The organism is Bdellovibrio bacteriovorus (assembly GCF_001592755.1).
Classification (GTDB): domain Bacteria; phylum Bdellovibrionota; class Bdellovibrionia; order Bdellovibrionales; family Bdellovibrionaceae; genus Bdellovibrio; species Bdellovibrio bacteriovorus_E.
In genome coordinates, this window is record NZ_LUKF01000016.1 from 230,687 (window position 1) to 287,585 (window position 56,899).

At 45.0% G+C, this 56,899-nt stretch carries 63 protein-coding genes (2 of these 63 cut by a window edge); 14 read left to right on the forward strand and 49 right to left on the reverse strand.

The features are described from left to right. Together AZI85_RS10770 and AZI85_RS10775 are read left to right on the forward strand one after the other, a co-directional pair. A protein-coding gene (locus AZI85_RS10770; RefSeq protein ID WP_063244075.1) for a BamA/TamA family outer membrane protein crosses the window boundary here: on the forward strand, positions 1 to 849 show its 3' portion. The gene continues 930 nt to the left of window position 1, outside the view; the window shows 849 of its 1,779 coding nt (coding positions 931-1,779); the start codon falls outside the window, past its left edge; the stop codon is at positions 847 to 849. After that, complete coding sequence (locus AZI85_RS10775) at positions 849 to 3,137, forward strand: translocation/assembly module TamB domain-containing protein (RefSeq protein WP_063244076.1); 2,289 nt, start codon at positions 849 to 851, stop codon at positions 3,135 to 3,137. The genes AZI85_RS10770 and AZI85_RS10775 overlap by 1 nt, the downstream gene beginning before the upstream one ends. 11 nt (positions 3,138 to 3,148) lie before the next feature. Here the strand turns inward: AZI85_RS10775 and AZI85_RS10780 are convergent, their stop codons facing one another. Then, positions 3,149 to 4,147 (reverse strand): LLM class flavin-dependent oxidoreductase, encoded by a 999-nt coding sequence (locus AZI85_RS10780; protein ID WP_063244077.1) that lies wholly within the window; start codon positions 4,145 to 4,147, stop codon positions 3,149 to 3,151. 92 nt (positions 4,148 to 4,239) lie between these two features. On the opposite strand from AZI85_RS10780, the gene AZI85_RS10785 reads away from it, so the two are divergent. Both AZI85_RS10785 and AZI85_RS10790 read left to right on the forward strand, forming a co-directional pair. Then, entirely contained in the window at positions 4,240 to 4,893 is a 654-nt protein-coding gene (locus AZI85_RS10785) for a hypothetical protein (RefSeq protein ID WP_063244350.1), read from the forward strand. 207 nt (positions 4,894 to 5,100) lie between these two features. Next, entirely contained in the window at positions 5,101 to 5,538 is a 438-nt protein-coding gene (locus AZI85_RS10790; RefSeq protein ID WP_063244078.1) for a hypothetical protein, read from the forward strand. A gap of 48 nt (positions 5,539 to 5,586) precedes the next feature. On the opposite strand, the gene AZI85_RS10795 is transcribed toward AZI85_RS10790, so the two are convergent. Next, entirely contained in the window at positions 5,587 to 6,108 is a 522-nt protein-coding gene (locus AZI85_RS10795; protein WP_063244079.1) for a hypothetical protein, read from the reverse strand. Positions 6,109 to 6,357: 249 nt separating this feature from the next. On the opposite strand from AZI85_RS10795, the gene AZI85_RS10800 reads away from it, so the two are divergent. Beyond that, entirely contained in the window at positions 6,358 to 6,912 is a 555-nt protein-coding gene (locus tag AZI85_RS10800) for a DUF4383 domain-containing protein (protein ID WP_063244080.1), read from the forward strand. Here the strand turns inward: AZI85_RS10800 and AZI85_RS10805 are convergent. Beyond that, complete coding sequence (locus tag AZI85_RS10805) at positions 6,909 to 7,307, reverse strand: response regulator (protein ID WP_063244081.1); 399 nt, start codon at positions 7,305 to 7,307, stop codon at positions 6,909 to 6,911. The genes AZI85_RS10800 and AZI85_RS10805 overlap by 4 nt on opposite strands. A gap of 125 nt (positions 7,308 to 7,432) precedes the next feature. Then, complete coding sequence (locus AZI85_RS10810; protein ID WP_081110990.1) at positions 7,433 to 8,329, reverse strand: S1 family peptidase; 897 nt, start codon at positions 8,327 to 8,329, stop codon at positions 7,433 to 7,435. 129 nt (positions 8,330 to 8,458) lie between these two features. Between AZI85_RS10810 and AZI85_RS10815 the strand changes: the two genes are divergently transcribed. Beyond that, positions 8,459 to 10,009 carry an acyl-CoA dehydrogenase family protein gene (locus AZI85_RS10815; protein ID WP_063244082.1) on the forward strand — a complete coding sequence of 517 codons (1,551 nt, stop codon included), beginning with the start codon at positions 8,459 to 8,461 and terminating at the stop codon, positions 10,007 to 10,009. Here AZI85_RS10815 and AZI85_RS10820 read toward each other — a convergent pair. Together AZI85_RS10820 and AZI85_RS10825 are read right to left on the reverse strand one after the other, a co-directional pair. After that, complete coding sequence (locus tag AZI85_RS10820) at positions 9,987 to 10,955, reverse strand: HTTM domain-containing protein (protein ID WP_253720950.1); 969 nt, start codon at positions 10,953 to 10,955, stop codon at positions 9,987 to 9,989. The two genes, AZI85_RS10815 and AZI85_RS10820, sit on opposite strands and share 23 nt — an antisense overlap. Continuing rightward, the gene (locus AZI85_RS10825) at positions 10,933 to 11,508 is read right to left on the reverse strand and encodes a hypothetical protein (protein WP_063244084.1); all 576 of its coding nucleotides are present in this window, start codon (positions 11,506 to 11,508) and stop codon (positions 10,933 to 10,935) included. Before AZI85_RS10825 ends, AZI85_RS10820 begins: the two co-directional genes overlap by 23 nt. A gap of 318 nt (positions 11,509 to 11,826) precedes the next feature. Between AZI85_RS10825 and AZI85_RS10830 the strand changes: the two genes are divergently transcribed. Next, positions 11,827 to 12,738 (forward strand): murein L,D-transpeptidase catalytic domain family protein, encoded by a 912-nt coding sequence (locus AZI85_RS10830; protein WP_063244085.1) that lies wholly within the window; start codon positions 11,827 to 11,829, stop codon positions 12,736 to 12,738. Between the two features lie 58 nt (positions 12,739 to 12,796). On the opposite strand, the gene AZI85_RS10835 is transcribed toward AZI85_RS10830, so the two are convergent. Continuing rightward, a complete protein-coding gene (locus AZI85_RS10835) occupies positions 12,797 to 14,164 on the reverse strand; it encodes a mannose-1-phosphate guanylyltransferase/mannose-6-phosphate isomerase (RefSeq protein WP_253720977.1) in 1,368 nt (455 codons plus the stop codon). Between the two features lie 254 nt (positions 14,165 to 14,418). Between AZI85_RS10835 and AZI85_RS10840 the strand changes: the two genes are divergently transcribed. From AZI85_RS10840 to AZI85_RS10850, 3 genes are read left to right on the forward strand one after another with little or no spacing between them, the layout of a single operon-like run. Continuing rightward, positions 14,419 to 15,528 (forward strand): DegT/DnrJ/EryC1/StrS family aminotransferase, encoded by a 1,110-nt coding sequence (locus tag AZI85_RS10840; protein ID WP_063244087.1) that lies wholly within the window; start codon positions 14,419 to 14,421, stop codon positions 15,526 to 15,528. Further along, a complete protein-coding gene (gene kdsA / locus AZI85_RS10845) occupies positions 15,528 to 16,379 on the forward strand; it encodes a 3-deoxy-8-phosphooctulonate synthase (protein ID WP_063244088.1) in 852 nt (283 codons plus the stop codon). The genes AZI85_RS10840 and kdsA overlap by 1 nt, the downstream gene beginning before the upstream one ends. Positions 16,380 to 16,415: 36 nt before the next feature. Further along, positions 16,416 to 17,411: a lysylphosphatidylglycerol synthase transmembrane domain-containing protein gene (locus AZI85_RS10850; protein ID WP_063244089.1), complete on the forward strand. Its 996-nt coding sequence runs from the start codon at positions 16,416 to 16,418 to the stop codon at positions 17,409 to 17,411. A gap of 48 nt (positions 17,412 to 17,459) precedes the next feature. On the opposite strand, the gene AZI85_RS10855 is transcribed toward AZI85_RS10850, so the two are convergent. Beyond that, a complete protein-coding gene (locus AZI85_RS10855; protein WP_063244090.1) occupies positions 17,460 to 18,461 on the reverse strand; it encodes an HAD-IIIA family hydrolase in 1,002 nt (333 codons plus the stop codon). A gap of 104 nt (positions 18,462 to 18,565) precedes the next feature. Here AZI85_RS10855 and AZI85_RS10860 point away from each other — a divergent pair, with 104 nt between their 5' ends. The 3 genes from AZI85_RS10860 to AZI85_RS10870 all read left to right on the forward strand — a co-directional run bounded on the left by AZI85_RS10860 (position 18,566) and on the right by AZI85_RS10870 (position 22,318). Then, positions 18,566 to 19,090 carry a TIGR03546 family protein gene (locus tag AZI85_RS10860; protein ID WP_063204833.1) on the forward strand — a complete coding sequence of 175 codons (525 nt, stop codon included), beginning with the start codon at positions 18,566 to 18,568 and terminating at the stop codon, positions 19,088 to 19,090. Between the two features lie 12 nt (positions 19,091 to 19,102). Then, positions 19,103 to 21,055 carry a TIGR03545 family protein gene (locus tag AZI85_RS10865; RefSeq protein WP_063244091.1) on the forward strand — a complete coding sequence of 651 codons (1,953 nt, stop codon included), beginning with the start codon at positions 19,103 to 19,105 and terminating at the stop codon, positions 21,053 to 21,055. A gap of 180 nt (positions 21,056 to 21,235) precedes the next feature. Further along, a complete protein-coding gene (locus tag AZI85_RS10870) occupies positions 21,236 to 22,318 on the forward strand; it encodes a hypothetical protein (RefSeq protein ID WP_063244092.1) in 1,083 nt (360 codons plus the stop codon). A 44-nt stretch (positions 22,319 to 22,362) separates the two neighbouring features. On the opposite strand, the gene AZI85_RS10875 is transcribed toward AZI85_RS10870, so the two are convergent. The 35 genes from AZI85_RS10875 to rpoB form a co-directional block, all read right to left on the reverse strand. Continuing rightward, a complete protein-coding gene (locus AZI85_RS10875; RefSeq protein ID WP_063244093.1) occupies positions 22,363 to 22,935 on the reverse strand; it encodes a TlpA disulfide reductase family protein in 573 nt (190 codons plus the stop codon). 108 nt (positions 22,936 to 23,043) lie between these two features. Continuing rightward, positions 23,044 to 23,400: a hypothetical protein gene (locus tag AZI85_RS10880; protein WP_063244094.1), complete on the reverse strand. Its 357-nt coding sequence runs from the start codon at positions 23,398 to 23,400 to the stop codon at positions 23,044 to 23,046. Positions 23,401 to 23,675: 275 nt separating this feature from the next. Then, the gene (gene rplQ, locus AZI85_RS10885) at positions 23,676 to 24,206 is read right to left on the reverse strand and encodes a 50S ribosomal protein L17 (RefSeq protein ID WP_063244095.1); all 531 of its coding nucleotides are present in this window, start codon (positions 24,204 to 24,206) and stop codon (positions 23,676 to 23,678) included. A gap of 180 nt (positions 24,207 to 24,386) precedes the next feature. Then, entirely contained in the window at positions 24,387 to 25,418 is a 1,032-nt protein-coding gene (locus AZI85_RS10890) for a DNA-directed RNA polymerase subunit alpha (RefSeq protein WP_063204839.1), read from the reverse strand. A gap of 20 nt (positions 25,419 to 25,438) precedes the next feature. After that, positions 25,439 to 26,065, reverse strand: coding sequence for a 30S ribosomal protein S4 (gene rpsD / locus AZI85_RS10895; protein ID WP_041874790.1), 627 nt, complete (start codon positions 26,063 to 26,065; stop codon positions 25,439 to 25,441). Between the two features lie 12 nt (positions 26,066 to 26,077). Further along, complete coding sequence (gene rpsK / locus AZI85_RS10900; protein WP_063204840.1) at positions 26,078 to 26,473, reverse strand: 30S ribosomal protein S11; 396 nt, start codon at positions 26,471 to 26,473, stop codon at positions 26,078 to 26,080. Positions 26,474 to 26,487: 14 nt separating this feature from the next. Beyond that, on the reverse strand, positions 26,488 to 26,862 hold the full coding sequence (gene rpsM / locus AZI85_RS10905) for a 30S ribosomal protein S13 (protein ID WP_063204841.1): 375 nt from the start codon (positions 26,860 to 26,862) through the stop codon (positions 26,488 to 26,490). Positions 26,863 to 26,864: 2 nt separating this feature from the next. Further along, positions 26,865 to 26,978, reverse strand: a complete 114-nt coding sequence (rpmJ, locus tag AZI85_RS17540) for a 50S ribosomal protein L36 (protein WP_080683743.1) — start codon at positions 26,976 to 26,978, stop codon at positions 26,865 to 26,867. A gap of 126 nt (positions 26,979 to 27,104) precedes the next feature. Beyond that, a complete protein-coding gene (locus tag AZI85_RS10910) occupies positions 27,105 to 27,740 on the reverse strand; it encodes an adenylate kinase (RefSeq protein WP_063204842.1) in 636 nt (211 codons plus the stop codon). Next, positions 27,740 to 29,068 (reverse strand): preprotein translocase subunit SecY, encoded by a 1,329-nt coding sequence (gene secY, locus AZI85_RS10915; RefSeq protein WP_063244096.1) that lies wholly within the window; start codon positions 29,066 to 29,068, stop codon positions 27,740 to 27,742. Before secY ends, AZI85_RS10910 begins: the two co-directional genes overlap by 1 nt. Further along, positions 29,068 to 29,505 (reverse strand): 50S ribosomal protein L15, encoded by a 438-nt coding sequence (rplO, locus tag AZI85_RS10920; protein WP_063204844.1) that lies wholly within the window; start codon positions 29,503 to 29,505, stop codon positions 29,068 to 29,070. The genes secY and rplO overlap by 1 nt, the downstream gene beginning before the upstream one ends. A gap of 3 nt (positions 29,506 to 29,508) precedes the next feature. Beyond that, a complete protein-coding gene (rpmD, locus tag AZI85_RS10925) occupies positions 29,509 to 29,694 on the reverse strand; it encodes a 50S ribosomal protein L30 (RefSeq protein WP_063204845.1) in 186 nt (61 codons plus the stop codon). Positions 29,695 to 29,712: 18 nt separating this feature from the next. Continuing rightward, complete coding sequence (rpsE, locus tag AZI85_RS10930; protein WP_063204846.1) at positions 29,713 to 30,168, reverse strand: 30S ribosomal protein S5; 456 nt, start codon at positions 30,166 to 30,168, stop codon at positions 29,713 to 29,715. A 10-nt stretch (positions 30,169 to 30,178) separates the two neighbouring features. Next, positions 30,179 to 30,544: a 50S ribosomal protein L18 gene (gene rplR, locus AZI85_RS10935; RefSeq protein WP_063244097.1), complete on the reverse strand. Its 366-nt coding sequence runs from the start codon at positions 30,542 to 30,544 to the stop codon at positions 30,179 to 30,181. Positions 30,545 to 30,556: 12 nt separating this feature from the next. Beyond that, entirely contained in the window at positions 30,557 to 31,099 is a 543-nt protein-coding gene (gene rplF / locus AZI85_RS10940; protein WP_063244098.1) for a 50S ribosomal protein L6, read from the reverse strand. A 7-nt stretch (positions 31,100 to 31,106) separates the two neighbouring features. After that, positions 31,107 to 31,496 carry a 30S ribosomal protein S8 gene (rpsH, locus tag AZI85_RS10945; protein WP_081110992.1) on the reverse strand — a complete coding sequence of 130 codons (390 nt, stop codon included), beginning with the start codon at positions 31,494 to 31,496 and terminating at the stop codon, positions 31,107 to 31,109. Between the two features lie 10 nt (positions 31,497 to 31,506). Then, the gene (gene rpsN / locus AZI85_RS10950) at positions 31,507 to 31,812 is read right to left on the reverse strand and encodes a 30S ribosomal protein S14 (RefSeq protein WP_063204850.1); all 306 of its coding nucleotides are present in this window, start codon (positions 31,810 to 31,812) and stop codon (positions 31,507 to 31,509) included. Between the two features lie 12 nt (positions 31,813 to 31,824). After that, positions 31,825 to 32,364 carry a 50S ribosomal protein L5 gene (gene rplE / locus AZI85_RS10955; RefSeq protein WP_063204851.1) on the reverse strand — a complete coding sequence of 180 codons (540 nt, stop codon included), beginning with the start codon at positions 32,362 to 32,364 and terminating at the stop codon, positions 31,825 to 31,827. Positions 32,365 to 32,375: 11 nt separating this feature from the next. Further along, positions 32,376 to 32,744 carry a 50S ribosomal protein L14 gene (gene rplN, locus AZI85_RS10960; protein WP_063204852.1) on the reverse strand — a complete coding sequence of 123 codons (369 nt, stop codon included), beginning with the start codon at positions 32,742 to 32,744 and terminating at the stop codon, positions 32,376 to 32,378. An 11-nt stretch (positions 32,745 to 32,755) separates the two neighbouring features. Next, positions 32,756 to 33,025 (reverse strand): 30S ribosomal protein S17, encoded by a 270-nt coding sequence (rpsQ, locus tag AZI85_RS10965; protein WP_063204853.1) that lies wholly within the window; start codon positions 33,023 to 33,025, stop codon positions 32,756 to 32,758. 9 nt (positions 33,026 to 33,034) lie between these two features. Then, positions 33,035 to 33,226: a 50S ribosomal protein L29 gene (rpmC, locus tag AZI85_RS10970; protein WP_063204854.1), complete on the reverse strand. Its 192-nt coding sequence runs from the start codon at positions 33,224 to 33,226 to the stop codon at positions 33,035 to 33,037. Positions 33,227 to 33,230: 4 nt separating this feature from the next. After that, positions 33,231 to 33,638 carry a 50S ribosomal protein L16 gene (gene rplP, locus AZI85_RS10975; protein WP_063204855.1) on the reverse strand — a complete coding sequence of 136 codons (408 nt, stop codon included), beginning with the start codon at positions 33,636 to 33,638 and terminating at the stop codon, positions 33,231 to 33,233. Continuing rightward, on the reverse strand, positions 33,625 to 34,290 hold the full coding sequence (gene rpsC / locus AZI85_RS10980) for a 30S ribosomal protein S3 (protein WP_063204856.1): 666 nt from the start codon (positions 34,288 to 34,290) through the stop codon (positions 33,625 to 33,627). Before rpsC ends, rplP begins: the two co-directional genes overlap by 14 nt. Positions 34,291 to 34,292: 2 nt before the next feature. Beyond that, entirely contained in the window at positions 34,293 to 34,625 is a 333-nt protein-coding gene (rplV, locus tag AZI85_RS10985) for a 50S ribosomal protein L22 (protein ID WP_063204857.1), read from the reverse strand. Between the two features lie 12 nt (positions 34,626 to 34,637). Next, positions 34,638 to 34,928: a 30S ribosomal protein S19 gene (rpsS, locus tag AZI85_RS10990; protein WP_063204858.1), complete on the reverse strand. Its 291-nt coding sequence runs from the start codon at positions 34,926 to 34,928 to the stop codon at positions 34,638 to 34,640. Between the two features lie 9 nt (positions 34,929 to 34,937). After that, the gene (rplB, locus tag AZI85_RS10995; RefSeq protein ID WP_063204859.1) at positions 34,938 to 35,756 is read right to left on the reverse strand and encodes a 50S ribosomal protein L2; all 819 of its coding nucleotides are present in this window, start codon (positions 35,754 to 35,756) and stop codon (positions 34,938 to 34,940) included. 2 nt (positions 35,757 to 35,758) lie between these two features. Continuing rightward, complete coding sequence (gene rplW, locus AZI85_RS11000; protein WP_063204860.1) at positions 35,759 to 36,037, reverse strand: 50S ribosomal protein L23; 279 nt, start codon at positions 36,035 to 36,037, stop codon at positions 35,759 to 35,761. Continuing rightward, positions 36,037 to 36,666, reverse strand: coding sequence for a 50S ribosomal protein L4 (rplD, locus tag AZI85_RS11005; protein WP_063204861.1), 630 nt, complete (start codon positions 36,664 to 36,666; stop codon positions 36,037 to 36,039). The genes rplW and rplD overlap by 1 nt, the downstream gene beginning before the upstream one ends. Position 36,667: 1 nt before the next feature. Further along, positions 36,668 to 37,336, reverse strand: coding sequence for a 50S ribosomal protein L3 (gene rplC / locus AZI85_RS11010; protein ID WP_063244099.1), 669 nt, complete (start codon positions 37,334 to 37,336; stop codon positions 36,668 to 36,670). Between the two features lie 9 nt (positions 37,337 to 37,345). Then, a complete protein-coding gene (gene rpsJ / locus AZI85_RS11015; RefSeq protein WP_025308875.1) occupies positions 37,346 to 37,663 on the reverse strand; it encodes a 30S ribosomal protein S10 in 318 nt (105 codons plus the stop codon). Between the two features lie 205 nt (positions 37,664 to 37,868). Further along, positions 37,869 to 39,974 (reverse strand): elongation factor G, encoded by a 2,106-nt coding sequence (fusA, locus tag AZI85_RS11020; RefSeq protein WP_063244100.1) that lies wholly within the window; start codon positions 39,972 to 39,974, stop codon positions 37,869 to 37,871. Positions 39,975 to 39,983: 9 nt separating this feature from the next. Further along, positions 39,984 to 40,457: a 30S ribosomal protein S7 gene (gene rpsG, locus AZI85_RS11025; protein ID WP_063244101.1), complete on the reverse strand. Its 474-nt coding sequence runs from the start codon at positions 40,455 to 40,457 to the stop codon at positions 39,984 to 39,986. A gap of 10 nt (positions 40,458 to 40,467) precedes the next feature. Continuing rightward, positions 40,468 to 40,842, reverse strand: a complete 375-nt coding sequence (rpsL, locus tag AZI85_RS11030) for a 30S ribosomal protein S12 (RefSeq protein WP_041876514.1) — start codon at positions 40,840 to 40,842, stop codon at positions 40,468 to 40,470. Positions 40,843 to 41,052: 210 nt separating this feature from the next. After that, positions 41,053 to 45,183, reverse strand: a complete 4,131-nt coding sequence (rpoC, locus tag AZI85_RS11035; protein ID WP_063244102.1) for a DNA-directed RNA polymerase subunit beta' — start codon at positions 45,181 to 45,183, stop codon at positions 41,053 to 41,055. Between the two features lie 27 nt (positions 45,184 to 45,210). Next, positions 45,211 to 49,413, reverse strand: a complete 4,203-nt coding sequence (gene rpoB / locus AZI85_RS11040) for a DNA-directed RNA polymerase subunit beta (RefSeq protein WP_063206538.1) — start codon at positions 49,411 to 49,413, stop codon at positions 45,211 to 45,213. A 697-nt stretch (positions 49,414 to 50,110) separates the two neighbouring features. On the opposite strand from rpoB, the gene AZI85_RS11045 reads away from it, so the two are divergent. Next, positions 50,111 to 51,487 (forward strand): YncE family protein, encoded by a 1,377-nt coding sequence (locus AZI85_RS11045; protein ID WP_063244103.1) that lies wholly within the window; start codon positions 50,111 to 50,113, stop codon positions 51,485 to 51,487. Positions 51,488 to 51,608: 121 nt separating this feature from the next. Here the strand turns inward: AZI85_RS11045 and AZI85_RS11050 are convergent, their stop codons facing one another. The 6 genes from AZI85_RS11050 to AZI85_RS11075 all read right to left on the reverse strand — a co-directional run. Continuing rightward, positions 51,609 to 52,364, reverse strand: a complete 756-nt coding sequence (locus AZI85_RS11050; RefSeq protein WP_063244351.1) for an alpha/beta hydrolase — start codon at positions 52,362 to 52,364, stop codon at positions 51,609 to 51,611. A gap of 111 nt (positions 52,365 to 52,475) precedes the next feature. Then, complete coding sequence (locus tag AZI85_RS11055; RefSeq protein ID WP_063244104.1) at positions 52,476 to 53,012, reverse strand: hypothetical protein; 537 nt, start codon at positions 53,010 to 53,012, stop codon at positions 52,476 to 52,478. Continuing rightward, positions 52,991 to 53,701 (reverse strand): metallophosphoesterase family protein, encoded by a 711-nt coding sequence (locus AZI85_RS11060; protein ID WP_253720951.1) that lies wholly within the window; start codon positions 53,699 to 53,701, stop codon positions 52,991 to 52,993. The genes AZI85_RS11055 and AZI85_RS11060 overlap by 22 nt, the downstream gene beginning before the upstream one ends. Before the next feature lie 101 nt (positions 53,702 to 53,802). After that, positions 53,803 to 54,780, reverse strand: a complete 978-nt coding sequence (locus AZI85_RS11065; protein WP_253720952.1) for a hypothetical protein — start codon at positions 54,778 to 54,780, stop codon at positions 53,803 to 53,805. A gap of 102 nt (positions 54,781 to 54,882) precedes the next feature. After that, the gene (locus AZI85_RS11070) at positions 54,883 to 55,470 is read right to left on the reverse strand and encodes a hypothetical protein (RefSeq protein ID WP_063244105.1); all 588 of its coding nucleotides are present in this window, start codon (positions 55,468 to 55,470) and stop codon (positions 54,883 to 54,885) included. Continuing rightward, on the reverse strand, positions 55,467 to 56,899 hold the 3' portion of the coding sequence (locus AZI85_RS11075) for a pre-toxin TG domain-containing protein (protein ID WP_063244106.1). It continues 88 nt past the right edge of the window; the window shows 1,433 of its 1,521 coding nt (coding positions 89-1,521); its start codon lies off the right edge, out of view — the gene reads right to left on this strand; it ends in the stop codon at positions 55,467 to 55,469. Before AZI85_RS11075 ends, AZI85_RS11070 begins: the two co-directional genes overlap by 4 nt.

Consider the following 56,899-nt stretch of genomic DNA (forward strand, 5'->3'; position numbering starts at 1 on the left):
TTCCAGCTTTATGAAGGTCCTCCGTATAAAGACCGAACATTCTGGTCGCCGCAGCTCAATTTAAAAAACGAAAACGAAGATCAATACCAGTCCTTCACCGCAGAGCTTGGGGTTGAATGGGGTCTCACTAAAGAATTTGAAAGTTTCACCTCCCGTTTTCAGTTAGGACCTTTCTACACTTACAACAACGTGGATAGTGATGACTCAAATTACGTCTTACTAAGTGCGACTTCGAATGTAGAGCTTTATCTGCAAAGCCATGACTACGAATACTATATGGGAGAACCCCGCTCCGGCTGGCAGCTTTCATCCAATCTTCGTTCTGCCTATGAGAATTTGGGCGCCGATCAAACATTTCATCAATGGCTTTATCAACAACAGAACTTGTGGAACTTCAACCTGTGGGATCCGCCTTTAATGGTGATTGGCTGGCGCTTTAAAGCCGGTACTTTCTTTATGTCGGACGACTCTCAATTCTATTCCGTTGTTCCTGAAAACTTACGCTTCTATATGGGGGGCGATGGGACCCTTCGTGGATTTTCCAGAAAACAAATTCCTCTTTCGAATTTAGGATCGGCGACATTTCTTTACCAAGGGATCGAGTTGCGCGCAGGTGACGTCTTCCCGTTCAAACTTCAGCCTTTTATCTTTTTAGATATGGGATGGGAAAGCGATCAGATCTGGACGCTGTATCGCACGCTCTATTATTCGCCGGGTGTGGGGATTCGTTGGCCTTCTTTCCTAGGCCCCGTGCGCGCGAGTCTTTCACAGGGACAAGTGCTGTTCGCTGACGAAGTTGATGTCGAGCCGCACTGGCAGTTTTACCTCAGTCTTGGAAGGGAGTTCTAATGAAGAAATTTTTCCTATTCCTCTTAGGCTTGCTTCTTTTTCTTTTCGTAGCTCTTGGTGTCTTGTGGATGAATCTTGATTGGGTCTTAAATGAATCCAACTTACGAAAAGTTGTCGAAAAAACCCAGATTGAACTGACTTGGCAGAAATTTGATTTTCAAATAGAGAATAAAGGCTTCACGGCAAAATATTTAAAATTGAATACGGAAAATCTTTGTTTCAAATATCCAAAACCTTCCGTCGATATTTGTGCCAAGAAAATCCATCTTGATGTTTACATCGGGTTTATGGCCAAGATGCCTTTGGTACAGATTAAGAATCTAAAACTAGATGTTGTGTCAGATCATGTCTTTGTGACGATACCTGAATCAACAGAGCCTAAGCCCGCCGAACCTTTCCAGTGGCCTGCTTTTGAATTCGGGCCCTTGGATTCATTCCTTTCGCAGTATTTAGCAATGCTTCCAAAAGATGCCGTTGAATCCATCCACGTGGATATTCAAGGCGCGAAGATCACTTTAATGCCAGACACAGAATTGAACGCATCGGCGAAAGCAGATTCTGAGGGAAAAGATCTTCGCCTTAATACAGACTTTGAAATGAAGATCAAAAAAGAGTCTTTCGTGAAAGCGCGGCTCGACTCTGCGATGACACTTGTTTCTCCGGCGGAACTTCAAGCGCAAGGTGTCGTTGAGCTTCCTTCATTCGGAGTAAAGACCCATTTGAAAGTCCACTGGTTAAAGAGCCTGCAAGTAGGGCTCGATGGTTTGATGAAACATCAAAAGATGCAACTGCAATCCGGTCTGAAAGCGGAACTGCGAAAAGAAATTTGGAATCTCAGTCTGCTAGCCGAACTGAAGGACCCGCGCCTGCCCTTTCAGCGCCTCTCTGTTCATGACTGTGATATCTCTATTGAGGTGAAAAAAGGAGTTCCGGATCAGCTAAAATGGCCTTGCGTGATCGAAGCCCACAAGATTCGCAAGGTTCCTTTAAAAGGCCTTCCTGATTCACTAGCCCTGAATTCATTGATTCACTCCCCGATTGATATCGATAAAGATATTCTGCGTCTGCAGCCACAAGCAGAACTGCGCATGCAGGAACCGGCTTTGGTTGAATTGTCTGTGGATGCCGGCGCTAAAATAACACTGAATCTGACACAGAAAAAATTCACCCAACTCGAAGTCGATAAGCTGCGGGCTCTTTTAAAAATCCCGGCCCTTGAAAACTGGCAAAGCCTTCTAGTGAAAAGCGCTTACTCTCTGCCTGCGCCCTTGCATGTTCTTAAGGGCGGTATTGAACTGCAAGCCGAAGGACCTGCGACGGACTTACTGACGAAAATATTTAACGTGAAAGCGTCGTTGACGACAGATCTGACAAGTCCGCGCCAAGCTTTAAAGACAACCTCGAACATGGAACTCACTGCGGACATCCAAAAACCGTTGTTCACACTTCAAGGAGATATCCGGCTGACCGAAGTCACTTTGGAACTTCCCTATTTAGGATTTGAAGCGCCTCCACAATTTAAACCCGATTCTCGTTTTTTGAAAAAAGCAGAAGAGCCTCCACCTGCGGCCAAAGGTCCTTCAACGTTTATTATTAAAGAATTGAATATTCATACGGATGCCACACCCCTTCGTCTAAAAACACGTTTGCTTGATGAAGCCATCCCGATTCACATTAAGTACAAACTCAAAGATACCAAATCTTTATCTGGAACCGTTTCCATCGGAAAGATGAATGTTGAAGTTTTTAAAAAGAAGGCCGCGGTCGAAAGATTTATTCTGAAAAAGTATCCCGATTCAACCGTGCAGGATCTAGACGGTCTTTTAATTCATCGTACGTCGGAAGTAAAAATTGAAATTTTGATTGTAGGAACCACCGAAAAGCCACGGATTGAGCTTTTAAGTGATCCGCCATTAAGTCGCCAACAAATCATTTCGATTTTACTCTTCAACAAATCGTTGCAGCAGCTAGCTGACGAGGACAAGAATACAGCTGGCCAGCTGGATCAGGCTTTACTGTCTGAAGCGTTTGGTTTGGCATCTCTATTCTTGTTATCGTCAACACCCATTGAAAGTGTTTACTTCGATCCTCGCACCCAAAGCTATACGGCACGCGTGCGTTTAGATGATCAAACGTCGGTATCACTGGGATCGAACTTTGAAACCTCCCAACAATTTACCGTACGTCGCAGATTGGGCGGCCCCTGGAGTGTTTCGACTGAATTAAAACAATCCGACAACGCCGAAGATGTTATTACGACTTTAATTGAATGGTTTAAGCGCTTTTAAATAAAAGCGCCTTAAACAGAGACCTCTTTGATAATTTCAAACGAACGCCGACGATCGGCATGATCAAAGGCATCTGACATAATCATCAACTCATCTGCGCCTGTTTGATCAATGAGCTTCTGCAAACCTTCTTGAACTTTTTGTGGCCCGCCAATCACGGCTGTTCCTAACTTTTGCAGCACATGCTCTTTTTCCATCGGCGTCCACAAAGCATCCATGTCTTGCACCGGCGGCTTTAAAGAAACTCGTTGATTACGAATAATGCCTAAGAAGCGCTGATAGTTTGTCGTTGCTAAATATTTCGCCTTTTCATCAGAATCGGCAGCAACGACTTGCACGCCCATCATCACTCGCGGCGCTTTTAAGTGCTTTGAAGGTTGGAATCCCACCCGGTAAAGATCAATGGCTTGCATCATCATTTCCGGAGCAAAGTGCCCGGCAAAAGCGTAAGGCAATCCCAGAACAGCGGCCAACTGTGCACTGTAAAGACTAGAACCTAAAAGCCATATCGGAACATCAATTCCCGCACCCGGAACCGCTTTCACTTTTTGTCCCGGCGCTGCGGGAGCGAAGAAGTATTGCAGCTCTTGCACTTGATCTGAGAACTCCACGTCTTTATTTGTGAAGTCTTTGCGTAAAGCACGCATAGTGAAACCGTCCGTTCCCGGAGCACGCCCCAACCCAAGGTCAATGCGACCGGGATAAAGAGTTTCTAAAGTACCAAACTGTTCAGCGATAACCAGAGGTGCATGGTTCGGAAGCATAATACCGCCAGAACCAACACGAATCTTAGAGGTGCCACCAGCAACATAGCCAATCAATACGGACGTCGCCGCACTAGCAATACCTTCAAGGTTGTGATGCTCTGCCAGCCAAAAGCGATGGTACCCTAAACTTTCCACGTGCTTTGCTAAATCCAAAGTGTTGCGAAAGGAATCGGCGATTGTTTTTCCTTCGGCGATGGGAGCCAAATCAAGAACAGACAAAGGAGTGGAAGAAAGTTTTTTCATAATCTTATTATGAGCGCGAATTAGACATTAGCAAGGTGGGCCTTGGCAAAATACTTTGGTGTTACGCAAACTTCAATGCTATGGTGGCCGAAATGTCGTCTGTGAATCCTCATTTCACATTTAAATACACGCAGCCCGAAGAGTACCGCTTTTCGCACGACTCCGTCTTCTTAGCGCGTCAAGTTTATGAACTCTACTCAAACAGGGATGTGAAAGATCTCACAGCTTTAGATCTGTGTTCGGGTTGTGGAATCATAGGATTGGATTTCCTGTTTCACTGTCAAAAAAATCTAAACGCCGTGCCGAAGCATTTTGATTTTCTGGAAGTTCAATCCGTCTATGAAAAGTATTTTTTAGAAAATGTTTCCGCCTCAGGAATCAAAAACTGTGACATGGATTTTTTGAATATGAATTATTCGGAGCTTCTTTGTGAAAAATATTTTGAGCACTACGATTTGATCCTGTGCAACCCACCCTACTTTTTTACGGGAAATGGAAAACTGTCTCCGTCGGAATTTAAAAACCGTTGTCGCTTCTATCTGGACTCAGATTTTAAAACACTTCTTAATGCCATCGAGCACTCGCTACGTCCCGCCGGCAACGCCTTTGTGTTATTGCGCGACCTTCAGGAACATGGTTGGAATTCTATAGCGGAAGCTCGAAAAATTCTTTCTTCCTCTCTGCAGATCACGGAGCTTCCGGACATTCGCGGGACTGGCGTTATACAAATTCATAAGCCGATGTAATTCACCCTGGACATTCCGGCCACGGGTGCCAGGCGTTTAAAATCTTCCGCAAGGGCGCGAAGCGAGTTCAAGGCAACTTGGCCTGACGTACTCTATGGACTAAAAAAACTAAAAGTTTCGGCAATTGTAAAACCTCATAGAACCTGGTTTTATTTTGTCCGGAACTTTTTCCCTTCGTATAAAAATGCATCACCAACGGAGGGATGAATGAAATACTTATTAACATCAGCACTATTTCTTTTTATTGGCTCACAGGCACTTGCCGCCGAAATCACGCCAGGGAATCTTATTGGCAAATACAAAGTCGAAGCTCGCGCGGGCTTTCAGAAGGTTTATCTCAACTTTCGAGTCGTCAATACCAAAGAGTTCGAACTTCAGCGCTATTATTCCAACGGCAACGTCGATGAAACTTGCAATGGAACATTCAGTTTGAATCCGACTCTATTCTGGGACTTCCAAACATTTGCGACGGGCAAAATGTTTAAAGGTGTATTCACTTGCCCAAGCAACCGCTCACGCACCATTGATTTCAATATCGACTTTGATAATAAAAGAACAGAAGACTTGGTGAAAGGCACTACGGTGACCGTCACGAGCTCGATGGCCCGCGGAATGCGCATCAACGCCTACGTAAAGAAACAGTAAATAAAAAAGCCCCTGCCGTTTTCGACAGGGGCTTTGAGTTTTCAAACCTTAATCGATCGCACTGATCGTCAGTTTATCAATACCGACTTGCACGCCGATACCTTTAAGAAGTTGTACAGAAACGTTGAACGCCAATTGTGGCAAGCCCACTTTCACAGCCGTGAAAGCACCTACACCACCAATAATAGCTGCTTCACCCTGAGCGACAGCGTATTTACCCAACAACACTTCTGGAGAACTGTTGAAAAGACTGATTTCAGAAGAAATGCCGGCAAGTTTGAAGTAACCAATACCTGCAGTGGCACCAATCCAATGATGACCAATTTCGATCTTCACATTTTGGCTGTAAGTTTGGCCCACACCTTTACATGACAATGTGCCATAAGCCACAGTTTTAAAATGACCGACGATCACTTTAATACCTTTGGAAGTGCCTTTGAAAGCCAGACCACAGACCCAGGCGCCACCGGCAGCGTGCATATCACCACCTGTTGGTTGAAGCGTTGTTGTGTCTGCATTTGCAAACATTCCTGCGAAGCTAAGTGCTAAAATCACGGCGAGCTTTTTCATCGTGTTCTCCTTTTTGTTTAAGTTGTAGTTATGCTCTTCACACTATTTAGGAAAAAGACCGGAACGGAATCAAGCGACCGGATGAAACACATATAACAAACGTTCCACCACCTCTTTTTTTCCGTCGTCACCTGGTAAACGCAAATTTCCCTCTGTCGAGAGACACCGGATCCGCCTTGTGTTTTCCATCAAGAGACCTCGCCGGAACAGGCTTTCCTCTTATAATTAATTTGATCACAGGAGGTTTGAATGGAATTAGAGAGAGAACCCCGAAGAAAACCAACACCGCCGAAAAGCACTCCCGCGCGAGGCCCAGCACCCGCTTCGCAAACAACGGTCACGCGCACATACACTGCTCCTACCGAGGAAATCGTCATGCCTAATGAACAAACTTACGCGCGTGAGGTGTGTGTGGTTCAAGGAATATTATTTTTGACGATTGGTTTGATTGGATTTGTCGTCACCGATTTATTCTCGGCCCACCTAAGTGCTTCACACAACGCCATTCACCTTGCCAGCGGTGCTTTGGCTTTATGGTTTGGATTTGATAGTGAAAGAAGTGCGCGCATTTATTCCTTCGCGTTTGGCTCCGTGTATGGAGCCTTGGCGATTTTGGGATTTGCACTTGGTAAACCCGCGATGGCCACCGTCGGGCACGTCGCCGAAGATCGATTCTTATGGAAATTGATTCCAGGAGTCCTTGAGTTCGGAACGGCTGACCATATTCTGCATACATTGATTGCCAGTGCGTTCATCTTAGGGGCGGCCTTGAAAATCAAACGGGTCAAAAGGATGAAGGCTTAAGCATGTTGCTCGCTCTGCTTTCGACGATGAAGAAGTTCTAAGTCGTCGATCAGAGCTTTGCGATCTAAAGGCTTGGCGAAGTGTTTGTCAAAACCTTGCGCCAAACACTTTTCTCTTTCTTCGCGCAAAGCATGCGCGGTCAATGCCCAAATCGGACGTGTGTAGCCAATTCTTCGCAGCGTTCTGGTGGCTTCCATGCCGTCCATAATCGGCATCTGCAAATCCATCAAAATGCAGTCGTAAGTTTCTTGTTTGGCTTTTTCAACAGCCTCGGCCCCATTCTCCGCAAAGTCCATATCCTGTACGCCGACTTTTTGAAGATAGCGCTCAACCAAAAGTTGGTTGTCCTTGATGTCATCAACAATGAGGACCTTAAGTCCTGAAAGAGTCGTCATGAGTCCTCCTCCAATGTAAATGATAACACGTTTTGCGCGTCCAACACCGCCTGTGCAAAAAAACAAATGGGATGGCTTAGGTTAGGCCATCCCATTTCGCTTTATTCTTTTTTTTCCGTGACGGATTATTTGCTTAACTTAAGCGCCGTTTCGCGAATCCAGTTATTATAGTAAACCGTGTTGGTGTAAACACCCACGCTATCGCAAAGCTGACTTCCACGACTCGTAATTCCGAAAAGGAAATACTGGCCATTTTTTTGTACATACGCAGGACCGCCAGAGTCACCACTGCAAGTGCCGCGGCCTTTGGATTCATCCAAAAAGACTTCTGTTTCAGTTAAAAACGATACGGGTGCTGTCGTTTGACGAAGTTCTCCGTCGCCCGACATATCGACCTTCAAGCAATTTTTTAGGTTGTCGTCGCAGATCACTTCACCGTACTCAATGGCTTCTTCGATATCGCGAACTTTACGGGCATCGATCGGTTCAAGATCGATATGAGAGACGCCATAGCCGGCTAAAGTCACTACAAAACCTTTTTTTAAAATGCTGTCGTCTTGAAGAAGAGCTACCGGTTTATATCCGGCAGGAAGTTTCCCCGGGAATTTCAGGATCGCGATATCGCCCCAGTCCGTTTCTTTTTCTTCTTGTTCTTCTGGCTTATAAGAAGAATGAACTTGGATGGCGCTGACAGTGCGAGTCAGTTCTTGTTGCACATCAGGTTCGCGGATCGACATTGTGGCATCAATATCGACACCGAAAACGATTTTAAGCTTCGAAGGCTTTGATGTCGCACAGTGAGCGGCTGTCAAAACCAGGTTTTCTGAAATCAACGAGCCCGTGCAGATAGAATTGTCTTGGGTATCATAGATGCCGACGATTCCTGAAGCGATGGCGGCGTTTTCTGCGACCATACTACCGCCCATAATTGCAGCATCCTTTTTAAGTTCCACACCCGGTTGAGATTTAGGTGTGCAGGACACCAAAGCAATAAGACCTAAAACCAAGACACTACGAGACATTTCCACCCCTTAAAACAAAAGAGGGCTCTTATAAAAACAAGCTTACAAATCAGCAACATCTTTTTAAAAAAAGGCTTGGTCGAATGACATATTGTTGCCCTTTTCCTCTGAAAGCCTAAACTATCAGGTATGAAAAATTTTTATCAAGAAGGCCCTCGCCTTACGAACACTTATCGTGCTGATGAAACTCTTCAAAAATTTCTTAAAAAAATTCTGCCACCCGATGTGCAGAAAACCGCGCTTCCCCATTTAGATCATCTCGGCGAAAGAGCCGTCACGGATATGCTGGCGTGGGCTGCGGAAGCCGAAGCTCAACCTCCTCAACACATCCCCTTTGACCCTTGGGGTCGACGCATTGACGAAATTAAAACTTCCAATGGCTGGAAGGAATTAGAAAAAGTGGCGGCCACCGAAGGCATCGTGGCGACAGCTTATGATCGAAAGTTCGGATCTTTTTCCCGCGTCTATCAGATGGCTCTGCTTTATTTGTATTCGCCAAGCTCGGCGATTTTTTCTTGTCCACTGGCCATGACCGACGGCGCGGCTCGCGCCTTAGAGCTTTACGCTGGTAATGACCTGAAAGAGCGCGCCCTGCCTCACCTCTTATCACGGGACCCCAAAACATTTTGGACCGCAGGTCAGTGGATGACAGAAAGAACTGGTGGTTCTGATGTCAGCGGTACTTCGACCGATGCTCACCCTTTCTCTGGAGAAAGTGCGTTTTCCGCAACCCATGCTTTGCACGGTACGAAATGGTTCACGTCTGCTACAACGTCGCAAATGGCTTTAACCCTGTCTCGACCCGACGGGGCTCCCGCTGGTTCAAAAGGTTTAAGCTTGTTTTACCTTGAGCTTCGCAACAACCAAGGTCAGTTGAATAACATTCAGATTCATCGTCTTAAGGATAAATTAGGAACAAAAGCTCTGCCGACTGCCGAGCTGAGCTTGCAAGGTACGCCCGCACGCATCGTGGGTGGCGAAGGCGACGGAATTAAAAAAATCGCCAGCGTTTTAAATATCACGCGCATTTATAACTCCATCTGCGCTTTAGGTCACATGCGCCGCGCTTTAGATCTGATTCAAGACTATTCACGCAAACGCAAAGCTTTCGGAAAACTTTTAATGGACCACCCTCTGCATCGCGAAACTTTGCATGCCTTGGAAGCAGACTTCCGTGGCTGTTTTGCGTTTAGTTTTTTTGTCGCGCATCTTTTAGGCCAAGAAGAGGTCGGCGAGATTTCCGCGTCGCAAAGAGTCCTCTTACGCTCGTTAACACCGATTTTAAAACTCTACACGGCAAAAAAATCGATTCAAATTTCCAGCGAAGTCGTCGAAATGTTCGGCGGAGCTGGTTACGTCGAGGACACAGGTTTACCGCGGCTTTTACGTGACGCCCAGGTGTTTTCAATCTGGGAAGGGACCACCAACGTCCTTTCATTAGATATGCTGCGTGCATTTGAAAAAGAACAGGCGCTGCCGATTTTGATGGAGTATTTTAAAAACTGCCAAGCGATGAAAGACTCCGCGCCTGCCTTTATTGATAAATGGACGATTTTACAGAAGCAGATCGGCGCTTTAGCGAAGGGCTCCCCTGAAGAATGGGAAGCCCATGCCCGCCGTCTGGCCTTCATGGTCGGCGATTTAATGTGCGAAAGTCTTATCCACGAATATTCGCTTTAGCAGTCTTCAAGAGCCCGCGAGGAAGAGTGAACTTTGCAAACAGAGTTCCCTTCTTTGCGGCATCAAGCGCCCACTGGATGTCTCGAGATTCCACCATACACAGCATTCCAACGATCATAACCCACTCAAAGAGGGGGATGCTCATCGAAATTTCAATGCCTAAATGCAGGCCGATTCCCGCAAGCAAAACCCAGTAACGGAATTCACGAATCCATACGAGTGTCCCTAAAGAAAACTCAATGATTAAAGTAGACCAAGTTAAAAACTTAATCGCCATCATATCATTTAAGATGGGCAGTGGCACCCGCATGAACTCATCCAAACGAGTGGCAATGTAAACAGCCGTACCGTCAGCCCACAAAGGCCCTTTCATTTTAAACATCACTGTTGCGATGTAAATCACGCTAAACTGAATCTGAATCAGACGCAAAGCCCACGGCGCTTTTTCAGGAACAGTATCGGCCGCAAGCTTTTTTCTTTTAATCAATAGCCAACGGTCGAAAGAATACAAAGCGCCCGCCGGAGTGAAAAATAAAAGAAACAGGAAATTGCGAATCACGACATCAGAACTATTCAAAACAAAAACGTTTCGATTATGGAACGAAAGCAACGTGAAGAATGCAATTGCGATTGATGTGCGAGTAAAACATCCCAAAAGCACCCCGATAGCACCCAACAGATTTAACAGAGCTAGCAACTCCGCCACCCCGGCTTGATTCGGAAAGAGCTCAAACAGATTGAATCGAAAGCCATGACTAAATTTAAGCGCGGTTGGCAGACTCAAAAGTCCATCAACGCCCCAGAATATATCCAGATGGCTCCACATCATAAACCAATTAATCAGTAGAATTACCCCAAACGCGATTCGCAAGATGGCCACGCTATGAACGGGTTGCGGCTTAAAAAAGAAATCGTTCAATGAACTAGTTATTGTTGTTAGCTTCATGGCGAACCTGCTGATGGGGTTTAAATTGGAAAACATTTTCAGAAGTGAACTTGCTGCTTAATGTTCCATGGGGAATAAAAACTTTCGTGGGAGCCGCGACAATATTGTGATGGCGATAAAATTCCAGAGATTCAAACTCGCGTCCGCGCCCCTGTTTTTCTAGTTTCATCACCTCACGTGATACATACTTCGCCAGATCAGACCACAAGTCGGTTTTCTCCATGGGGATGAGGTTATCCTGTTGGAATTTTCTAAATCTTTCTCCGGATGTGAAGCGATCAAAACTATCCATTTGCGAAGGACGCGGGAACGTCCATTGTTCTGTGGATCCATCTTTAAAGTTAATCGTCGCCGTCAGGTACGAATTCACTGCCGACGGATTCGGCGCGAACATACTCCAAGGCTGATCAAGCGCAAAAAATATTTGATAGCGCGCCAGCGATTTTAAAATTCTATCGCCAACCACACTGCGATCCGGAAGCCCTGCCGTTACTAACATTATTATATGGACAGCAATAAACGCAGAAATCAGCGCCTTTTTTAGCTTAGCCATCAGTCACCCACCCTTTTTCTTGTAATCCAGCAGGGCAATCTACTTCCACGCCTCCTGTCCGGTCCATTTTCATTCGGGCAAAGTAGATTAAATAACCTCGCACTTAGATTTCTAGGGCTTAAGAAAGATAACGGACACTTACGTGGAACCTCTTGGACCTGTGTAAAACTTATGGCCATTGGGGACGTAGAAGGTCACTCAGCAACAAGGATTGCTCGCGAGGGTAAAACCAGTTTCTTATGGTCACCCAAAGACTGTGGCACACACCTTGTATTACGAACCCCAGATTGTGGAATCATTTTTAAATAGGAACCTCTCATGTTCAAAGCACTAAGCCTCATTTCCGTCACGCTCCTAAGCTTACAAAGCTGGGCTGGCAGCATCTATGACGTCAAGATTAAGAACGTACCTCTTTATGATGTTTTTAAGAAACAAGGGATTCCCGAAGCCGCCCTTCAACGAACTTTTGAATTCTTGGATGTCAATGGCGGTAAAACTGTTCGCGTTCGCACTAAGGTGCGTGGTCGCACGGCCACTTTCATGACCGAAAAAGAAGTCACGATTAAAGACGACAACATGGCGGCGATCATCGATTTCTCGTTGCCATCCAGCGAACGTCGCCTGTTCGTTATGAACTTAAAAACCGGCGCCGTTTCAAAACACTTTGTCGCTCACGGCAAAGGTTCTGGCGTGAAAGTGGCTTCGAAGTTTTCAAATATCGACGGATCAAAAATGTCTTCACTAGGGTTCTACCTGGGAGGCAGCACTTACTATGGTTCACATGGTGAATCCTTGAACCTGTATGGTTTGGAAACGACGAATAGCAAGGCGGCAGAGCGTGATATCGTCATGCACGCAGCAAACTATGTTTCTGAAGATTTCGTGAAATCGCAAGGCCGTTTGGGACGCAGCTGGGGTTGCCCAGCGGTGGCGCCTGGAATCTTACCTAAGATGATCAATAACTTTAAAGAAGGCGGCGTTATCTATGCCTATCATAAAGACTTGATCAAGGCGTCTACGAAGAACCCGACTCTTCAAGAAGTTGAACACGATGGTGATGACGAGGACATCGATTTACCAGGAGAGGAAGAATCTATTCGTAACGGTGGAGCTCCGATCAAAACCGCCGAGGTGAAGCAAGAGTCTGTCGGTGAATTGGCCAATGCTCCTGTCCCAACGCCAGCGCCTCGCGAACAAATCGCGACTCCGGCGCCGACAGAACAAAAATAATTTTCGTCGGACAATAAAAATAAAAAAGGGATGCTTTTCACAGCATCCCTTTTTGTTTTTAGGACCTCTTGTAATCGTCCTGATATCTGACGATATCGTCTTCGCCAAAGTAGCTTCCCAGCTGCACTTCCACAAATTCCAGCATCTCATTCGTGTTATTGCGAATACGGTGTTTTGCGCCCAATGGAATATGGATATGCGTCCCCGCCTTGACCGGAATGACCTCATCATTGAGTACCACTTCGCCAGAGCCCACAGTGATCGTCCAATGCTCTTCACGCTTTGCATGCGATTGATACGAAATCTGAGAGTGCGGATTCACGCGAATGACTTTGGATTTAAAATGAGGCGTGTCCTTCAAAATCTCAAAGTAACCCCAAGGGCGATACTCAAACACATGATCTTTCACGAGGGAAGATTTATGCTGAGTCAAAGTTTCCACCACGTGACGAACATCTTGAGACAAACCTTTTTTAACCAACATCAAAGCGTCTTGAGTGTCGACGACAATCACGTCATCCAAGCCCACCAACGAATAATTTTTTTCTTTAGGGCCGAAGACGAAGTTGTTATGCCCTTTGACGTTGATGAGGTCGTGGCTTTTCTTCAAAGAAGAAACCGCATCCCAAGAACCCACATCGCTCCAACCGAATTCCGCGGGAATACAAGTCAGCTCTTCGCCGCCTAGTTTTTCCATGATCGCGTAATCGATCGAAATGCTTTGCACTTTTCCGTAGATCTCGGCCAGATTCGAAGAGTCTTCTTTTAGATTTGAAATCTGCTTCCACATTTCCGGCTGATGTTTTTCAAACAAGCTGATCATGTGCGACACTTTGAAAACAAAAATTCCCGCGTTCCAGCTGAAACTTCCTTGAGCAATAAACTCTTTGGCTTTTTGCAAATCCGGTTTTTCGTGGAATTTCACAACAGAATACGCTTTGTGCGCACCTTGTTCTTTCAGACTGACCGCACGTGTTTGAATATAACCGTAACCCGTTTCCGGATACGAAGGCGTGATCCCTAAAGTAACAACGCGGTTTTCATCCGCCACAGTTTGAGCGAAGTTGACGACTTCAAGAAAGTTTTCTTCTTCAGCAATCAAGTGATCGGAAGGGAAAATCGCAACGACTTCATTGCTCAAACCTTTTTTCGCTAAAAGATGGCAAAGAGCTGCGATGGCAGGAGCCGTGTTTTTCCCCATCGGTTCGTAAACGACTTGCACCGAAGTGGCTTTGTTTTGTTTTAAATTAAGCTCCGTCAAAGTCTCTAAGGCCTTGGAAGTCACGATCCACGGAGAGCCCAATTTTAAACATCTTTGCAAAGTCATCGTCTGCAAAGGTTGATCAAAAATCTCAGAAAATTGTTTAGGCATATGCTGGCGAGAGACCGGCCACAAGCGCGTTCCGCTTCCCCCAGAGAGTATCACTGGTATCAAAAGTACCTCCGAACCAAGTTCACAATCTATATCACTAAACCGTCTAAGTGCGTAATTATAGTCACAGATTTGGGGCATTTGGTCATAAAACTGAGGCCTTTTGTAAACAGCCGGCGTAGCTTCCTCACCACAGTGGACAAAAATGCTCTCGACCCAAAGCCGTAAAGCCTTGTCAGCGTGGACTTTTCTTTCGAAGAGGAGGATACTTTTTTTGTTTTAAAAACACTAGTTTGGAGGCTCTCAAAATGTCTATCCCTTTTATTGACCTTAAGTCTCAGTACAAGGCTTTAAAAACCAATATCGACTCTCGCATTCAAAAAGTTTTGGATCACGGCGCTTACGTCAACGGCCCTGAGGTTGTTGAACTTGAACAAACACTCGCAAAATACGTCGGCGTAAAACACTGTCTTACAATCGCCAACGGTACAGACGCTTTGTGGGTTCCTTTGATGGCTTTGGGCATCGGCCAAGGTGACGAAGTTATCACGACAGCTTTCTCTTTCATCGCCACAGCAGAAACTATCGTTCTTGCGGGTGCAAAACCTATCTATGTCGACATTGATCCAAAAACTTTCAATATCGACGTTACGAAAATCGAAGCGGCGATCACTCCACGTACAAAAGCTATTATGCCTGTTTCTTTGTACGGCCAAATGCCAGAGATGGACAAAATCAACGAGATCGCAAAAAAACACAATTTGGCGGTTATTGAAGATGCGGCACAAAGCTTCGGCGCTCGCTACAAAGACAAACGCAGCGGCAGCTTAACAACAGCGACAGGAACAAGCTTCTTCCCGGCAAAACCTTTGGGTTGTTACGGTGATGGTGGCGCGATCTTCACGAACGACGACAATTTGGTAAAGATCATCAAAGAAATCCGCGAACACGGTTCTGAATCTCGTTACTACCACACTCGCCTTGGTATCAACGGCCGCTTGGACACGATCCAATGTGCGATCCTTCTTGCTAAAATGGAAAGATACGATTGGGAATTGGAACAACGTCAGCGCGTAGCAGATCGCTACAACGATGCGTTTTCTTCAATCAAAGCAGATGGTTTCTCAACTCCATTCGTTGAGTCTCACAACAAATCTGCTTGGGCTCAATACACATTGACGGTGAAAGACCGTGCGGCTTTCCAAAAGAAAATGACGGATGCGGGTGTTCCGACTTCTATCCACTACCCACGCATTATGCCAGATCAACCTTGGTACAAAGAGCACACGGCAGATCCAAAACAAGAATTGCCAATGGCTCGTTGGGCCGCAGAACACGTGATCAGCTTGCCTATGTATCCTGATATGGACAATGCGACTCAAGATAAAATCATCGCAGCAGTTAAAGGGGCGTTCTAATGAATACCGGTTTTGGTCCTTTGAATAAACCTGTCGTACTAAAAAACGGCAGTGAAACTATCACTTGGGGCGACGGCAAAAATTTCGTCTTGTTCGCCGGTCCTGATATTATCGAAGATGAAGGCATGGTTCTCGAAACAGGAAAAGAAATCCAAAGAGTCACAAAAGCTTTGGGCATTCCTTGGATCTTGAAATGCTCTTTTGATAAAGCCAATCGTCAAAGTGCTGCAAGTTTCCGCGGCCCGGGTGTGAACTCGGCGTTAAAAAGCCTTGAAAAAATCAAAGGCGAGCTGGGCTGCGCTCTTTTGACAGACGTTCACGAAACGATTCAAGTAAAAGAGACTGCAGAAGTTGCTGATGTATTGCAAATTCCTGCATTCCTTTCTCGTCAAACAGACTTGCTAGTGGAAACAGCGAAAACAGGCAAAGTGATTCATATCAAGAAGGGTCAATTCTTGGCTCCTTGGGATATGAAAGCGATTGCTCAAAAAGCCGTGAACGCTGGAAATGATAAAATCCTTCTTTGCGAACGCGGAACGACTTTCGGTTATAACCGTCTTATCAACGATATGACGGGCCTTGTGGAAATGCGCCGTTTGGGTTTCCCAGTGATCATGGATTGCACGCACTCGACACAGTTGCCAGGTGCAACGGGCGAAAGCAGCGGAGGTCGTGGTGACATGGTATGGCCTTTAGCGCGTGCTGCGATGGCAGTGGGTGTTGATGGTATCTTCCTTGAGACTCATCCAAACCCTGAAAAGGCTTTGTGTGATGGACCGACGTCATTACCACTTAAAAATCTTGAAACTGTTCTTACGAATCTTAAAAAAATCTGGACGACTCATTTCTAAGTAGAGTTCCGTCCTGAATTCAAGTAAGACTGAACCATGGTTAAGCACACGAAAAAGCTCCTGGTTCAGTCTTTAAAAATCGCCTTTTCTGCGGCGATTATTTTTTGGCTGATCCAATCAGGAAAATTAAACTTCTCTGCTCTCAAGAATCTTCTGACTCCTTGGGCGGCAGTAACAGCTTTATCGCTGGTGGCGCTTAATATTTTCTTCGCTAGTGAACGCTGGCGCATTCTGATTCGCTCTCAAGGTCTTCCGGCCCGTTCTTGGCCTGTTTTCAAGCTGACTTTAATTGGCGCTTTCTTTAATTTCGCAATGCCCGGTGGCGTTGGCGGAGACGTCATTAAGGCTTATTACTTCACACGCGAAAACCCCGGCAGCAAAGTCGTGGCCGTCACAAGCGTTCTTATGGATCGCGTCTTGGGCCTTTTTGCGATGATTTTACTCGCCCTGCTAGTGATGTTCTATGACCTCAATCACATCGTGCAAACACCCGCTCTTTTAACTTTGTTTTATTTTATCTGCGGTTTGTTCGTGGCGTTTCTTATAGCCCTCAGCATGATTTTTTCCGTCAAACTGTACGATAGCGGGGCCGTTAAGAAAGGCATCGCCATGCTTCCCCTTTCTGAAAAGTTTTTGAAACTTTATGAAAGCATGCATCTTTATGGAAAAGACGGAAAACGTTTTATTGCCGTGATTTTGATGAGCTTGGTTTCACAAGCTTGCTCGATTGCTTTTCTTTATCTTGCCGGCAGAATGGCGGGCTTTGACGAGGTCTCTGCAAGAACATACTTCCTCGTTGCACCACTTGGATTTATGGCGACAGCGATTCCTATCTCCCCTGCTGGTGTGGGTGTGGGACAAGCGGCGTTTTACTTCCTATTTAATCTCTACGTAGGAAAACAAATCGAATTAGGACCCACGGTCATCACCGCTTTCCAAGTTGGGACTTTCGTCATCAGCTTAAGCGGAGCTTTCTTTTATCTTCGCCGCAAAGACCGAGTCGAAACCAAAGAAATCGAGCAAGAAACTTAATTATAAATCAAGACAGCCTTTTTCTGTGCTCCAGACTGAGAGGCCGTTCTACAAAATGATGTCGGCGAAAGTCTGTGCCCACTCATACTGAAGGCGTGGATCCTTCTTCTTAAATTCTTCTAACGACGCTTGTTCTTTAACGAGCTTATCTGAAGACAAAAGATATAAACGACCCACTCCCGCAGAATATCCCGCAAGAATATCAGAAGCACTGTCACCCACTAAAATGGAAGTCTCCATTCGGACATGCAGTTTTTCATCCACCATTTGCAACATACCGGCGCGAGGCTTGCGAAGGCCGGCATAAAGATTTCCAACAGGCACACCTTCCTCAATAAAGCTCGACCAAACACATTCGTCGATCCAGGCTCCTTTTTCGGCCAAAAGCGATAGCATTTGTTGGTGCACGGCTTGATACTCTTTCCAGGAAATCCAACCGCGTCCCAAGCCTGACTGATTCGTTACAAGAGCAACCCAGTAACCCTTCTTATGAGCAGAGTTGATCAGTTCAATGATTCCCGGCAGTAATTGCACTTTTTGCGCTTCTTTATTGTACGGGACATTCTTAACCACAACATCGTCGCGATCTAAGAAAAGACACGGAGCCTGGCTTGCCTCTCCAAACTGCGGGAGTGCCGGAGGTTTTTTCCAATTTTGCTTCAATGATCCTAAAACTTGCGTCCAGTCATTCAAACTACAATCGGACCATACAAAATCGACAAAAGGAGTCTTAACGAAATTCTTCTTAGCGAGAATCAAACGCTGCCCCTGCAGAACCGAGTTTAAGGCGTCGATCAGCTCCCCTTGCTCTTCAAAAAACAGAATCAGGTCCGTCGCCTTGGTTCGAAAAGTGGCCGACTGAATATCCGCGACCGAGCGTCTGACAAAAGGGATCTCGTAACGAAAATGGCTTAACAAGGTTTCAAGATACATATCCTGATCCACCGGAGCTTTGTCTTTAAGGAAGACAAGCTGTCCACCCATTTGAACTGTTTCCCGAATCAGAGTTTCCCACTGCATCATCTTAAAAATCCCCGTGTCAGAAGCCATTGATTTTCTGTGCCTTATTTTACGACAAGTTGCCTCCCGTGTCCTCGGCTTTCTACTTGCCGCCTTGCATTTTAGCTTATTAGAATTTCACCTGGAGGAACGACATGACTCTCTTACTGAAGCAGATCTTCAATTTTTTAAAGCTCCTGAATTCAGACACAGGAACGAATCAACTGGCTGTGGGATTATCACTGGGATTAATTCTTGGATTCTCTCCCGTCCTATCCATTCAAACATTGATCGTTTTCTTTTTAATTTTTATTTTCCGCGTGCAAATCGGCGCCGCTTTTATCTCGGCTTTCTTTTTCAAGTTCGTGGCATTTCTGTTCGACTATCCCGCGCATCTTTTGGGTAAAGCGGTTTTAGAAACAGAGGGGCTTCGTCCTTTATTCACGACGATGTACAACATGCCTTTTGTTCCGATGACCCGTTTTAATAACAGCATCGTGATGGGATCCATGATTGTTTCACTTCTGCTTCTGCCATTCGCATTTGTCGGTTTCAAAATCATGATCATCAAATATCGCGCAACGGTCGTGGCTCGCTTTAAGAATACGAAGTTCTGGAAAGCCTTCGCCGCAACGAAGTTTTACAACTGGTATCTTAAATACGATGAGCTTTACGGATAAGGCGGAATAAAAATGGCAAACACAACACAAGACACTGCAAAGCCCCTCAAGAAAAAAGGCATCATCCGCTGGGAAGCCATCATTCCTTTTGCGATCATCTGTGCCATCATCGCGCTTTACTTCCACTTCTTCTTTGATACGCATCTACGACGGGCGCTTGAATGGGCCGGATACAATGCCGTGGGAGCTGAAGTAAACATCGCAAAGCTTGAAACAAGCTTCTTTAACGCGAGCCTTCGCATTCAAGGCATTGAAGTCACAGATGCAGAGCGCCCCACTCACGACTCTATTAAAATTGGCGACATCCGTTTTTCAATGCTTTGGGATGCCCTTCTTCGTGCCAAGGTGGTTGTTAACGAAGCCGCCGTTGAGCAAATTGAATTCGGTGTTCTAAGAAAAAAGCCAGGCAAGGTGAAGCCTCCAGAGCCCGACGATGGCCAACCTAGCATGACTGAAAAATTGAAAGCCCAGGCCCTGAAAGAAGCTCAAGAGGAATACGGCGATAATGTTCTTGGGGACGTCATTGCTATGCTGGGCGGAACCGACGCCAACGTCCAACTCCAAAAGCTTCAAGAAAGCCTGCCTTCGAAAGCCATGCTCGAAAAGTTCGATGCGGATTTGAAAGGCAAACAACAAGCTTGGGACGCACGTCTTAAGACCTTGCCTCAAGAAAAAGACATTCGCGCTTTGAACGAGCGTTTGAATAAAATTAAATACAAAGATTTCAAAACTCCGCAGGAGTTGCAAACTTCCGTACAAGAATTGGATAAAGTCCTTAAAGATGGCGATGCCATGTACAAACAGGTACAGACTACGGGCGATGACCTAGGTAAAGACCTTAAAGCCGTAGAAACGCAGTACAAGGACATCGAAAAGCAAATCAAAACGGACATCAGCTCTTTAGAGCAGCACTTCCGCATTCCTCAACTAGACGCGAAAGCCATGACTCGTGCGATGTTTAATAAGTATCTAGCGCCGTACAAATCGAAATTTTATCGCTACAAAGAAATGGCGGATAAATATCTTCCACCCAACCTAATGAAGAAGGATAAAAAGGGCGAAGACATTGCGATCCAACCACACCCACGAGAAAAAGGTATCAGCTACGAATTCGGTCGCGCGAACTCCTATCCACTTTTTTGGGTGAAGCGCACCGCGGTCAGCTCGCAAGCCGGAGTGACTCCCGATGCCGGCAATATCAAAGGTGAGATTTTAGATATCACTTCAAATCAACGTCTTGTAGGCAAGCCTACGGTCGCGACTTTGGCCGGTGACTTCCCGTCTAAAGAGATTTTTGGCTTCTTGTTGCGTCTTTCTTTAGACAACACGAAAGCTTTGAGTGTAATCGCCTACAAGTTCAATGTTGATGCGTACTCAATATTGGGCAAAGACCTGGTAAAAACTCCGGATGTGTCTATTGCTTTCAACAAAGCAACTGGAGCTATGGGCATTGAAGGTAAAGTAGTCGGCCTTAAAAATATCGTTCTGGCGATGAACAATAAGTTCACGAAAGTCGACTATGCGATTTCCGCGAAGAACGAAGTGGCCGACCAGATTTTGAAAGCCGTTTTTGCAGGAATTCCTGCAGTGACTTTGACAGTCAATGGCCAGGGCGACTTCCCGGATATTCCACTGAACATCAACTCGAACCTGGGACCTGAATTGCAGCAAGGTTTCTCGAAACAAATTCAAGCGAAAGTCGATGAAGCTCGCGCACGCATTCAAGCTGTTGTCGATCAAGAGATCGGTAAGCAACGCGCGCAAGTAGAGGCTCAGCTAAATCAATTGCGCGGTCAATTCGATGGCGAAGTTAAAAAAGCCCAAGCGCAAATCGAGACTCAACGCAAACAAGCCGAGTCCCGCATTGATCAAGCGAAGAAAGATGCCGAGAACCAAGGCCGCAAGCAGTTAGAAAAAGAAGGCCAGAAAGCTTTGGACTCTTTGAAAGAAAAATTCGGTTTCTAAGATTTCCAATTTTTCTGTCTAAGATATTTTTTCGAGAGTGTCGAAGCTCTCTACAGGACCTGTAAAGAGCTTCGACACATTCCCTAACTTACTGTTTTTACTTCTAAATTCGCCTCACTTTTTTGACCCTGCCCCTTTTTTTAGCACAAGTTTTCATGCTAGCCTGACGATGAGGTAAATATGAAAGCTTCGATTCCAACTTCAAAATTGATTCTTAGCTGTGTGATCGCCACCCTCGGCACGGCTTGCGCCAAGATGAACTTCACCCCTGTTCCCGAACAGGATAAGGCTTCTATCGTCCCGCCAACGCCTTCTAAAACGGTGACATCCACGGAAGTGGTTGCTTATGGAAATAAGCAAGTCGACTTCCTTTTGGTTTTGGACGATTCAAACTCGATGCTGCCTGAGCTGCAAAAATTGGCCGCGCGCATGTCAAGCTTTGTGAACTCATTGGATGCCAGCAACATCGATTGGCAGATGTGCTTAACCACGACTCGAGGAACTTCTCAAGGCGGCTCGCTTGTTTACGGTAAGCCTTTAAACTGGAACAGCTATTCACCTTCATCAGGTCCCGCTTACTTGCTAAAAAAAGGCACGGCGAACCTCAATACGATTTTCACTTCCACAGTGAATGCTTTAACTATTGGTGGCTCTAACTCGGGTGATGAGCGCGCCATCAAAGCGACTCACGATAATTTCCTAGATACTTCTCACAGCTGTTATCGTCCTGGGGCCGCTGTTTCCGTCATCGTAATTTCTGACGAAGACGAACGCTCTGTCGGAGGCAACGCCAGCCGCGTGAAGCCCAACGATGCCGACGGCGTTTTCCAGCCTATGGAATCTTCGGACCAACCTACGACATTGTTAGATGTAGCGCACAGCACTTTTGGTCAAGACTTGCGCTTCACTTTTAGCTCTATCATTGTGAAACCCGGTGATTCCGTGTGTGAGGCGGAGCAAGACCAAAACGTTTCGCCTAGCCATCCCGGATACGTTTATTCCGAAATGTCGCGCCTTACGGACGGAGGCGTCGGCAGTATTTGTGATGCCGATTATAGCGCCAACCTCAATAACTTCCGCGACAAGATCGTGAACTCTTTGTCCTCTTTGAACCTGCAGTGCGACCCTGCGGAGGGTACGTTGAAAGTAAGAATCGGAGGACTTGAAGTCCCCGGAATTAAACTCGACGGAAAAGTTCTGAAATTCAGCTACCCGCTAGTTGAAGGAACCCAAATCGACTTGATGTACGACTGTAAAGATTAAGAATCTCATTCCCGCCTTTGCTAAGGATCCGGCGAAGGCTTTTTCTATTGCGCTGACTTTCCTAAAAGAGAATTTACGTAGGCAATTGAATCTTTGTTATACCAATCAATCGTTCCTACGATCTTCTTAACAAGCTTCTGGTCTTTACCCAAAACCATCGACTCCGGAAGACGAGCCACCTGGAACTGCTTCATCAAGCTACGGTCTTGATCCCAAACGATTTTGATGTTTTCGCCTTTCATCTCGGGGAAAGACTTCATAAAGACATCGATATCTTCGCGCAGGCTATCGCCGGAAATCGCGATCAGCTGTACATCGCCTTTAAATTCTTTCACTAATTTGATAAGCGACGGAACTTCCTCAATACAAGGCCCACACCAAGAAGCCCAGAAGTTCAAAATAACGATTTTACCTTCCATGGACTTTAACTCAAAACTTTGTCCTGCCAGATCTTTCGCTTCGAAGTTAGGCACGCCTTCTTTTTCCATACGCTCTAAAGCAGAATAGTTGTTCGCGCCCGTCTCTTCCACACGAGAACCCATCCAATGATTAAATCCCCACACTCCTAAAACAGCGAAGATAACAACGACGATAATAGCTTTAAGATGTTGTTTCATAGGAACTCCTTACGTGCAGATAGCACGTAAACTGTAGGTCAATCTTGTGAGGAGAGCAATCAATGAGCTCCGCAATACCCGGCTTGCGACAAAAGGTTGCACTGCCAACTAGCCTCGTGGAGCATCCAAAATCTCCATGACCTGAACTCCATCACCCGGAAAAATCGCAAAGTGAGGGTGATCCAAAAACATCTGAGCCGCCTTTTCAAGAGACTCGGCCTTCACAACGATAAAGTTTCCTTGAAGCGCAGGGATATCTTGGACACCTTGAGTATCCACTAGCTTCGTATTCCCCAAAGGCCCACCTTCATAGACGACAGCGCTTTTATACCTCACCGCCCACTGCTCGCGCGCGACGGTCCCCTTTTCCATACGATCTGCCTGCTCTTCAGGACTTAACGTTTTCCACGCTTCATGAGCCTTACTATTCTCAGCACAAGTGAAAATCGCCAAAAAATTCTTCATACAAGCTCCAAGAGTTATTCTTATATCTGGTCAAGTGGTCGCAGTTTTTGAAAACAGATGGGATGCGAGGGTTCAAGCCCCGTTACTCACCCCAATTTAATGTAACAGCTAATCCAGGAGACTGCCTCCAAAGAAGTTCACATCGCGAGTCGCCTAGTAAAGCACAAACGAATATTACGTAAATGAATGTGAAGGATAAAAAGGACTAGGCACAAAAAGAAAAAGGCCCTGATTTCTCAGAGCCTTTTTTGAAAACTTATTTTTGAGATTCAAAATTAAGCGCGAGCTGCTGCTCTGTCTTTCTTTTGAGCCTTTTTAACAGATTTCTTTTTAGCCGCTACTTGTTTAGTAGTTGCCTTCTTAGCTGCAGAAGCTTTTTTAGCTACTGCTTTTGGTTCTGCTTTAGTCGCTTTCGCGTCTTCTTTAGCAGCGCCTTTAGCTTCGAAATCGTAGTCTACGAACTCAAGGAAAGCCATCTCTGCAGTGTCACCAGGACGACGACCAATTTTGATGATACGAGTGTAACCACCTGGGCGTGTCTTGAAACGTGGAGCTAGATCAGTAACGATCGAGTTAACAGCTTCTTTGTTAGGGTAGCGAGACATCAACAAACGAGTTGTTGCCAAGTCACCTTTTTTACCAAGAGTGATAGCTCTTTCAACGTGACGACGTACTTCTTTAGCACGGTCAACAGTTGTAGTGATACGGCCGTGCTCGATAAGAGAAGTTACAAGACCTCTCAACAAAGCTTTTCTTGGGCCAGATTTACGATCGAAATGTTTTACTCTTCTTCTGTGTGAACTCATTTTGTTCTCCGTTTGAACGGGCTGACCGTATTAGGTATCAGCACGATAGAACCCCGAAGGGTCACTTTTAAGGGCTCCTTGCCCCGCAACCCCCGCAAGGGTCACTTGTCCAGAACACCATCATTGGCAATTCTTAAAAAAACGATGGGAGTTCTACCTAAGCAGAACTCCCTTTAAATCTTACTGAGGAGTCTCTCTCTTTTGAGGAGGTTGACTTGGATCCCAACCCGGAGGTGGCCAGCCTTCGATTTTCATACCGAGGCCAAGACCCATCTCGCCCAAGATCTCTTTGATCTCGTTAAGAGACTTACGTCCGAAGTTTTTAGTTTTAAGCATCTCTGCTTCAGAACGAACAACCAACTCACCGATGTAACGGATGTTAGCGTTTTTCAAGCAGTTAGCTGAACGTACAGACAACTCTAGATCGTCTACAGAGCGGAACAAATTCTCATTCAATGAAGGAGAACCCATTTCGCGAGCTTCTTCAGCTGGCTCCATAGTTTCGTCGAAAGTAAGGAAGATTTGAAGTTGTTCTTTCATGATTTTAGATGAAAGGGCAACTGCCTCTTCTGGTTTCAAAGAACCATCTGTCCATACTTCAAGTGTCAAAGCATCGTAGTCAGTTCTTTGACCAACGCGTGCATTTGATACGTTGTAATTTACTTTTCTAATCGGGCTGTAAAGAGCGTCTACGCCGATGAAACCTACTGGAAGGTCAGTTTCTCTGTTTTCAACAGGAACATAACCACGACCGAAACTTACAACGATTTCCGCGTTGAAGTTTGCGTTTCCACCCAAAGTAGCGATGTGAAGATCTGGGTTCAAAACTTCGATCTTATCAGAAACTTGGATATCGCCAGCAGTTACTTTGCCTGGACCTTTTTTAGAGATCTTCAAAGTAACAGAATCAGAAGTGTATTGTTTAAAACGCACTTCTTTAAGGTTCAAGATAATGTCAGTAACATCTTCAAGAACATCAGGAATCGTAGTGAACTCGTGCAATACGCCTTCAAACTTAACAGCCGTAATTGCAGAACCCATCATAGAACTCAAAAGAATTCTTCTTAGGGAGTTACCAAGAGTAACCCCGAAACCTCTTTCGAGGGGACGGATAATGAATTTAGCGTAGTCATCACGAAGAGTATCACGATCAACCTCAAATCCCTTTGGTTTGATCATCTCTCTCCAGAACTTATAATAGTGCTCTTGCATGCTTCCCCCGAGAGGTAAAATTATCTTGAGTAGTATTCAACGATCATGTTTTCTTCAGTAGCAACTGTTACGTCTTCGCGAGTTGGAAGATCTTTAACAGTACCAGTGAATTTAGCATGATCAGCTTCAAGCCATGCTGGAACAGATCTACGAGCAACTGATTGAATAGCGCCCAAGATTTTGCCCATTTCGCGGCTTGATTCCGCAACCGTAATAACGTCACCTTTATTTACGATGATGCTTGGAATGTTAGCTCTCTTACCATTCAACAAGAAATGGTTGTGTTTAACAAGCTGCCTTGCTTCACGACGAGAGTTTGCATATCCCAAAGCATATACAACGTTATCAAGTCTTGTCTCGAGGAATTTAAGAAGCGCAGTGCCCGTCAATTCTTTTGAACGGCTGGCTTCTGTAACATATTTCACAAATTGTTTCTCAGAAACACCGTAGTATCTCTTAGTTTTTTGTTTTTCACGCAATTGAAGTGCAAATTCAGAGAACTTCAAACGAGATTGACCGTGTTGTCCTGGAGGATAAGGTCTTCTTTCGAAAGAACACTTATCAGTGTAACAACGGTCACCCTTCAAGAAAAGTTTCACGTTTTCGCGACGGCAAAGCTTACAAACGCTTTCGTTAATGCAGCTCACGATATACTCCTATTAAATTCTTCTACGCTTAGGCGGACGGCAACCGTTATGTGGAACAGGAGTGATATCTTTAAGAGTCAAGATTCTCATACCTGTAGCAGCAAGTGCACGGATTGCAGGTTCACGACCAGCGCCTGGTCCTTTAAGATAAACGTCCACAGATCTCATGCCTGCTTCCATAGCTTTTTTTGCAGCGTCTTCTGCCGCGGACTGTGCTGCATAAGGAGTGCCTTTACGGCTTCCTTTGAAACCAAGGTGTCCAGCAGAGGACCAAGACACCGTAGCTCCGTTCGGATCAGTCATCGTAACGATAACGTTACCGAAGCCAGCTTGGATATAGCAGTTCCCTTGAGGAACGTTTCTTTTAACTTTTTTCTTAGCAACTTTTTTATTGTCAGTAGTGTTCATGTGCTAGCTACTCCCTAGACTGCTTTTTTCTTATTCGCTACTGTCTTCTTAGGACCTTTACGAGTACGAGCGTTAGAACGAGTGTTCTGACCACGTACAGGCAAGCCCTTACGATGACGGATACCGCGGAAGCAGTTCAAGTCCATAAGACGTTTAATAGAAAGGCCAACTTCACGACGCAAATCACCTTCTACTTTGAAGCTTTGCTCGATGATGCCACGGATTTTAGCGATATGCTCGTCCGTTAGTCCCTCAGTTCTTAGATCGTGAGGAATACCAACTTGCTTACAGATCATAGCCGCACGAGGACGACCGATGCCGTAGATGTAAGTCAAAGCAATTTCAACTCGTTTATTTCTAGGTAAGTCGACACCAAGTAAACGTGCCATGTTTAACCCTGCCTTTGCTTATGTTTAGGGTTTTCGCAAATAACACGAATAACGCCTTTTCGTTTGATAACTTTACATTTATTACAGATTTTCTTAACTGATGGTCTTACTTTCATACTGTCTTCCCATACTTCGTTCCGCTTCAGAAAAAGAAGCGAAAATATCAGCAAAAACACGAATGCGGTCCGGCACGCTAACACCGAAAAACATTAAAGTCTAGAGATAAAAATAATACAGCCGTCTTATTTTATTATTTTTTCGATCTCTTTATAGACTTCTTCGGAGTCTCTATTACCGTCCACTTCTACGTATTTGCCTGCTTTTTTATAAAACTCTTTTAAAGGGCTTGTTTGTTCTTGGTAGGTTTTAAGCCGAGTCTCGATAACCTCTGCCTTGTCATCATTCCTTTGAATGACTTCACCGCCGCAAACATCACATTTGCCTTCCGTCTTGGTAGGCTTGCTGACTATGTGGTAGACAGATCCGCAATTTTTACAGACCCGTCTTCCAGTCAATCGATCCATCAAAATACTCATCGGAACTTCGAGAAAAATTGCTTTTCCGATGGAGAGATTCATTTTTACTAACAACTCATCCAAAGCCTGAGCTTGCACTGCAGTTCTTGGGAATCCGTCGAGGATAAAGTTCTTAGTTCCTTTTTGAAGAACTTCTTCAACCATGCCGATCACGATACTGTCCGGCACTAGCTGACCCTTATCCATATATTCTTGGGCTTTTTTACCAAGATCTGTTTGCCCCTTAATAGCCGCTCTGAACAGGTCGCCGGTGCTGATTTGCGTCATTCCCAAGCGTTTAATCAAGAGTTCAGATTGAGTACCTTTTCCGGCCCCAGGGGCACCAAACAGGATCACGTTCATTAGAACTGAACCCTTCTGCTGCGAATTTTAGCTCCCTTAAGGAAGCCCTCATATTTTTGAGTAATCATATGAGATTGAATTTGCTGAGCAGTATCTAACGCCACACCCACTAGGATCAAAAGGCTTGTTCCACCGAATTGGAATGGAACGTTGAACTGAGTCGCCATGATGCCTGGTAGGATACAGATCGTACAAAGATAGATACAACCCAACACGTTTACGCGCTCAAGAACTCTTTGGATGTAGTCAGCAGTTGTTTTACCTGCGCGAACGCCAGGGATGAAACCACCGTACTTCTTAAGGTTGTCAGCAACGTCGTTCGGATTGAAGACGATCTCTGTATAGAAGAACGAGAAGAAAATAATCAAAGCCACGAACATGATATTGAAGATCGTGCCCGATGGGTTCAAAGAATCTTGCAAAGACTTCAACCAAGGAGTGTTCACGAACTGCGCCATAGTCGCAGGGAACATCAACAAGGAGCTTGCGAAGATTGGTGGGATAACCCCAGAGAAATTGATTTTAATAGGCAAGTGGCTTGTCGGAGTTTGCATAGATTGCATTCCGCCGCCGCCTTGTCTTTGAGAGTACTGAACCGTGATACGACGTTGTGCCACTTCCATGTAAATAACCGCTGCAATAATAGCGACCATGAAAAGCACTAGCAACAATGCTAGGACAAAACGCATTTCACCTGTACGAACTAGTTCCCAAAGCTGTTGAGCACCACCAGGGATCGCTGCTGCGATACCAGTGAAGATGATTAAAGAAGAACCGTTACCGATACCTCTTTCAGTGATTTGCTCACCCAACCACATGATGAAGCAAGTACCTGCTGTCAACGTGATGATTGTCATGATTTGGAATGGAAGGAACGCCACTTCAGGTGCGATCACTAATGGACGACCATCTGGGCTTGTAGAATTCATCAACCAGCTGCTGATACCGTAACCTTGAACAACCGCCAAAGCTACAGTCGCATAACGAGTGTATTGGTTGATTTTACGACGTCCCTGCTCCCCTTCTTTCTTCAAAGATTCCAAGTATGGAATCGCTGAAGTTAGAAGTTGGAAAATGATGGAAGCAGAGATGTACGGCATGATACCCAATGCAAAAATACTGAATTGGGAGAGAGCACCACCCGTGAAGGTGTTGAATAACCCAAAGATTCCGCGGCTTTGTGCTTGGAAGAACGACAATACAGCTGTTCCATCAACTCCAGGAGTCGGAACGTGTACGCCAATTCTGTAAATAGCCAACATTGCCAATGTGAACAAGATGCGTTTACGAAGATCAGAATTCTTTGCGATGCTCTCAATTGCAGACACTACTTAATTACCTCGACTTTGCCGCCAGCAGCTTCAATAGCTTTCTTAGCGCTTTCTGAAAATTTATGAGCCTTAACAGTCAAAGCTGCTTTTAGCTCACCATTTCCCAAAATCTTAACCGCGCCGCCATTGATTAGGCCAGCTTGGTGAAGAGTTTCAGGAGTTACCTCTCCAGAAAATTTAGCAAGTTGTGATAAATTAACAATCTCAAATTTGTTAGCAAACGCGACGTTGCTAAAACCAAACTTAGGCAAACGACGGTGCAAAGGAGTTTGACCACCCTCGAAACCACGGCGAACACGTCCGCCAGTACGAGCTAGTTGACCTTTGTGACCTTTTGTCGCAGTGCCACCCATACCAGAACCGATACCACGACCGATTCTTTTTGGGCTGTGCTTAGATCCCGCTTTGGGAGCAAGTGTTTTAAGCAAGCTCATGGATTACCCCTTAACTACAACATCTACTAGATGTTGTACTTTCATAATATTGCCGCGAGCCGCTGGAGAGTCTTTCACTTCAGAAGTAGAATGACGCTTCTTAAGCCCCAAGCATTTAACTGCATCTTTTTGGTCTTGAGTGCAGCCGATCAATGATCTTTTCAATGTAAGAACAAATGTTTTTGCCATTTTATGCCACCGTTCCGATTAAAGCTGTTTCAACTGCTTTAAGCCGTCGATTGTTGCTCTTACTGCATTGTGAGGGTTACGAGTACCAACACATTTAGTAAGAATGTCTTTTACGCCAACAGACTCAAGAACTGCACGCACCGCGCCACCCGCGATCACACCAGTACCAGGAGCAGCAGGTTTCATAATAACCTTCGCTGCGCCGAACTTGCCGATCACTTCGTGAGGGATTGTGCGACCTTCTTTAAGAGCTACGGATTTAGCAGATTTTTTTGCAGATCTGCTAGCTTTACCGATAGCCTCAGGTACTTCGCCTGCTTTACCAGAACCGAAGCCTACGTCTCCAGCCTTGTTTCCAACTACTACTAGAGCTGCGAAAGAGAAGCGACGACCACCCTTAACAACTTTCGTTACACGGTTGATCGCAACTACACGCTCTTCTAATTCAGCTGCTTGAGCTTGAACTTTCTCCACACATCACTCCTTAGAAATTAAGGCCGCCCTCACGAGCGCCTTCTGCTAGAGATTTAACACGGCCATGGTACAAGTAACCGTTACGGTCGAAAACGACGTTCTTGATGTTTTTCGTAGCAGCTGCTTTAGCCACTTCGTTACCAACAAGTTTCGCCATATCGATACCAGACTTGTCATCTTTACCAAGAGAAGAAACCGCAACAAGAGTTGTACCGTCAACGTCATTGATGATTTGAGCGTACATGTGCTTACCGCTACGGAATACGCAAAGACGTGGTCTTTCCGCAGTTCCGTTTACAGTTTTACGGATTCTGATCTTCTTTTTGAGGCGATTTGCTTTTCTGTCACTTGTATGTTTGCTTACTTTAATTTTCATACATTACCTCAATTATTTACCAGCCGACTTACCAGCTTTACGTCTGATATGCTCACCAGCATAACGAACACCTTTTGCCAAGTATGGCTCAGGCGGACGGAAAGAACGGATTTTAGCTGCCACTTGACCAACCAACTCTTTGCTTGGGCCAGTGATTGTAAGGTTCGTTTGCTTATCAACCTTGATTTCGATTCCTTCAGGGATATCGAAGATCACAGGGTGAGAGAAACCCAAAGAAAGTTCCAACTTCTTACCAGATACGTTTGCACGATATCCGACACCGTGAAGTTCAAGACCTCTTGAGAAACCTTTAGTTACGCCAGTTACTGCATTTTGAATAAGCGCTCTGTAAAGACCGTGCAATGCGCGGCTTTCTTTAGAGTCGTCTTTGCGAACCAAAACAACTTTACCGCCTTCTACTTTCGCAGAAACAGCTGATTGCATGCCGATTTTCAAAGAAGACTTCGCACCTTTAACGACAACTTCGTTAGCAGGTGTTACGCTTACTTGTACTGTGTTATCAAAAATAACGGGTGCTTTACCAATACGAGACATAATTCACCTACCAAAGTGTCGCAAGCAATTCACCACCGAGTTTTGCCTCAGTAGCTTGCTTACCGCTCATGATTCCTTTGCTAGTGCTGATGATGGACATACCCATACCAGAACGAACTGTCGGAATCTTGTCAGATTTAACATAAACTCTACGACCTGGACGAGATACGCGGTCGATAGAATTGATCACGTGGTTTCCAGCTTCGTCGTATTTCAAGTAAACACGCATAATGCCTTGTTTGCTGTCTTTAGCGACTTTGAAGCTTCTGATCAAACCTTCGTTAACGAGGATTTGAGCAATACCCGCTCTTACTTTTGAAGCAGGAAGATCCACTTTTTCGTGTTTCGCTGCTCCAGCATTTCTAATCATTGTAAGGAACTGAGAGATTGTATCCATAGTGATCCTCTTACCAACTTGCTTTCGTTACGCCAGGCAATTTACCGTCAAGAGCCAATTGTCTGAAAGCGATACGAGACAAACCGAATTTGCGGTAGTTACCACGAGGGCGACCCGTCAATTCACAGCGAGTGATAACGCGGTTTGGATTTGTATCACGACGAAGAGCTTGAAGCTTTTTACGAGCTCCATCTCTTTCTTCGTCAGAAAGCTTCATGTCGACAGCTTTCTCTCTAAGCTCTTTTCTATATTGAGCGTATCTTTTAGAAAGTTCTTTTCTTTTATTATTTTTTTCAATGCTTGCTTTACGAGCCAAGTTACACCCCTCTTACTTTCTGAAGGGCATGCCAAGTGCTTCAAGAAGCGCTCTGCCCTCAGCGTCGTTTTTAGCAGTTGTACAAATAGTGATGTTCATACCGCGAGTTTTATCAACTTTATCGTAGTTGATCTCAGGGAACACGATTTGCTCTTTCAAACCCATGTTGTAGTTACCACGGCCGTCGAAACCTTTATTTGGCAAACCGCGGAAGTCTCTTACGCGAGGAAGTGCCAAGGTGTTCAAACGATCCATGAAAGACCACATTTTTTCTCTTCTCAAAGTCACGCGAACACCCAATGGGATGCCAGCACGCAATTTGAAGTTAGAGATAGCTTTTTTAGCTTTAGTGATAACAGCTTTTTGACCAGTGATCGCAGTGATCTCGTCAACAACAGTGTTCAAAATTTTTGGATTTTGAACTGCTTCGCTCAAGCACACGCTTAGAGTGATTTTCTCTAAACGAGGAACTTGCATCACGTTTTTAGCACCCAATTGTTTTTGAAGAGCGGGAGCGATCTCTTTTCTGTATTTTGTATGTAAGCGATTCATCTCATCACCCCTTATAGAACTTCCGGAGCCAAAGATACGATCTTAACGAACGACTTAGCTCTCAATTCTCTGGCAACTGGGCCAAAGATACGTGTTCCAATTGGTTCCTTAGAAGCGTTGATAAGAACTGCAGAGTTATCATCAAAACGGATATAAGATCCGTCTGGACGACGAAGTTTTTGCACTGTTCTTACAACAACTGCTTTAGCAACATCACCTTTTTTAACTTTAGCGTTTGGCAAAGCTTCTTTGATAGAAACAACGATAACATCACCGATAGATGCTACACGGCGTTTTGAACCACCAAGAACCTTTACGCACATAACTTCTTTAGCGCCAGAGTTGTCAGCTACATTTAGTCTAGTTTGCATTTGAATCATGACAACTCCCCTTACGCCTTAGCCGTTTCAACAACTTCAGCCAAAGTCCAACGCTTAGTTTTGCTAAGAGGACGAGTTTCACGGATCTTAACGATGTCACCAGTTTTAGCTTGGTTCTTTTCGTCATGAGCCTTGAAAACAGATGTCTTCTTAACGTACTTACCGTACTTTGGATGTTTCACCATGCGGTAGATGAGGACAGAGATAGTTTTATCCATCTTGTCACTGATAACTTCACCTACGACTTCAATTTTACGTCCTCTAGTATTAGTTTCAGTCATTCTCTACCTCTATCTCGCCACTTTTTTAACAATCGCTGTATTGATTTTAGCGATGTTGCGGCGAAGATTACGAATTTCAATTGGGTTTGAAAGTTGACCAATTGAATTCTTGATACGTGCTTGGAACAACTCTTCAGAAAGAGCTGCTCTTTTCTTCTTCAATTCAGTTACAGAAAGATCTTGAATCTCAACGAACTTCATAAAACTACTCCCTCACCAAGAAACGAGTTTTGAAAGGAAGTTTGTGAGCTGCGCGTTCGAAAGCTTCTTTAGCTTGTTCACGAGTCACACCGTTCATTTCGAAAAGAACTTTTCCAGGAAGAACGCGTGCTACCCACAACTCCGGATTACCTTTACCGCTACCCATACGAGTTTCAGCAGGTTTCTTAGTTACTGGGATGTTCGGGAACACACGGCACCAGATTTTACCACCACGTTTTACTGAACGTGAGATAGCAATACGACCAGCTTCCAACTGACGAGCTGTCAGACGGCCTTCCTCGATAGCTTGAAGACCGTAGTCTCCGAAATCAAGGTTAGAACCTCTGTAAGCAAAACCAGTTGCGCGGCCTACAAATTGTTTACGCCATTTTACTCTTTTAGGACTTAACACGACCTGCCTCCTCAACTTCGCGAGCAGATAAGATATCGCCTTTATAGATCCATACTTTCATGCCGATGATTCCGTATGCAGTCAAAGCTTCAGCAGTACCGTAGTCGATATCTGCACGCAATGTATGAAGAGGAACACTCTTCTCATTGTACCACTCTGAACGAGCAATTTCGGCTCCATCAAGACGTCCTGAAACACGGATCTTGATACCTCTCACGCCGCCTTTGATAGCAGCTGCAATAGCTTTTTTAAGTGCTCTTCTCCAAGAGATACGTTTCTCAAGTTGTTGAGCAATACTCTCAGCGACGAGCTGAGCATCGAGGTCTGGCTTGCGCACTTCTTGGATGCTCAAGAAAACTTCGTTGGGTGTAAGTTTTTGAACTTCCGCTTTAAGTGAATCAATACCAGTACCTTTTTTACCAATTACAACACCTGGACGAGCAGTAGAGATGATGATTTTAATCTTCTTCGCTGCACGTTCCATTTCAATTTTCGCTACACCCGCGTGCTTAAGCTTATTTTTCAAATACTTTCTTAAGCGGATGTCTTCGTGGAGATTTTCAAAATATTGGTTACCCTTCGCATACCAGCGAGAGTCCCACGTTCTGATAACACCAACTCTTAGACCAATTGGATTAACCTTTTGTCCCACGACTATTTCTCCTCGAGTACTACGTTAATGTGGCTGGTCTTCTTGCGAACTCCGAAAGCACGCCCTTGAGCGCGAGGACGGAATCTTTTAAGAACAGGGCCTTGATCAACCCAGATAGCTTTAACATAAAGATTATCAACATCCATAACCTTTTTGTATTCTGCGTTAGCAACCGCAGATTCGATTAGCTTTTTTACCATACCAGCAGTTTTCTTATTCAAGAAAGTGAGAGTTTTTACTGCTTCGTTCACGTCTTTACCGCGAACTAGGTCAACAACCAATCTTGCTTTCTGAGCGCCTACTCTTGCATATTTCAAGCTTGCTTTAACTTCCATAATCAACCTCTATTACTTCTTCGCAGCAGCAGGAGCAGCTGCTTTCTTCTCGGCGTGACCTTGGAAAGTTCTTGTTGGAGCAAACTCACCGAGTTTGTGACCAATCATGTTCTCAGTGATGTAAACTGGAACGAACTTTCTTCCGTTATGAACCGCAAAAGTCAGTCCAATTGTCTCTGGAAGAATTGTTGAGCGGCGAGACCAAGTTTTAATAACTTTTTTATCATTTTTTTCGATCGCAGTGTCGATCTTCTTTTGAAGATGCAAATCGACGAATGGACCTTTTTTAATCGAGCGTGCCACCTTTTACTCCTACTTACGTCTCTTGATAATTGAAGAGTTGGTTCTCTTGTTATTTCTCGTTTTGTAACCCTTACAAGGTTGACCCCAAGGAGTTACCGGGTGATGCCCTTTACCAACACCCTCACCACCACCCAATGGATGGTCGACAGGGTTCATGTGCATACCACGAACTGAAGGACGGATACCTCTCCAACGAGAGCGACCTGCTTTACCAAGATTGATGTTTTCGTTGTCAGTGTTACCAACTTGACCGATTGAAGCTTTGCACACAGACAAGATTTGCTTCAATTCGCCAGACGGCATACGTACTTGGCAGTATTGTTCACCTTTACCAGCCAAAGTTGCTGTAGCACCCGCGCCACGGCAAACTTGACCACCTTTACCCGGACGCATTTCGATGTTGTGGATCACAGTACCAACTGGGATCGCAGCCAAAGAAAGGCAGTTACCTGGTTTGATGTCGGCTTTATCAGAAGAAAGAACTGTATCACCTACGTTCAATCCAACTGGAGCGATGATGTACGCTTTCGCGCCATCTACGTAAGAGATAAGAGCGATACGGCAAGTTCTGTTTGGATCGTACTCGATCGCAACAACTTTTGCTGGAACGTCTACTTTAGTTCTTTTGAAATCAACCAAACGGTATTTTCTTTTATGACCGCCACCTTGGTGACGGATAGTGATTTGACCGTGGTTGTTACGAGCAGCTTTATTATGTAGAGGTTCAACTAGAGATTTCTCTGGAGTTGTTTTCGTGATTTCTTTGAAATCGAAACCAGTCATTCCTCTGCGACCATGAGAGCGTGGGGCAAATGTTTTAATACCCATCTTTATACTCCCTCAAAAAGAGCGATCTTCTCACCTTCAACAAGCTTAACGTAAGCTTTTTTCCAGTAAGGGACCTTTGTTAATCCGAATTTAGTGTACTTCGAGTGACCGCGGCAAACGCTAGTTCTAACGCTGTCTACTTTCACTTTGAAGTTCTTTTCTACCGCAGCTTTGATGTCAGTCTTAGTAGACTTAAGATCTACTTCGAACACATACACGCCAGCAGCGTTGTGATATGTATTTTTCTCTGTGATAAGAGGAGCTTTAATTACTTGTTTCATTACGCTTTCTCCAATGAGCAACGATCTACGATTTTTGCTACAGAGTCTTTAGTGATCACTGCTGCATCGTATTTCAATAGATCGAATACGTTCAAACCTTCAACTGGGAAGTATTTGAAAGATTGTAAGTTTTTAGAAGCGCGACCGAACTTTTCGTTCACAGCAGCGTCAACCAAAACAGCTTTTGTTAGACCGAAAGCTTTCAAACGTTTGTTAAGCTCAGCAGTTTTACCTTCAGATTGCATGCTGTCCACGATGAACAACTTGCCTTCTTTTTGAAGGTGAGAAAGTGCCATGCTCAAACCTAAACGACGAACTTTTTTAGGTAGAACGAAAGCGTAGCTACGAGGTTGTGGACCGAACATAGTACCACCACCAGGCATCAAAGGAGAACGTGAAGAACCTTGACGAGCTCCACCAGTACCTTTTTGTTTGAATGGCTTTTTACCGCCACCAGACACAAGACCTTTTGTTTTAGTCATGTGTGTACCTTGACGACGAGCCGCCAATTGCCATTGAACTACAGTGTGAAGAACTTCCTTTTTAACAGGAGCTTCGAACACGTCAGCAGCCAATTCAACTGATCCAACTTTTTCTTTTTTCCAGTTTAATACGTTTACTGTTGCCATACTATTCTCTCACCAACTTAACTAAAGTGTTTCTGGCACCAGGAACAGGACCCTTAACCATAAGAACGTTTTCGTCCGCTAGAACTTGAACGATCTCAACATTTTTTACAGTCACTGTTTCGTTACCCAAATGACCAGGGAATTTTTTACCAGGCATTACACGACCCGGCCATGTTCTGTTACCAGAAGAACCCGGACGACGGTGGAATTTAGAACCGTGGGCACCAGGACCACCGGCGAAGTTCCAACGCTTCATAACACCAGCGAAACCTTTACCTTTAGATTTAGAAGTGATTTTTACGAAATCACCTTTAACCAATGAGTCGATAGAGATTTGCGCACCAACAGTCACGCCATCAGGGATTGATTGGCGGATTTCTTTTACGAATTGCGCGCCATTTTCAAAACCAGATTTAGCCAAGTGACCTTTTTCTGCTTTGTTTGAATTTTTAGCTTTTTTAGGATGGCAAGCTACTTGAATAGCTTCGTAGCCATCAGCTTCGTTAGTTTTGATTTGAGAAACAAACCAAGGCTCATAACGAAGAACTGTTACAGGAACTGCCTCACCATTTTCATTGTAAATGGTAGCCATACCTTCTTTGAATGCGAACAGGCCGTTCAGCTTCAGGCCTTGCTCGTTTGAATTTGTAGTTTGTGTAGTTTCGCTCACTGTTTACTCCTAGATTGCTGAAAGTTTGATTTCAACATCAACGCCAGCTGAGAGGTCGAGTTTCATGAGCTGATCGACAGTCTGCTGAGTGGGTTCTAAAATATCGAGCATACGCTTGTGTGTTCTCACTTCGAATTGCTCACGAGATTTTTTATCTACGTGAGGAGAACGCAACACTGTGTAGCGGTTGATACGAGTTGGAAGAGGGATTGGACCCGCAACCTTCGCACCAGTACGACGTGCTGTTTCGACGATTTCTTTCGTCGATTGATCAAGCAATTTATGATCGAATGCCTTCAATCTGATTCTAATCTTCTGACTTTGCATATGGACACTCTTCTTCTTTTTAAAGTATCGTAATTACTAGCAAATTAACTAAAATGCGCTTTAACCCCATCGAAAACTTGTCCCGAATTAGCCCTTGCGGCCTGCGATTTCACTCACGCGGGAGGTTTTTTGTAAGTTGTAGACGCTATGAGTGCGCGAGTATGCGCACTGTAAAACCCTTTGTCAAAGGGAAATTATTAATTTTTTAATATCTTCCCATTTTGTGGAGAATTTCGGTTTTTGCCTTGGCTGGAACCACGGCATATTCCAAAAATTCCATACTGAAACTTGCTCTTCCCTGACTCAGACTGCGCACATTGGTCGCATAACCGAATAGGTTCGCTAATGGGGCTTCCGCAGAAATCACCTGACCGCCACCGACTTTGGCGTTCATCGTGAGAATTTTTCCACGGCGGGAATTTAAATCCCCCACCACATTGCCGACGAATTCATCGGGACAAGTGACTTCTAACTTAAAGATGGGCTCTAGAAGTTCAACAGTCGCACTTTTCACGGCATCACGGAAAGCCAGGGAAGTAGCCGCTTTAAAGGCCATTTCACTGGAAGCCTCGGGACGCACTTCTACTGAATTTAAAGTCCCCTTAATACCGATCATAGAATAACTCGCAAGAGGGCCTACTTCGGCAGCCTCTTTAAAGCCGTTCTCGACTGCTTTTAAGAAAGGAGCTGTAAATTCTTTAGACACAGAAACTTTGGATACGAATTGAATGCCGTCATGTTGAGAGATCGGCTCAATCGTCAAAGAAACTTTCGCATACTGCTGCTCACCCGCCACTTCACGTTCGTAAACGTGTTCAACCGTAGCTGAAGATGAGATGCCTTCGCGATAAGACACCTGAGGGTTACCCACGTTGGCCTGAACTTTATGCTCGCGCAAAAGACGGTCAACAAGGATCTCTAAGTGAAGTTCTCCCATCCCCGACAAAAGAATTTGACCTGTTTCCGGGTCATTTCTTAGACGGCAGGAAGGATCTTCTTTACCCAATTTTTCCAAGCCCTGAAGCATTTTTTCCTGGTCGGCTGAAGACTTCGCTTCGATCGCCACAGAAATAACAGGTTCAGGGAAAGTGATCGTTTCTAGAACGACAGCGTGAGACGTCTCGCAAAGAGTGTCCCCGGTCGCAGTGAACTTAAGACCAACAACCGCGCCGATATCGCCGGCTTTCAAGCTTGTGATCTCTTCACGAGAGTTCGCGTGCATCTTAACTAATTTTTGGATGCGTTCTTTTTTCTCTGTGCGCGGATTGAAAAGTTGGTCGCCCACTTTCACTTCGCCAGAGTACACGCGGATGTAAGTCAAAGTTCCAGCAAATGGATCATTGGCAATTTTGAAAGCCAACGCTGCGACATTCGCATCGAAGTCTGTCTTACATACAATTTCTTTTTCTGGTTTTTGTGGATCATGACCTACGATATCTGGCACTTCAATAGGAGAAGGCAAATAGTCGATCACACCATCAAGCAAAGGTTGCACACCTTTGTTTTTGAAAGCCGCCCCACAGAATACTGGGAAAGCTTTAAGTTCGAGAGTTCCTTTACGAAGAGCGCGCTTCAATTCAGCCACAGTCACTTCTTCGCCATTCAGATACTTCTCTAAAAGTTCGTCTTCAAACTCAACGATCTTTTCAATGACTTCTGTACGGAAGCGAGTGACTTCTTCCTTCATGTCATTGGGAACATCGGTAATTTCGAAATGGTCACCCATTCCTGATTGGTCCCACATGTAAGCGCGATTTTCTAACAAATCGACAACACCGCGAAAGGTGTCTTCCATACCGATAGGAACTTGAACAGGGATTGGGTTCGCATTGAGCTTGTCTTTGATTGTCCCGTAAGACATCACAAAGTCAGCACCCACACGGTCCATTTTATTAACGAAACAGATTCTTGGAACTTTATATTTGTCGGCTTGTTTCCAAACGGTTTCAGACTGAGGCTCAACACCGTTCACACCGTCGAATACCGCAATCGCGCCATCGAGGACGCGCAAAGAACGCTCCACTTCAATAGTGAAATCCACGTGCCCCGGAGTATCGATGATGTTGATTCTATGATCTTTCCAGAACGCCATGGTCGCGGCAGAAGTGATTGTGATACCACGTTCTTGCTCTTGAACCATCCAGTCCATGGTAGCATCGCCATCATGAACTTCGCCGATTTTATGACTTTTACCTGTGTAGTAAAGAATGCGTTCGGTAGTGGTCGTCTTACCGGCATCAATGTGAGCCATGATGCCGATATTACGAGTATACTTGAGATCAGCTACAACTTTAGGATCTTTAGCTGACATGTAAACAGATTACCAATTGTAGTGAGAGAAAGCCTTATTCGCTTCAGCCATACGGTGAACGTCGTCTTTCTTCTTAATAGAGTTACCTCTATTGTTGTAAGCATCAACGAATTCGCCAGCCAAGCGCTTAGCCATATCTTTTTCACCGCGTTCGCGAGAGTACTCAACTAACCATCTCATTGCTAGTGCCAAACGACGAGAAGGACGTACGTCTACAGGAACTTGGTAAGTCGCTCCACCAACACGGCGAGAACGAACTTCGATAGAAGGCTTTACGTTTTCAAGAGCTTTTTTGAAGATGTTCATTGGCTCTTCGCCTTGAATTTTGCCTTCAAGCTCTTTCAATGCTCCGTAAAAAAGCTTCTGTGCAGTAGCTTTTTTACCTTGGATCATCATTTTGTTAACGAATTTAGCAATTACTAGATCCTTGAAAACTGGATCTGGAATAACTTCTCTTTTAAAGGTCTTTTTACGACGTGACATTTCTCAATCCTTATTTCTTAGGTCTCTTAGTACCGTATTTAGAGCGAGAACGCAGACGACCGTTCACACCTTGAAGATCCAATACACCGCGTACGATATGGTAACGAACGCCCGGCAAGTCCTTCACACGACCACCACGGATCAAGACAACGCTATGCTCTTGAAGGTTGTGACCGATACCTGGGATGTAAGAGATAACTTCGAAACCATTAGAAAGACGGACTTTTGCTACTTTACGAAGAGCAGAGTTCGGCTTCTTTGGAGTCGTAGTATAAACACGTGTACAAACGCCACGACGTTGAGGACATGAAACCAACGCAGGTGACTTTGTTTGGTTCTTTTGAACTTTACGCTCACTTTTGATGAGCTGGTTAATAGTAGGCACTTTAAAACCCCTTAAACGATTTTTCAATACTCCGACGAGTCGGAGTGCAGATCTAATCCAAGACGCTGGAACTTACATTGCCAAAAGCGCCCTGGTCAAGACTTTGTTGTTATTTTTATAGTCCAAAAAGTGGTGTGAGCTCCGCTTTTTGATCTTTTTACACTTTGCCCCAGGAGCCGACCTAAATCGGCGCCCAGGTTTCTTTAGTTACTACCCTTGGTGAGGCTGAGCTGACGCCGTCATTCCTGGCAATGCCACGAATGATGTATCGTCGTCTTCGGCTACAGACACTTTCCAACGTTTGTATGAAGTCAAACCTGTTCCCGCTGGGATCAAGCGACCCATAATGATGTTCTCTTTCAGGCCACGCAAATGGTCTGTGCGAGAATTGATCGCTGCTTCCGTAAGAACTTTTGTTGTCTCTTGGAAGGACGCCGCTGAAATCCAGCTGTCAGTGCTCAAAGAAACTTTCGTGATACCTAGAAGAAGCGGGCTGCTAGTAGCAGGTTGTCCGCCTTCACGGTTGATACGACTGTTTTCTTCGTCGAAAGCATATCTTTCAACTTGTTCACCCGCCAAGAAACGGCTGTCACCAGCGTCTCTGATTTCTACTTTACGTAGCATTTGGCGAACGATCACTTCGATGTGCTTATCGTTGATACCAACCCCTTGAAGTCTGTAAACTTCTTGGATTTCATTCACAAGGTATGCTGATAGAGCTTTCGCACCTAGAACCGCCAGAATGTCATGAGGATTTGTTGGACCATCCATCAACGCCTCACCGGCTCTTACGTACTCACCTTCTCTTACAGCAACGTGCTTACCTTTAGGGATGAGATATTCTTTTTGCTCACCCACTTCAGGAGTTACGATCACACGTTGTTTACCTTTAACGTCTTTACCGAATGTCACATAACCATCGATCTCAGAGATGATAGCTGCTTCCTTCGGTTTACGAGCTTCAAACAATTCAGCAACGCGCGGTAGACCGCCCGTGATATCCTTCGTTTTCGAAGTCTCACGATGCATCTTCGCGATAACGTCACCGGCATGAACTTCCTGCTGGTCAGAAGCCAGAAGTTGCGCACCCACTGGGATCAAGTATCTCGCAGGGATGTCACGGCCAGGAAGATTCAATGTCTTACCATTGCCATCAACTAGGAATACAGTCGGCTTAATGTCAGAAGACTTCGACTCTGTGATAACTTTGGTCGCGAAACCAGTTACCGCATCGACTTGCTCCTGCATTGTCGAACCTTCTTCAATGTCGTGGTATTGGATCTTCGCAGAAACTTCCGCGATGATCGGATTCGAATATGGATCCCACTCAGCAACAGTTTGACCTTTAGTCACTTTGTCGCCTTCTTTGAAGTTAAGTACCGCACCGTAAACAAGTTTGAAGTTTTCACGTTCACGGCCTGTTTCGTCGATCACAAGGGCAGAACCGTTACGATTCATCACAGTCAACTTACCGTTACGGTTTGTTACTGCGTGAACGTTTTCAAATTTAATAACACCGTCATGGCGAGTTGTATGAACAGATTGCTCAACCGCACGAGAAGCCGCACCACCTAAGTGGAACGTTCTCATCGTCAACTGAGTACCTGGCTCACCGATTGATTGTGCTGCAATGATACCCACTGTTTCACCAAGGTTCACAGTGTTACCGCGAGACAAGTCACGGCCGTAACATTTCACGCACACGCCACGAGTAGATTCACACACTAGAGCAGAACGGATTTCAACTTTGTCGATACCAAGCTCTTCTACGCGCTTAACATCAGACTCAGTGATTTCGTGTCCTGCTTTCAAGATCACATTGTTCGTCATTGGATCAACAACGTCTTTAAGAGTTGTTCTTCCCAAGATACGATCGCCGATATTTTGGATGATCTCACCAGCTTCGTAAACCGGAGTGATTTCCAAACCATCTGTAGTACCGCAATCCACTTCTGACACAACAACGTCTTGAGCCACGTCAACCAAACGACGAGTCAAGTAACCAGAGTTCGCTGTTTTCAATGCGGTATCGGCCAAACCTTTACGCGCACCGTGCGTAGAAATGAAGTACTGGATAACTGTCAAACCTTCACGGAAGTTCGCAGTGATAGGAGTTTCGATGATCTCACCTGAAGGTTTCGCCATCAAACCACGCATACCACCCAACTGACGGATCTGAGCTGCGGAACCACGGGCTCCGGAGTCAGCCATGATGTAGATCGGGTTGAATGAAGGTCCTACGATTTCTTTACCATCAACATGGAAAGTTTGTTTTTCAATCGCGTTCATACCTTCTTTGGCGATCTTATCACCAGTTTGAGCCCAGATATCCACCACTTTATTGTAGCGCTCACCATCTGTGATCAAACCTTCGTCGTACTGCTGTTGGATCTCTGTCACTTGTTTCTCTGCATCAGCAATCAAAGTTGCTTTTGCTGCAGGGATCACCATGTCGTCGATACCGATCGACATACCCGCTGCTGTAGAATATTTGAAACCAAGTTCCATGATTTTATCAGCCAAGATACAAGTCGCTTTTGCACCGGCAAGACGGAATGTCTTATCGATCAAAGCAGCGATTTGTTTCTTATTCATTGTCACGTTCACTTCGTTGAACGGAACTTCTTTTGGTACGATGTCAGACAAGATAGAACGACCTACTGAAGTCTCTTGAACTTTACCGTTCAAACGAACTTTACAAGCCGCTTGCAAGTCAACAAGTCCAGTTTCGTAAGCGTAAAGAGCCTCTTGAACGCTGGCGAAAATTTTGCCAGTTCCTTTTGCTCCAGGACGGATACGAGTCAACCAGTACAAGCCCAACACGATATCTTGTGAAGGGTTGATGATTGGCTTACCAGATGCCGGAGAAAGGATGTTGTTCGTAGACATCATCAATACGCGAGCTTCAACTTGAGATTCCACAGAAAGTGGAACGTGAACCGCCATTTGGTCACCGTCGAAGTCGGCATTGAACGCCGTACACACTAGAGGATGCAATTGGATTGCTTTACCTTCGTGAAGTACTGGTTCGAAAGCTTGGATACCAAGTCTGTGAAGAGTTGGCGCACGGTTCAGAAGAACTGGATGTTCTTTAACCACGTCAGCCAAAATATCCCAAACTTCTACAGTTTCTTGGTCTACAAGGCGTTTTGCTTGCTTAATAGTTGTCGCCAAACCTTTTTCTTCAAGTTTGTTGTAAACAAACGGTTTGAAAAGTTCCAAAGCCATCTTCTTAGGAAGACCGCATTGGTGAAGTTTCAAAGTTGGGCCTACAACGATAACGGAACGACCCGAGTAGTCGACACGTTTACCCAAAAGGTTTTGACGGAAACGACCTTGCTTACCTTTCAACATATCAGAAAGAGAGCGAAGAGGACGTTTGTTAGGACCAGTGAAAGTCTTACCGCGACGGCCGTTGTCCAACAACGCATCAACCGCTTCTTGCAACATACGTTTTTCGTTGCGGATGATGATGTCTGGAGCATTTAGCTCCTGAAGACGTTTCAAACGGTTGTTACGGTTGATAACACGACGGTAAAGATCATTCAGATCTGAAGTCGCGAAACGACCACCATCAAGTGGTACCAACGGACGAAGATCAGGAGGAAGAACAGGAAGTGCTTCCAACATCATCCACTCTGGCTTGTTGATAGAGCCTTTGAAAGCTTCAACAACGCGCAGACGTTTCGTCAATTTTTTGATTTGCGCTTCTGATTTCGTGTCTTTCACTTCCATACGAAGTTTACGAGACAAGTACTCAGGGTCGATTTTGCGTAGCAATTCACGAACAGCTTCACCGCCCATGCCTGCTTTAAAGCTTGGACCGAACTCATTAAGAGCTGCTTGGTAAGCTTCTTCAGTCAAAATCTGACCTTCTTCCAATGTTGTTTCCATTGGATCGATAACTACGTGAGCTTCACAGTAAAGAACCTTTTCAACGTCTTTCAAAGAAAGATTCAAAAGGTTACCGATACGAGAAGGCAATGAACGCAAGAACCAGATGTGTGCCACTGGAGTTGCTAATTCAATGTGGCCCAAACGCTCACGACGAACTTTAGTTTGTGTTACTTCAACGCCGCACTTTTCACAGACGACGCCACGGTACTTCATACGTTTATACTTACCGCACAAGCACTCGTAATCCTTAATAGGACCGAAGATTTTCGCACAGAACAAACCATCACGCTCTGGTTTGAATGTACGATAGTTGATAGTTTCAGGCTTCTTAACTTCACCAAATGACCAATCACGAATCATTTCCGGTGACGCCAACGATACTCGTACGGCGTCAAACGAAAGTGGATCTTTTGGTTTATCGAAAAAATTCAACAAGTCTCTCAAAGAACACCCCTGTTGTTAAAATATTAATTAGTGTTGCTCTGGCTCAGTTGGAGCCGGAACAATTGCCTCTTCACCCTCGATAACGTCATCAGTCAACTCATCGTCTGAGTCGCTAAGGATGTCGGACTCCATCAACTCAACATTCAATGCAAGAGACTGAAGCTCTTTCACTAGAACGTTGAACGATTCAGGAAGACCTGGTTCAAGGATGTTTTCACCTTTCACGATGCTTTCATACATACGAGTTCTACCTGCCACGTCGTCAGACTTAACAGTTAAGAATTCTTGTAGTGAGTAAGCAGCACCGTAAGCCTCGATCGCCCAAACTTCCATCTCCCCTAGACGTTGACCACCGAACTGAGCTTTACCACCCAGAGGTTGTTGCGAAACAAGAGAGTAAGGTCCGATAGAACGAGCGTGGATCTTCTCTTCCACGAGATGGTGAAGTTTCAACATGTACATGATACCCACAGTAACTGGGTTCGTGAACGGCTCACCTGTACGACCGTCAAAGAGGATCGATTTACCAGATGTTGGAACTTGCGCTTTTTCTAGCAAGCCTTTTACGTCAGATTCACGAGCACCGTCGAAGACTGGCGTACCCACGTGGATACCGTTCTTCATGCGAGTGACCATAGATTTCAATGATCCATCATCTGCTTTATCAAGTTTTGCAGAGATGTCGCTATCACTGAAGATATCTTTCATGTCTTTACGGGCATTTTCAGCGTTCCACTTTTCAAGGTGGGCACCTAATTGTTTACCCAAATTGTGCGCAGCCCAACCCAAGTGAACCTCAAGGATCTGACCGATGTTCATACGAGAAGGAACGCCCAGTGGGTTTAGAACCATGTCAACAGGTGTACCGTCAGCTAGGTATGGCATGTCTTCCGCAGGCAATACTTTAGAAACGACACCCTTATTTCCGTGGCGGCCGGCGAATTTGTCACCGACTTGCATTTTACGTTTAATAGCGACGTAAACTTTAACCATCTTGATCACGCCAGGAGGCAATTCGTCACCTTTGCGTAGACGATCAATTTTCTCGTTGAAGACCAATTTAACAGCGTCAAGTTGGTTACGAGCATTGTCGATGATCTTGTTCACTTGGAACTCAAGATCTTGTTCAAGAGGGATATAGTTTAACAATTCAAATGGAACTGTCTCTAGGTCCGCTTCCGTGATGATTTGACCTTTATTAAGAAGCTTTTGGCTTCCGTCTTCGTTCAATAGAACGCCCGTTGTTGTTTTACCAACAAGGATGTCACGAAGTTTAGAGATCGCGTTATTTTTGATAACGTTTTGCTCTACAGCCAAGTCTTTCTCAAGTTTGCGTTTTTTCTCTTCGATGATTGAAGACAAACGCTCATCGCGGTCTGCGCCTTCACGAGAGTAAACTTGAGCGTCGATCACTGTACCGTAAACGCCTGATGGCGCACGAAGTGATGTATCACGAACGTCACCCGCTTTTTCACCGAAGATCGCTCTCAAAAGCTTTTCTTCAGGAGAAAGCTGAGTTTCACCTTTTGGAGTTACTTTACCAACGAGGATGAAGCCTGGACGAACTTCCGCACCGATGCGGATGATACCAGAGCTATCAAGGTCTTTAAGAGCCTCTTCACCGACGTTAGCGATATCGCGAGTGATCTCTTCCTTACCAAGTTTTGTATCACGAGCCACACACTCGAACTCTTCGATGTGGATGGAAGTGTAAACGTCGTCTTTCAACAAACGCTCAGAAATAAGGATGGAGTCCTCGAAGTTGTAACCTTGCCAAGGAGTGAACGCTACTAGGATGTTTTGTCCAAGAGCCAATTCACCAAGCTCTGTAGAAGGACCGTCAGCGATGATGTCGCCTTTAGAAACCTTGTCACCTACAGTAACGATTGGTTTTTGGTTAAAGCATGTATTTTGGTTCGTACGTTGGTACTTAGTTAGGTTGTAGATGTCTACGTTCGCACCCAACTCGCCACCTTTTGCAAAACGGCGAACTACGATACGAGATGCATCGACTTCTTCAACGATACCGTCGTTTTGAGCAACAACAGATGTACCAGAGTCACGAGCTACCAAACGCTCTACGCCTGTACCAACAAGTGGTGCGCGAGAACGTAACAATGGAACCGCTTGACGTTGCATGTTCGATCCCATCAACGCACGGTTGGCGTCGTCATGCTCAAGGAATGGGATCAAAGAAGCCGCGATAGATACTAGTTGCGATGGAGAAACGTCCATCAAAGCAACTTTGTCTTTATCAACGATTTCGTACTCACCGTCACGACGAGTGATCGTCGTCGCAGTTTGGATAGCTTTATTACCAGCTTCATCACGAGCCGCAGGAGCAATGTAGTGACCTGCTTCTTCCAAAGCTGACAAGTAGTTGATGTCTTTAGAAATAGAACCTTGCTCAACCTTACGGTACGGAGTCTCGATGAAACCGTAGTTGTTGATACGAGCATAAGTCGCCAAAGACGCGATCAAACCGATGTTTGGACCCTCTGGAGTCTCGATCGGGCAGATACGACCGTAGTGCGTAGGATGTACGTCACGTACTTCGAAACCGGCACGGTCACGAGTCAAACCACCAGGGCCGAGAGCTGACAAACGACGTTTGTGAGTGATCTCTGACAATGGATTTGTTTGGTCCATGAACTGAGACAATTGAGAAGAACCGAAGAATTCTTTAACAACCGCGTTCACTGGTTTCGCGTTGACTAGATCGTGAGGCATCATTGTCTCAACATCTTGAAGAGACATACGTTCACGGATCGCGCGCTCCATACGAACTAGACCGATACGGTATTGGTTCTCAAGCAACTCACCTACAGAACGAACACGACGGTTACCCAAGTGATCGATATCGTCGATAACACCGCGACCGTTTTTAAGGTCGATCAGAGTTTTGATAGTGCTCAAGATATCTTTATGAGTCAGTGTTCTGTGTGAAGGTGGGCACTCGTCCATAGAGATGCCGAATCTGTGGTTGATCTTGATACGACCAACTTCAGAAAGATCATAAGTCTCTGGATCGAAGAACAAACGACCGAAGAATGTCGTAGCTGCTTCCAAAGTTGGAGGCTCACCAGGACGAAGGCGTTTGTAGATCTCAACCAAAGATTCATCTTTGTTAGAAACTTTATCAACTAGCAACGTGTTGCGAAGGTAAGGACCTACAGTCAAACCGTCGAAGAAGATCATGAAGAAACGATCAATTCCAGACTCGATAGAACGCTTGATGATTGCAGAGTTCAATTCTGCATTGGCATCAGCGATGATCTCACCTGTTGACTCGTCAATAAGTGGTTTCGCCAATACTTTTCCGTCAAGGTCTTCAGGCTGAACTTCAAGCTCAGTGATGTTAAGATCTTTGATTTTCTTAACGATCGCGCGAGTGATACGACGACCTGCTTTAACAAGCGCCTCGCCTGATTTTGGATCGATAACGTCTGTCAATGCTCTTTGACCCGACATGCGTTCGATATCAAGTTTACGATAAAGCTTTCCAGATTTTACGTAAACTTCGTCTAGGTCGTAGAAGTACTCAAGAAGTTGCTCAGTGTTGTAACCAAGAGCCTTCAAAAGAATTGTCACAGGGAATTTACGACGGCGGTCGATACGTACGTGGATAAGATCTTTTTGATCGAATTCAGCATCCAACCAAGAACCACGGTAAGGAATCACACGTGCAGAGTAAATCAATTTACCAGAAGCATTGTTCTTACCACCATCGTGGTCGAAGAATACGCCCGGAGAACGGTGCAACTGAGAAACAACAACGCGCTCAGTACCGTTGATGATGAAAGAACCGTTGGCAGTCATCAATGGGATTTCGCCCAAGTAAACTTCTTGTTCTTTCACGTCGCGGATGCTGCGTGCTTCAGTTTCTTCGTCAACGTCGAAAACGATCAAACGAAGAGTCACCTTGATTGGAGCAGCGAAAGTCATACCACGTTGACGGCACTCGTCCACGTCGTACTTAGCTGGCTCTAGAGTGTATGATACAAACTCAAGGCTTGCTGTGTTGTTGAAATCTGTAATTGGGAATACAGACTTGAAAACGCCATTGAGACCCGCATCGCCACGGCGATCTGGATCCATATCTTTTTGAATGAAAGCTTCGTAAGAAGATTTCTGCAATTCAATCAGATTTGGGATATCAATGACCTGCTTGTTTTTTGCAAAAGACTTTCTAACTCGGATGTTAGAAGCTGTAACTGGAGTTCTTTCCAATTTACTCTCCTGATCTGTTTGCACTCCGGCAGGGCCGGAGTAGAAAATCGGACATTCGCTTCGGGGGGAATTATCCAAGGCCCACATTAAATCTTTAGATAAGCATCTCAACCTACCTGAAGTTTTAAGGAAATCAAGTGATTATAATACTTTCCGCCTGGTTTAGGAGGGGCTCTTCGAGGGGCTTAGAAACCTAAAATTTGATGAATTATTTAGAAGGTGTGCGGCCCTCAAAAAGGAAGGACCTTACCTTAAGAGTTCTCTTTTTGATGAAGACTTCAAAACGAAGATCAAGCAGCCTTCTCAAGAATCATCGCGTTGCGTTAGTTGATTGAAATATAAAGGAATTTTAAGCTTCAAGAAAGAATTCCGATGGAGCTGTGCCTTCGTCATTAAAGAACTGCGACCGTTTTAAAAAGGGCTTTCCTGAACCGCATGGATTGACTCTCAGTCTATTTGCGCATCGCAGCCATGCCTCCTCTGAGCGACATTCGTATTTAAACCTTTTCCTTTTTTCAATCGAAGAACCGGGAAGTGCTTGAAAAATACGCAGGCCAAACAACCTTTTCCTAGTTTTGCAAACGACCTTCTTGATTTCGCGGTCGTTTTAAAACTCCTAAGTGACCTTTGTAATCCTCCCATCCCACTTTTGAAAAACCCCTGATTTGTTAGGCTTTCAGCAAACAAGGAGATGCCTATGAAAGCATTGGTCCCTTTTTTGGCGATGATAGCCACGAGCTTCGGCGCTTATGCCGGCCCCAGCGATCTGTCTGCCTATTTTTCGAAAGACTTTCTAATTAAGAAGGCGGACACCGGCTGCATGCCGAAAGGAATGAAGGCCGATAAAACCGGAGACTTCCTCTACGTCGCGGAAATGTGTGGAAAAATAGATCCCGCGAAAAACAAACGAGTGCCCACCGCCTCCGTTTTTGATCTGAAAAAGCAAACCTTAGTAAAAACACTGGTGACGCCCGCGGGACCTACGGACGGCATTTTTGCGAATACCGAAGTCGATATTTCTATAGATGGGAAGTTTGCTTTTATTTCTCGCGCTGAGGGAGGAAAAACGGCCGAGGTCTTTAAAAACGGTGGTCTTTTGAGTGTCGTGAATACAGAAACTCAAAACATCGTGAAGTACATTCCCACAAAAGGTGAAGGCTCTAAGATCATCGCCTCACGCCCGCTCGTCGCCGAAAGACCATTGGAACAAATTCTTTATGTCGCCAATTATTTTTCTGACGACATCAGTGTGATTGATGTTACGAATCTTAAAGATGACGGCAATTTGGATGGCAGCCGTCACCTTGTGAAAAAAATCCGTTTGCAGACGCGTTTTACAAATCCTTCGATCAAAAAATATCTGATCGCTCCCCGCGGAATTACTTTTACGCCTGACGGGAAATACGCATTAATTCTAGCCACCGAAACCGGCAGTCTTATCATTGTCGATGCTTTGAACCATCAGCAGATCGCGGAAATTTCTCCGATTGAAGATTCCACTGCGGGCCGACCACTAAATTTACGTCATGTGGTTGTTACTAAGAATGGACGCCTGGCTTACTTCAGTCATATGCGCGGCAACGCCGTTTCAAGGATTGATATGGAAAAACTGATGGAGGAAATCGCAAAGGTCGCCACCACATCAATGACTCCCGTATTGCCCTCAAGTGTATGGAACAAACTTTTTGTTCCCTTCAATACTCCGAAAGGACTTAAAAAGATTTTGATACTTGAAGATTACCCGTTAGATCATCCTAACTTCCCCGGCAAAAAATGGGACCTCGCGCACCCCAACACCATCGTTTTAGATCCTTTGGAAAATCGTTACCTTTTTGTTTCATCGCGAACTACGAGTTATAAAGATGACGACAAGGTCGATCCGCGAATTAAAGGAAAAATTGATATTATCGACACGAGAAACGGAAAGACCGTTTTCACTTTAGTCGGAGGTGCCCAGCCAACGGCGTTGGAGGTTTCACCTGATGGTTCAACCCTAATCTCAGCGGGCTTGAAAGATGATAAAGTTTATTTCTACGACATTAGCAAGATTATTTCTTTGTACCAGCGGTGGTAGCCGAGAGCCCTTTTCAACAAAGGCTCTTGAATATATTTCTGAAGAGTCACTGAAACTCTTTCGTAAATAATTGAAGTCGAGACTCCTCCTTGCGATACCTAGGGAGGAGTCATCATCGAAATTATTTATCTACTCCCGCAGCTGCCAAAATAGCATTCACAACACGAAGAGGTTGCGATTGCATAATGACGTGGCTTCCAGGATAAGCCGTCGTCGTTGCTCCGATTTTGGAGGCCATGGCTTTTTGAAGGGCCGGCTGAATCATATGGTCTGTTTCAGCGACGACGTACCAAGAAGGTTTAGTTTTCCAAGAGGCGATTGTCGCCTTTTCCGCGAACGAAGTGGCCGCCGTCGGAATCTGCGTTGCAAACATCAGGGACGTTGTTTTGCGTGGAAGATCTTGAGCGAAATATTTTTTCATCCCCATCTCCGTCAAAGTTCCATATCCGAAAGAATCGATCACCAATTGGCCAAAACCGGGAGATGCTGGATAATCCTTCGTCAAATCTAAAACAGACTGCCCTTCAGAAGGAGCAAAGGCCGCTACATATACCAGAGCATGAACATTCGGCTTACTGCCTGCTTGCGTAATGACGAATCCTCCCCAGGAATGTCCTACTAGAACCACGGGGCCTTTCACATTTGCTAAAGCTCGCTCCGTCGCAGCGACGTCATCAGCAAACGACGTTAACGGATTTTGAACGGCAACGACTTTAAATCCCCGCTCTTGCAGCATGGTGGTGACACGACTCCACGAGGCTGTGGCATCGGCAAAAGCTCCGTGAACTAAAACGATGGTATGATCTGTGGGAACCAAGGCTTGAGCCCACGGAACCAACAGAAAAGATAAAATAAAAATACTTAAAATATTTCGCATAGGATGCTCCTTTTTTTCAGAAAAGTAGAGCATCATGCGGTATCGGCCTCAATCACGACGCCTAAGATACACAAAGTTCTATTTGAAAATTCACGGACTACTTAAATGGGATTAGAACAGATACTGCAAGGAAAGGCCGGAAGAGATGTAGTACTGAAGGTCGCGATTGTTATTATTGAAAATAGCAATTACGCCGTTATCAAAGATGCGGATGCGATATGAGATACCAATGCGACTTCGCATAAACGTATACGTAGTTCCAAACTCAGCCCCGTAGCGAAGCGCCGTAAAGTCATAATAATCAGGGTAGGGATACTTGTCTGGCGACTCTAGAAAGTATTTGTCAGAATTAAGGGCGTAAACCAAGAAGAATCCAAATTGCAAAGGCCTCCAGACATCTTCGCGCACGGGAGTATTCCATCGCGAATAACGATAGACCAGATTCGCCTGATAAAAAACCTCGTCATCAATCGGATAACCCCCCAAAGAAAGATCGACCGCGTGTTCAGGCTCAAACTCGTAACTGGCCCCTGCTGCGACAGTTCCCATGAATCCTGCGCGCTCAACCACGGCACGCCAGTCATCGGCGTGCGCTGACGACACAAAAAGAAACAGGAATGCTATCGCTAAGGCTTGATAGTTAAGCATGTGTTCCCCATTGTATCCATACGTGTGACACAAAATTGATTTCCTTGAACTGTGATACTTAACCAGTGAGTCCCCTCTTCACCGGCCACTCGCCCACATTGCATCATGATAGTGTCGTGATCAGTGGAAAGATCATAGACGTGATTATGTCCGTTATAGATGACCTTTACTCTGGGATGCTCTATCACGTAACCCAATGTCGCCGCGACATCGTCAAAGTAGCGATCTGTATCGCGCAACTGCACATGCGAAAAGATCATGATGTTTTTCGCCGTTTCATCGACGCGCGCCTTCAGCCAATCCGGATCGAACTCTTTAGGATTTTCAAGATTGTTCGAATTAAAGAAGATGAAACGATAGTTGTCGGATTCGAAATAGAAATTCGAAGGCCCAAAGGCCTTGCGATAAAGTTCGGGTCCCGCTCCGATCGAGTCGTGATTACCAACCGCATTGATGACCAGTTGTCGAAGGGGATTGATCGCTTCGATAAACTCGTCATATTCGAGATTGTATGCAGAGTTCGTGAAATCCCCCAACCCCGCGACGAAGTCAAACTTTTCGGCTTGATTCATTTGAAACACCATTTTATCGGTGGCCTTATAGTTTTGATGAGGGTCAGAAAATACAGCAATGCGGATCACGCCATCGCTTTCAGGGTTCCCCACTTTATCTAAAGAAAGCTTATTCAAATTTCGTTCAGGCCGTAACAAATTGTCAGAGAAAGGAGAATCTACAAAGGGAGCGCAAGAACTCGTAAATACAAATGCAATGATATAAAAAAGGAGCCTGATCATAGTTTAAACTCCACACCCAAGCGACCATAAAAATCATTGTCTATCTGAGTGACGTTGGAATTTGGATGATAGATTCTTTCAGATTCATAAAGTCGTCTGTCGACGGCGGCGCCTAGAGCGAAGGTCACTCCCGTTTTTGCAGTCACGAATTTTTTGAAAGCGGCTTCCGCGAAGATCTCTTGATAATACAGACGATCTTCATCATCGGCGCGAGAGTCATACATGTAAGAACGAACCGTCAAACCCACTCTGCCGTCGAAAACAAATTCGTCTTGAAGAAATTTTCGCGCCCAGTAGTTGATTCCAAATGGGGTAATTCCAAAACTATGCAGCCAATTCACGTCAGCTCCCCATTCAATACGGAAGAAAGGAAAACCGACGGTGGTTCTTACATTTTCACTAAGATTATAAATGACCCCAAAGTACGGAAAGGGTTTTCCATCGTGAATACCGCGATTGTCAGACTGGTTGATCGCAAAAATCCAGTGGTAGTCTTCTGCGGGTGCCGTTTGATAGGCAATAGTTCCATCAAAATAATCGTTGCGCGGCTCTCCCCAGGGAACGTCACTGGCTGTCGCATAAGATGCGAAAAAGCCCAAGCGTCCGCCATTTGAAAACTCCCGGCGCGCACCGAAGCCAGCGCCCTGGTTTTGCAAAGAATTGGCAATGAAGACTTCCTGCTCTCCTAAGGTAAACTGAGTGCGCCCTAAACTTAAGCTTTCTGAAAAGACGTTCGCAGAAGCGCTCCAGGTTTCAGATTTATAAAGAGGAATGCGAATATCGGTGTCAAAGATACGAACCGGAGAATCTTTGTAAGTATAAGGAGAGGTCCACAGATCCGAACGAAAGCTAAAGAGCATTTGCAGATTTTGTTCTTCAATTGTGGGAATGGTCCCTAACGGTACAGAGAAGGCCCGAGGGACTTGTAGAATAACAAACGCAAAAAAGAAAAGATGAATGAAGTAAATCACCATCTATTTGTAGGCCCTGTTAAAACTTCCGTCAACTTCTGCACAAAGTTATCAAAAGCAGTATCGGGGCCCGAATTATTTTATCTACGTATGCACTGTCAATTTTCACTTTTTAAAGGGATTGAAGAGATAAAGCCAACTTTGTCCCTTCTTTTTCATCCCTTTTTCGATCACAGCGACCTGATCTTCGTAAATTTTGTCAGCATCTTCAGGCAAAACAAAGTCATCCCAACTAAAATAAATTTCCGGCCAATCCCGGCCCTCTACCACTTCGTTAAGATGCCCTTTCAGATGTTCTTTTACGAACTCAACTTCCGTACGCCAGTTTTTTTGCCAACTTTTCTCTTCAGTAATTTTTCGCAATTGTGCAACTTCCCATTTCGCTTGTAATACTTTATCTAAATACATTTCAAAGAAAAAGTATTTAGGGACGTGACTGCGCAAAGAAGGATTTGTGTTATCGAAGGATACGCTACAGTGATAAGCAGGATAATTGATATAGATTTCCATCCTGATGTCAGACCCAGGACGAGCCAATTTCCAAGTCCATTCATCATTATTATAGGAACGTAAAGCAGCTTCCTGTTGCCACACTGGAGTATATTTAACCTCGAGAATATTGAATCCAAAGTCACGGGCAAACTGTTGAATATACATCTCTACACTCTTATCTGGATACTTTGGATTCATCATAATTTGTTCTCCTCTTCAAAAATTTTCAAAACCTCGTCATCATAGAACCGGCTGCGTTCTTTAATATTTTTTGGATTTCCGATATCAATGATGGTTATTTGTCCCGACTGAATTCTATCCACCCATTCCATATTTTCTTTATATATTTCGTAGCTCGGAATTTTATCATAAGGCACTCGACCCGACTTAGTTCCTTTAATGAAAGCATTAGATGATGATTTAGTAGGCTCAAAGACTACCGTCTTTACTCCAGCCACTTCCAGACGGCCAGCCGCATCTCTAACCGAACTCATATCTCGTCCAATCACTGCAACTTCTGAGATGTCTTTCCCCTCTTTGAAGCGCGCCACCTTCATTCCGCCGAGAATATCAGATACATGTTCGTACTGACTGAAGGCACTTTTAACGGTAACTTTCGTGAATGGATTGCGAGCTACTATTTTAATTCCAGCGATCGCAAGACCCGCGACCCCAGGCATGGCAACACCGGCCGCCGCTAAAACTCTTTCTGTTTGAGAGAGCTCTCTGCCATCGACGATGCTCTTTCCGGTGATGAACTCGTAAACATCCTTTCCCCAACCCAGAGGGGAAATACCAATACCAATGTCAGCGATAGTTTTTACGATTTCTAATGATGCTTGTTGAAATACGTGCGCCTGCTCTTCAGCGTGGCCAGTGTATGCACGTTCTGCTTTCTCAAGAAAATACTTCGCCTCATTCAAAACTTTGATTTTGCCCGCGTCATTTTGATAAGCCACTCGGGCGGTCGCAATAGAAGTTTTTATTGAGAGTTGTTTTTCCGTGAACTGAGCTAAATCCCAGTAATATCCGGCATGAGCTCCATCTTCGTAATCGATGTAGTCGGGATAGTTCCACCAATCAGGCCGATAACCGAAATCTGCACAGTCAAAAACAGGGGCGCAATCTTTGATACCTTCAAGTGGTAAAAAAGATTTACCGTCCACTGATTTTACAAAAAGAGTTTCATCCAGCCTTTCATAAAGATTTTTGTGGCCGAACGCTCCGGGATAATAGACTGTCCCGTTTGAATCTTTGGCGAATATGACTCCGTCTCCACGATCAGAGTCTTGGCGCGCAATCACGTGGCGTTCTATTCGAGGTACCGAGTTCGAGTTGCTAGAACCTCTATCTTCGGAAGCACTATCTAGATCACGATTGTCTTCTTTACCCTCATGCCCAGTATCAGAATTATCATGATGATGATCATCATAATCAGGACCATCATCGTCGTAGTCGCCATATCCGCCGTCACGATCGTCATCTCTTTCATCGCACCCTGAACCTACGCAGTCTCCGTCGATGTGACCCTCATAAGCATCTTCACCTGGAGTAATGACAAAAGGTTCATCATCAAAAATTTCGATGCGCCCGTCATCGTCATGATCGTGACCATCATTTTCGTCATAAG

Coding starts and splice junctions, on each gene's coding strand:
- fusA (WP_063244100.1), bottom strand. CDS start 39,974: ATGTCAGCTAAAGATCCTAAAGTTGTAGCTGATCTCAAGTATACTCGT.
- AZI85_RS10880 (WP_063244094.1), bottom strand. CDS start 23,400: ATGAAGAATTTTTTGGCGATTTTCACTTGTGCTGAGAATAGTAAGGCT.
- AZI85_RS10890 (WP_063204839.1), bottom strand. CDS start 25,418: ATGCAAGAGCACTATTATAAGTTCTGGAGAGAGATGATCAAACCAAAG.
- AZI85_RS10870 (WP_063244092.1), top strand. CDS start 21,236: ATGAAAGCTTCGATTCCAACTTCAAAATTGATTCTTAGCTGTGTGATC.
- AZI85_RS10790 (WP_063244078.1), top strand. CDS start 5,101: ATGAAATACTTATTAACATCAGCACTATTTCTTTTTATTGGCTCACAG.
- rplB (WP_063204859.1), bottom strand. CDS start 35,756: ATGGGTATTAAAACATTTGCCCCACGCTCTCATGGTCGCAGAGGAATG.
- rplV (WP_063204857.1), bottom strand. CDS start 34,625: ATGGAAGTTAAAGCAAGCTTGAAATATGCAAGAGTAGGCGCTCAGAAA.
- rplW (WP_063204860.1), bottom strand. CDS start 36,037: ATGAAACAAGTAATTAAAGCTCCTCTTATCACAGAGAAAAATACATAT.
- AZI85_RS10860 (WP_063204833.1), top strand. CDS start 18,566: ATGACTCTCTTACTGAAGCAGATCTTCAATTTTTTAAAGCTCCTGAAT.
- AZI85_RS11070 (WP_063244105.1), bottom strand. CDS start 55,470: ATGATGAATCCAAAGTATCCAGATAAGAGTGTAGAGATGTATATTCAA.
- AZI85_RS10875 (WP_063244093.1), bottom strand. CDS start 22,935: ATGAAACAACATCTTAAAGCTATTATCGTCGTTGTTATCTTCGCTGTT.
- AZI85_RS10815 (WP_063244082.1), top strand. CDS start 8,459: ATGAAAAATTTTTATCAAGAAGGCCCTCGCCTTACGAACACTTATCGT.
- AZI85_RS10800 (WP_063244080.1), top strand. CDS start 6,358: ATGGAATTAGAGAGAGAACCCCGAAGAAAACCAACACCGCCGAAAAGC.
- AZI85_RS11050 (WP_063244351.1), bottom strand. CDS start 52,364: ATGCGAAATATTTTAAGTATTTTTATTTTATCTTTTCTGTTGGTTCCG.
- rplR (WP_063244097.1), bottom strand. CDS start 30,544: ATGAAAATTAAAGTAAGCAAACATACAAGTGACAGAAAAGCAAATCGC.
- AZI85_RS10795 (WP_063244079.1), bottom strand. CDS start 6,108: ATGAAAAAGCTCGCCGTGATTTTAGCACTTAGCTTCGCAGGAATGTTT.
- rpsJ (WP_025308875.1), bottom strand. CDS start 37,663: ATGCAAAGTCAGAAGATTAGAATCAGATTGAAGGCATTCGATCATAAA.
- rpsH (WP_081110992.1), bottom strand. CDS start 31,496: ATGGATACAATCTCTCAGTTCCTTACAATGATTAGAAATGCTGGAGCA.
- rpmC (WP_063204854.1), bottom strand. CDS start 33,226: ATGAAGTTCGTTGAGATTCAAGATCTTTCTGTAACTGAATTGAAGAAG.
- rplN (WP_063204852.1), bottom strand. CDS start 32,744: ATGATTCAAATGCAAACTAGACTAAATGTAGCTGACAACTCTGGCGCT.
- rpsM (WP_063204841.1), bottom strand. CDS start 26,862: ATGGCACGTTTACTTGGTGTCGACTTACCTAGAAATAAACGAGTTGAA.
- AZI85_RS10825 (WP_063244084.1), bottom strand. CDS start 11,508: ATGGCTAAGCTAAAAAAGGCGCTGATTTCTGCGTTTATTGCTGTCCAT.
- rpmD (WP_063204845.1), bottom strand. CDS start 29,694: ATGGCAAAAACATTTGTTCTTACATTGAAAAGATCATTGATCGGCTGC.
- AZI85_RS10820 (WP_253720950.1), bottom strand. CDS start 10,955: ATGAAGCTAACAACAATAACTAGTTCATTGAACGATTTCTTTTTTAAG.
- AZI85_RS10830 (WP_063244085.1), top strand. CDS start 11,827: ATGTTCAAAGCACTAAGCCTCATTTCCGTCACGCTCCTAAGCTTACAA.
- AZI85_RS10850 (WP_063244089.1), top strand. CDS start 16,416: ATGGTTAAGCACACGAAAAAGCTCCTGGTTCAGTCTTTAAAAATCGCC.
- AZI85_RS11055 (WP_063244104.1), bottom strand. CDS start 53,012: ATGCTTAACTATCAAGCCTTAGCGATAGCATTCCTGTTTCTTTTTGTG.
- kdsA (WP_063244088.1), top strand. CDS start 15,528: ATGAATACCGGTTTTGGTCCTTTGAATAAACCTGTCGTACTAAAAAAC.
- rplD (WP_063204861.1), bottom strand. CDS start 36,666: ATGGCAACAGTAAACGTATTAAACTGGAAAAAAGAAAAAGTTGGATCA.
- rpsQ (WP_063204853.1), bottom strand. CDS start 33,025: ATGACTGAAACTAATACTAGAGGACGTAAAATTGAAGTCGTAGGTGAA.
- rplF (WP_063244098.1), bottom strand. CDS start 31,099: ATGTCTCGTATTGGTAAAGCACCCGTTATTTTTGATAACACAGTACAA.
- AZI85_RS10840 (WP_063244087.1), top strand. CDS start 14,419: ATGTCTATCCCTTTTATTGACCTTAAGTCTCAGTACAAGGCTTTAAAA.
- AZI85_RS11045 (WP_063244103.1), top strand. CDS start 50,111: ATGAAAGCATTGGTCCCTTTTTTGGCGATGATAGCCACGAGCTTCGGC.
- AZI85_RS10865 (WP_063244091.1), top strand. CDS start 19,103: ATGGCAAACACAACACAAGACACTGCAAAGCCCCTCAAGAAAAAAGGC.
- rplE (WP_063204851.1), bottom strand. CDS start 32,364: ATGAATCGCTTACATACAAAATACAGAAAAGAGATCGCTCCCGCTCTT.
- rpsK (WP_063204840.1), bottom strand. CDS start 26,473: ATGAACACTACTGACAATAAAAAAGTTGCTAAGAAAAAAGTTAAAAGA.
- AZI85_RS10780 (WP_063244077.1), bottom strand. CDS start 4,147: ATGAAAAAACTTTCTTCCACTCCTTTGTCTGTTCTTGATTTGGCTCCC.
- AZI85_RS10775 (WP_063244076.1), top strand. CDS start 849: ATGAAGAAATTTTTCCTATTCCTCTTAGGCTTGCTTCTTTTTCTTTTC.
- AZI85_RS11065 (WP_253720952.1), bottom strand. CDS start 54,780: ATGGTGATTTACTTCATTCATCTTTTCTTTTTTGCGTTTGTTATTCTA.
- rplQ (WP_063244095.1), bottom strand. CDS start 24,206: ATGAGTTCACACAGAAGAAGAGTAAAACATTTCGATCGTAAATCTGGC.
- AZI85_RS10910 (WP_063204842.1), bottom strand. CDS start 27,740: ATGAACGTGATCCTGTTTGGTGCCCCTGGGGCCGGAAAAGGTACTCAA.
- AZI85_RS10785 (WP_063244350.1), top strand. CDS start 4,240: ATGTCGTCTGTGAATCCTCATTTCACATTTAAATACACGCAGCCCGAA.
- AZI85_RS10855 (WP_063244090.1), bottom strand. CDS start 18,461: ATGGCTTCTGACACGGGGATTTTTAAGATGATGCAGTGGGAAACTCTG.
- rpmJ (WP_080683743.1), bottom strand. CDS start 26,978: ATGAAAGTAAGACCATCAGTTAAGAAAATCTGTAATAAATGTAAAGTT.
- AZI85_RS10805 (WP_063244081.1), bottom strand. CDS start 7,307: ATGACGACTCTTTCAGGACTTAAGGTCCTCATTGTTGATGACATCAAG.
- rpsG (WP_063244101.1), bottom strand. CDS start 40,457: ATGTCACGTCGTAAAAAGACCTTTAAAAGAGAAGTTATTCCAGATCCA.
- rplO (WP_063204844.1), bottom strand. CDS start 29,505: ATGAGCTTGCTTAAAACACTTGCTCCCAAAGCGGGATCTAAGCACAGC.
- AZI85_RS10810 (WP_081110990.1), bottom strand. CDS start 8,329: ATGTCTCGTAGTGTCTTGGTTTTAGGTCTTATTGCTTTGGTGTCCTGC.